We start from the raw sequence: 51,979 nt of genomic DNA, 5'->3' as shown, positions 1-51,979 counted from the left end.
ATATGTTTTCTAATGCGATTCCGGCTGTTGAACCAGCCGCGAGGTACAAACCCTGCTTATAAGCGGCAATCGATTCTCCTAATTCATATTCGAAGCTTTTTGAATTCACTTTAGGGACGAGTTCTTCTAAGTCGAAGACGTTGAATCGTTCCTCTTTTACTTTCTTCAATTCGTCACCGTGTTGCTTTGCCAACATTCGACCTTTTAATTTTCCCATTTCAGCTAAATCAGAAGGATCTTTCGAAGCTTCCATTGTAGATTGCTCTATAAAGCCATAACTAATTTCTTGTTTAACTAATGGTTGATCATCTCTATCTAACATTGATTGCATCTTTGCGTTTCTGACTTCCTGTGAAGCATGATGAAATGCTTTATAATCGCCGTAATTATGAAATTGTAGAGTATTCCACGTGATACCGTCTGTCTTATCTTCATATATGTAAAACCTAATTTCACTGTTCCCAAATACAGTTATCCATTGGAGCTTTTTCATATAAGGAAAATGTGATGGAAATTCTTCATACCTTTGTTCTAAGTGTGTATTCACATATTCCCGATAAGCATTGATGAAATTTAGCCAAAAACCTTTTGTTCCTTCTACAAAAGGTTCTGCATCTACCTTTTGCAACACAAAATCATCACTAATTTGATTAGGTCTAAACATCTGCATTTACTCTCCTTAGGGGCGCGTATCTTCGAAATTTAATATAATTTTGGAAAAGGCCTGGGTAAGGCAGGGGTATCAATTAAACACTATTTTTCACATGTATTTTTAATATTCACCAGTATACCTTCCTGGAATTTTCGAAAGATGCGTGAAATCCAGGTTGGTGGCCTTACTTTTCTTATATTTAAGTTTCTCCTTTTATAAATCTTCTTCACTTTATTCATCTTCGACAGTTATTTCTCCAAGCATAATTCTTTCAACATAATAACCTTTTATTGAATCTACTAGTTCTCCATTAACGTAATAATTTTTTTTGAATTCTTTATAATCTCCGAACTCATCAAATAAATGTAAATTACGATCTCTATCTTTATTCACTGAAAAGCTAGCTCTAATATCGAATGTGCCGTTTACCATGGAGTCAGGACCCAAAACGACATTTAGTTTCCCATTTTTTACTAGAGCCGGCTCAGGAGGGACTGAAACAGAATATTCATCAATCTTACCCGCCAATCCGAACATAATTTCTGTATCCTCTGGAAAGTTTGTTGAAGCACTTATTTGAATTACTCTTTTTTCATTGTCGTACGTCGCGGAATCTAATGTAATATAAAGTGTCTCTTTACCTAAAGATGGCGGCAATGACAATACAACTATCAAAGCCAAGCTTACACCTGCAACAATTCCGACAGTTTTTTTAGAATTTTTCCTAATTAAAACTATCAAGGAATTGCCCAATTCGACTATGAAATCTAAGATTTTGATGATACGGAAGTATGTTTTCATTTAATAAATCCCTTCTATAACTATTATCCCAGCAATATAACTTGATGTAATATACCTAAAACGATGATAAAAAAATACATATTTCTACATAAGCAGGAAGCACAGTCAAGGCCCCAACAACTCTTTTTTTCTTCGCATCGTTCTTTGTTAAAAGAAAAGCCCTGGGTAGGGCAGTCATTGATCAATTAACGAAAGTAGTATTGCGAGCCTTCCAATCTTCCAACTTAATGAATAACCAGAATCCATAAATCCCAAGAGTTATGATTGTTAGCAACCACCACTTAATCCAGTTACCAAACAACCCTACAGCGGATCCGTTAAATTGCATACGCCTTCCTTCAATAACCGTGTGATTAATTTTCCAACCATAAATCATTGTAATGGACCACGGATAACAAATTCCTAATGTGAATACCGTGACAATCGCTCCGAGGATAGTCCACCCGATGAATTGTAGAAGCCCTCCATCAAAATATGAAGACCTTCCTTTCCTTACTTCCAGCGCAGGTGCTTGTCCAATTTGAATATTTGTTGTCAATAAAATCCCTCCTATTGTAATTAATAATTAATTTTCCAATCCATCTTATCTAATAAAAAGAAAATCAAAGATAGGTCACACTCTGTACCAAATCCCACAACCTTAGTAAAATCAACCCCCATCTCCAAATAGCAAATTGTACCCACCAACCAGGTAAAAAAATACGATAGGGGAGGGGGCCTTGTCAAATCATGTAATCATTCACATCCAACCCCGTCTCCATCACGATCAAGATGTTTTGCATACCCTGGATCACCGCGATATACAGGATCGGCTCCTGCATCTCTAACAGCTGTACAGTTCTTGTAATAGACATTTGCGCTCTGTTGAGAAGTGCCGGCTGATGAGGATGAGCCTGAGCTACCACCAGATGAACTTGCGGTTGAAGTAGCGCTCTTGCTCGCTTCCTGATTTTTCGAGCTTTCAACTTCAGCTGTCAAAGTTGTATTAGTAGCTTTAAGTTCAGCGATTTCTTTCTCGAAAGCCTCAGTATTTTTTTTATGTACTGCTTGCTGAACTTTTAGCTCTTTATCTAGCTTGTCCGAATCGGATAACTTCTTTGTTAAATCGTTTAGTTCCTTATTCACCACGTCATTGCTCTCTTGAAGTTTTGCATTTGTCGATTTCAGCTCTTTATTCTCAGCGACTAATGCTATGTTTGTTTCAAGAGCCTCGTCTAATGCATCCTGAACGCTTGTATCACTTAGAGAACTGCTGATTCCAACCAATGCGAAACCCCCAATTAAAGCTGTGTAGAATTTCTTCTTTGGTAATATACGTACAGGATTTTTTCTTTTCCTAATTAGATGATAGACAAGATAAACTAAAGAAAAGAAAAAAACGAGTGAACCTATTGATGAAATTACTTCCATGTCTACACCTCCATTTATTTTATTGCACCTATTATTTACAGATTAAGAGAAAAGCCCTGGGTAGGGCGGTGGTCAAAGACTTAACAATTCTTTTTTCTTAGCATCGAATTCATCTTGAGTAAGAATTCCTTCGTCTAAGAGGTTCTTGAACTTTTTAATTTCATCGGCAGCAGATCCTGCAATTTTATTACTTCCATTGTTATTTATGAGAACTTCTTGTTCATTACAAATTATTTGGAATGCCGATAAACACTCGTGCGCCAACTGATAGTTGGTTTTATACATAAAACCATCTTTTTTAGTTGCTGTGTTCAAAAAAGTAATGTAAATCAAAGGGTTATTAACGTCTCTAAGAGTAACCTTTATTTTCAAGCTATTACAGATCGCTTTATTTTTTCTTTTCCCTGTCACACCACCAACGACAGCGCCAGCGCCTCCAAATAACGCTCCACCCACTAAAGCTCTACCCAAACCACCTTGAGTTACAGATTCTCCATCCTCTAGTAATTCAAAGTCTACGATATCGCTATAGTTGAACACCTTGGATTTATCTCTTTTACCAAGGAAGCCAGTAAGGATAAGCCATTTCTTTTGAGTATCATCAAATTCAACAAATGTCCCGATTTTCTTTGAAGGGTTAAAAGAACTTAGCTCATCATTGTTTGTGTTTTTCGCTTCAATTGCGAAATGTATGTCTTCTACTGTCATTTGCTTAATAGGCTTGTGCGCCATCCCTATATTGAAACCAGCGTCCTTGAAACAACTTGGACATATACAATTCTTGTCAGCTATTTTGTGGCGGTTTAAACCAACTTCTTTCTCGCAAACGGCGCATATTGCTTTCATATCGAAGAATCCCATTTCTCATCCCTCTTTCTCAGTTTTTATATTTCTGATACTTATTTATGAACATTAAGTAAACTCTTCAGATGCGTAACTTCTTAGGGCACGCCGTATATTTTGGCTATTTACTCAAACCACTCAAACGTCCCTAACATGCCCCGGTGTGACACAAACGCATCAACCCTGCGATTAAATATCAATTCCAATCGATACTGCGTAAATTCTTCTGTCACAAGGAAGTGATCCGCGATATCGGATATTAATACAGCTTCGTCGTATGCTGCATCATAAATAGTCTTGATGAATCGACTGGGCATCAATAGATAAGCAGCCATTCTTTTTGCTTGGTTTTCAAGTTTAGCCAAATCATGTATATCTATCGGCAACTGTGGTGCATTGTGCGCATATAAGTGGCAAAACTCTTCAGCTAACAGCAATTTCCTTTCAATGTGACCAAGATTCTCTTTTAAATAGATTGTCCCGCGCCTAGCCTTTGAACCAGGGATAGAGAAGGATTCTAGGTGACTGATAGATTCAAAGTCGACAGACTGTTCCACGAAGGGGGAGTCAAACGGCATGATAGTCATGCCGTAGCGCCAACAGATGTCGGACATGCTAATCTCGTCAGGGGACGTGTAGTGAAAGTGGGAGAGAACTTTTTCTGCTCGTTCTTCCCAGTAGTCTGTATAGGTACGCAATTGTCGTAGTTGCAAGTAATCACAGCCTTTAGTTTCCTCTATTTAGTCCTCTAATTCCCCAAACCCATCCCCGTGGTCTTCTGTATCATCTTCCAAGAACATCTTCTTCATCTTATAGAGCTTAATAAGCTCCTTAACTTTAGCTTCCGGATCAGAAGCTAAATCATGAAACATGATAGGGTGCTTTTTTAGTTCCTCAAATACTTTTAACTCTTCTATAGAGAGTGTGATTTCTTGACCAGCAACAGTAACTTTGTTGTGCGGTTCAGCTATGTCGGTTCTTCCGAGTAGTTCATCAACCGTAACCTCATAACAGTCAGCTATTTTTTCTAGCATCACTAAATCTGGTTCACTTCGCCCGTTTTCGTAATGTGAGTATCTAGCTCGTGAAACGCCAATCAAACTCGCAATGTCTTCTTGCGTCCGATTGCCTCTCAATTGCTTCATTCGTTCACCTATCATTCGTAACCCCCCCTTACATTTATCATTATTTACCTTAAGTTATATATAAGTATAGATACAATTAGTATCGAATAATAGAAAAAATACAAAATGTATCAAATAATAGTTGACGATACAAAATGTATCGTGTTATAGTGTTGTTACAGATACGGAACGTATCAAGAAGGGAGGTCACTACAGTGAGAGAAGTACTTATAGAAAAACGTCAACAAAAAGAACTCACACAATTGGAAGTTGCGGATAAGATAGGTGTATCCGAAGTGTTTGTGAGGAAAATTGAAAAAGGCGACAGAAATCCAAGCGTAGAGACGATGTTGAAATTTGAGTCGTTGTACAGTACCTCAATGAGGTTACTGTTTCCAGACATTTTTCAGGTATCTAACGATACAAAATGTATCAAATCTAAAATAGTCGTTTAAAAATATGTACCTCACACCCAGCAACGAAAGTTCGAACGAGCGGAGTCGGCCATTATCTTCTTCTATAGAAGGGAGCCACGCCAATTGGTTACGCCAAGACTTCGAACTTTGATTGGTGGGTGTGGCGGAAATGATGGGAGGGAGAAGGGTGTCAGAAGTCACTCTAGTAAACGCGAAAGACTTAAAAGAAATCATCGGCGACGAAGTAAGAAAAGCGGTCGGGGAAGCGTTACGAGAACGTCAACTACCAATCTTACTATCGTTGCAAGATGCGGCGGACTTGTTAGGGGTTAGCCATACAACGGTGTACCGAGCAACGAAGATTCAAGGTTTTCCAGTCACTCATGATTTTGGACACGCAAAGATTGTGACGGATCAGTTGCTCCAATGGATTAAGAGTCGAAGCAATTATGATTTGGTTTACAACTTTGGTAGTTAGCTAAATTCATAAATCATCTATCGAGGAGGAATGTTGCATGAATGATTTAAAAGTAGTTTCTATTAACGGACAACTAGTTACAGATAGTCGTGATGTAGCAGTAATGGTGAATCAACAACATAAAGAGTTGTTACGTACAATTCGCGGATACATCGGCGTTTTAACCGGCGCAGATCTGCGCTCGTCAGATTTTTTCATACCACACACATATATGGATGCTAAAAAAGAGATTCGACCTTGCTTCTTTCTTACCAAAAAAGGGTGTGACATGGTTGCTAATAAATTGACTGGCGAAAAAGGAATACTCTTCACAGCTGAATATGTTACTAGATTTGAAGAAATGGAGAAATCACTAAACGCTCCGAGGGTTCTTACTGAACAAGAACAACTGGAAGCGTCCATGAAACTCACTTTAATGAATTCAAACGAAGTGAAGGAGTTAAAAGTAGAAGTCTCTGAAATTCGTGGAATGGTCGAAAACCAAATCACTTTGGATCATGGAGAACAAAGGGGTTTACAAAGAGCAGTTGCACGAAAGATTTATGAACTTGAAAAGCATCCACAATTACGGCCAAAACTTTTCCGTGAATTGTACAGAGAAATCAAAGACCGATTCGGCGTTGCTTCATATAAAGATGTGAAACGGCAAGAACTACAATCGGCAATCGGTTACGTAAATGCGTGGATACCGAAACGGACGGCATAAAGCGGAGAGGGGCGGGCAAGCCCCTTGTTACACGGAGTTTTCGAAGCGAGGTATTAAGAGGTTGCTAGGAGGGGTCATCCCGGCAAGTTAACTCGTTCCTTCATTAACTATATTACTAGGTTTGAAATAAAAAACTGTTCAACATTTGAACTTGTTCTGATTTAGAACATTAAACGGGAGGAAAGTTTGTCATGGATTTTGGACAAGTACTTAGAAAAGCACGCGTAGGAGCAGGTTTAAGCCAGGAGGAAATGGCTCCACAAATGTTTATGCCACGGAGCACAATTTCGAAGCTGGAGAACGACAAGATGGAGTTAAAAGCAGCAGATTTAATCAGGTGGTTTCAAGTGACGCAAGTTCCAGAAGCGGCAGTAGCATTGATATGCGGCGTAGATGTTGTAGCGGTGTCTCAATTGATTACAACATTACTAGGAGGATTCATTCAATTCATTTTATAGGAGGACACAATGAACTTATTAAAAGGAGAATTACACGAACGATACGCAGCAGAATTATGTTTGAGGGTCGCATACAGGAAGTTGAAAGCAGATGACATCGACCTTGCGCTACATCGAGCAGAGGATGCAGTTCGGTCATTGAAAGCATTACAAGACATAAAAAAACCGACAGACACGGGAATGTCAATCGGCGAAATTTGAAACTATCTCTTAACAACATTGTACCACAGATACGGAGCTTTGGCTCCTATCAAAGTGTCCAGGAGCCATTGAATGATTTCCTCCTAACGAGCTGGTTACTCGTACCCTGGACACCTTGATGGGATTCAACCTATCAGAAAGGATTGATGAAATGAAAAAGTTGAATGTGTACTTCTTCGGCGCAGAACAGATTCATCCGTCAGACGCACGTTGGTTCTACGGAACGCTTAGTGGTGCATCGTTATTAACTTTGGTTTTGTGGGTGGTGACATTATGAAGGAATCATTCAGCAAGTATTGCGGTGAATGTAAGAAAGACTTCGCGCCCGGTGAAATTGTTTACTTCACTTGGTTAGAAAATCATTCGTTTTGCGGCAACTGTAAGCGGAAATTGGTTCTAATCAATGATTGGGAGACAAGGCAGATACCGAAGCGAGGTGAGGAGTAATGGATCATCCAGACATCTTAAGCGCAATGCAATTCGGTTATCCAACAAACGACTACTTGGAACACGAACGTGATTACAACGGCGTCAATCACCCAGTGATCGACGGTCATCCCAATGAAGATATATTCGGTTCTGAAATCAAAAACACTTCATCTTACTTTATGGATGAAAAAGGACAAGCAGTCCATATCGAGAACATTCGGGACTATTTAACGGAGGTAGTCGGGGTTGTATTCTATGAAGCAAAATAAAAGACCCACTGTTAGGGCAGCGGGTCAAGTGTGGTCCTTATACAATTTCTCTTACTCACATTGTACATAGGGACCTCGGATATTACAAGGGAGGGGCTAACATGCAAGCAGAAGTTTTGATCAGCACGGTGGATATGAACCGGCAGGAATGGCTTGAAGCACGAAAGAGCGGCATAGGAGGCAGTGATGTTTCTGCAATTGCAGGACTGAACAAATGGAAATCGCCAGTCGGTGTTTACTTGGACAAAATTGGGGCATCACCAGACGAAGATTCAGCTGGAGAAGCTGCTTACTGGGGCAATGTAATGGAGGATGTCGTTGCACAGGAGTTCAGTATCCGTACAGGGTTAAGAGTTAGGCGTAGGAATGCAATTCTCAAACACCCTGAACATTCTTTCATGTTCGCTAACGTCGACCGGCTTATTGTCGGAAAACGAGAAGGGCTTGAATGCAAAACGGCGTCAGAGTATTTAAAAGGTAGTTGGGAAGACGAAGAGATTCCTGCTGCTTATCTGCTCCAGATTCAGCACTACATGGCCGTTACAGGTTACGAAGCTTGGCACATTGCGGTATTAATTGGTGGCAACAAGTTTCTTTACAAAAAGATTGAACGGGACGAGGAGTTAATCAGCTACCTAATCACGATTGAAAAGAACTTTTGGAATAACCATGTATTAAAACAAATTCCCCCGGCATTCGACGGTTCAGACGCTTCGGTCGACCTGTTAAAAGCGCTTTATCCGGAATCAGTACCAGATTCAGAAGTACAGCTACCAGGTGATGCAGGAACCTTCATTGAGGCGCTTGATGAAATCAGTGTCGAATTGAAGTCTATGGAATTACAAAAAAAGGAATACGAAAACCAAATAAAAGACATGATGAAGGACAACGAAAAAGCGTACTCAGGCGAACGTACTATCACTTGGAAATCGTATAACACGAACAGATTTGATTCTAAGCGCTTCAAGGCAGAACGACCGGATCTATACGAAAAATACGTGAATACGACAGTTGCTCGTAAATTCTCAATTAAATAGGAGGAAATTAATCATGACAACAAAAGAAAATGTGAAAAACCAACTGGCTCAACGTGCTGCAGGCGGCGTGCAAAAACAAGTTACCCCGGAACAATCATTAAACTCTCTATTGAAGCGAATGGGTCCAGAAATTCAAAGAGCATTACCAAAACACTTGGATGCGGATCGTATCGCACGAATCGCCATGACGGCCGTTCGAACAACTCCAAAACTTCTGGAATGCGATCAAATGTCTTTTATTGCGGCAATCATGCAATCAGCTCAACTAGGAGTTGAACCGAACACGGGACTCGGACAAGCGTATCTGATTCCTTATGGCAAGCAAGTCCAGTTTCAATTGGGATATAAGGGCCTCATTGATTTAGCGGTCCGTAGCGGTCAGTACAAAGCTATCTACGCGCACGAAGTTTACGAGAGTGACGAATTTGAATTCCATTACGGATTAACGAAAGATTTGATCCACAAACCTGCATCAGTCCCTACTGGCGAACCGGTCGGTTACTACGCTGTCTATCACCTTCAAAATGGTGGTTACGACTTCGTGTACTGGACGAGAGAACGAATCGATATGCACGCCAAGAAGTTTAGTATGGCGGTGCAAAAAGGATGGACAAGCCCTTGGAAAACAAATTTTGATGCAATGGCGAAAAAGACTGTTCTAAAAGAAGTGCTCAAATATGCGCCTAAATCGATCGAATTACAGAAGTCAGTTGAAGCGGATTCGACAATTAAACACGAAATTGCTCCTGATATGAGCGACATTATCGACGTTACGGACTACACAGTAATTGATGATGAGCCAGTCATTGAGCAAGCTGCTGAAGCGGAAACGAAGGGTAATAAGAAGTCGGTTGAAGAAGTAGCAAACAGCTTGGTATGAGGGGGTAACCCCTCTTTCACCAACTAATAAAGGGAGGAACTTGTAATGGCGAGACCACAAAAGCTGGGCCTTGATTACTTTCCGTTAGATGTAGACATCGACCAGGATGACAAGATCCAGTTGGTCGAAGCCTTGCATGGAACGACCGGATTTGCAGTCGTAATCAAGTTGTTAATGCGAATTTACAAAGAAGGTTACTACTATGATTGGACGGAAATGGAGCAATTACTGTTCAGCAGAAGAGTAAATGTAGACATTAACTCCCTCAACGACATAGTAAATGACTGCATTAAATACGGAGTATTCGATCTAAAACTCTATGAAAAATACAAAGTATTGACATCACATGGGATACAAGAACGGTACTTCGAAGCTTCAAAAAGGAGAAAGAACATTACAGTAGTTAACCAATATATGTTAATTAATGAGTCTAAAATAGTTAATGTGAACATCAACCGAGTAAATGTAGACATTAATGGTGAAGTAGATGATGGAAATGTTACAGAAAGTACACAAAGTAAAGTAAAGGAAAGTAAAGAAGAGGAAAGTAAACAACAGGAAACTACAGAAGCGCCAAATTCAGAAGAAAAAACACCAAAAGAAAAACCTGTTGTTGTTGTCGATAAATCATTCGGAGAAATAATTTCATTTTACGAACAGAACGTCGGATTGATTTCACCACACGTAAGTCAAGAACTTGGCTTTCTCGTTGACGACCATAATTCTGAATTAGTTTTCTGTGCTTTGAAAAAGTCGGTGGAAGCAAGGCCAAAGAATCTGATTCGATACACGCAAGGTATTTTGAAGAATTGGGCAAACCACAATGTGAAGACGATTGAAGATGTTCAGAAGCTTGATGATTTAGCGAAAACATCGAATGTGGCGAGATTGCCTGTTATCCCAGTTTACGAAAGGAGTGAAGCGGATGGAGTCACCAGCAAACGTAATGAGCAAAATACTAGCACGTTCGGGGATGTCCAACTCTACAGCTAAGCCTCCAGTTATCCAATGCAGGTTCTGCGGAGAAGACGAACCGCAAATGCAGATTGAGCACCCGTTTAAAATTGCACTGCATTGGGTGTCACTCGCTTGTCCTTGTGAAGCAAAAGCCCGTGAGGATTTCAAACGCGAGCAGGACGCAAAGCTGAAAAGGGTGCGAATTAACAAAGCTTTGAAACTATCTAGCGCAATGGACGAAATCAAATCAATGACTTTCGAAAACTATAAAATTCGTCCAGGTACGGAATCGGCTCATAAAGAGATACGTTCTGCAGTAGACGATTTTGAAGCGCGTGGGAGATTAGGTGTTTTCATTTTCGGTGAAACAGGCAACGGCAAAAGCCACCTAACAGCAGCAGGCGGAAACGAACTGATTGAAAAAGGCTATGCGGTCATCTTCATTGCTGAAAAAGACTTGCTAAGTAGATTGCAAGCGACTCGGAATTTTAACAACAAAGAATCGTTTGGCGAAATCATGGATGCGTGTATGGAAGCCGACTTATTAATTTGGGACGATTTCATGAGTAGTCAAAAGCTTTCGGCTGACGAGAAAGATTGGATATTCCAAATTATAAACGGCAGAGAGCGAGCAAATAGACCAATTTGGTACACATCAAACATTACGACGAAAGAATTCACAGATCCGCTGACTCCTTACAAACTCGATGACAAGGGGCGTACATGGTGGCGCATTGTCGGTAATTCGGAGTGTAAATACAACCAAGCTAGTAATCACAGGCAGGCGTACGTGACGGCCAGGGCGTTAGGTATCAGCGTTGAGGAATATGAAAAACGTGTACAGGGGGAAGCGGAATGACTGAAAAAGTGAAGGTGCCAAGCGGGGTAGATGACGCGATTAAGTGGGCACGGGAAAAAGGATACACAGATTGCGGGATTGTCCTTGCAACGCAATTTGTACCAATCAAATTTAATTTCGAGGTAATTGCTAGGTGGATGGTTGAAGGTGATGGTAAAAACGATGACAAGTTGCTGAATGCGCTTGTGAATGGCTACGAAGTCGAACCGGAGCACAAGGTTGGGGATTGGGCGAAGGTCGTATTCACTAGTGGCGGACAAGCGATAGGGATAGTCGATACGTTAGCGTTTGATGACATTATCTTCGATTATCTGGATCAAAACACGGAAGTCAAGCGATGCCGAATACATCGTGATTGTGCAACAACACCGACTCCCGAAGAAATCAAGACCGAACGGGAACGTCGATTGTGGGCGAAGATCGATAGAAAACCCTACGAGGTCAAAGATGATGACGTAATGATTATTCGGGAAGGTCGGCACGATAATTCGTTGCAAGTAAAAGATTTCGATAAACGCGAACTACACCAAATGATGCGTAGTGGTGACATCATCGGATTCTACCCAGTCGAATCCTTCATCAGTTTTGAGGAGGTCGAATCCAATGCCTAAACACATCATCAACAAACTAATCCTAACAGCGGGCGCATGGAACAACACTGGATGCAAGGACAAGCATCTGGAAAGACAATTCAACTCATTGCTCAACGAATTGCGGATCACGACAGGAACGACACCGGAGGGCGCTGTGGAATTGCTACTAGCTGAACTTGGCGAAGTGGAGGCGATGACGGCATGAATAAATCTGCTGAGAAATATATCATCGAACAATTGGTTGCACTGAATGTTACTAGTGGTCGATATGGTGAGTCGTTGTATGGGATGGACTATCGGTCTCTTGTTAGTTTACTAGCAGTGCAAAGGGCGGTGGCGGAATGAGGGAGATTAAATTTCGTGGTAAATCCACCTTAGAAATCGACTACTTAGACATGATAGGGGTCGTGCATGCAAACGGTTGGGTGTTTGGCAATCTGATTACAAACGAAGGAAAACCTTATATTGTCGGTGATATTGAAGATGTAACAGACGAGTATATCAATCCCACAAGTTGGATATCGGTTCATCCGAAATCGATTGGACAGTTTACTGGATTGAAAGATAAAGGCGGCAAAAAGATTTACGAGGGTCATGTATTGAAACGCGATTTCGAAATAGGCAATACAATCTATCACCCTGTCACGCTAGGAGCAATGGATTACGAAATCTCCGACAGTGGTCACTTCAGAGGTGTTGTGCATTACCGACCGTCCGAGGGATTTGTACTAGCGAAAGTCCAGAAGTACAGCGACGAAAATGAATTAGTGGAAAAGAAAAGTGCGGTCAAAATCTATCCGAGATATGCAGAAATTATCGGGAATCAGTTCGAAAATCCGGAGTTGCTGGAGGTGGCGGAATGACGTGGGAGGAATTGGAAGAGTTGAAAGCGGCTCGTGAAACTATAAAAGGTTTCGCTCGATCATTATTTGATTGTCCCGTTGAAGAACTTAAAGAACCTTACAAGGGCGCTTATGAAAAATTAGGCGAAGTTATTGAAAGATGGGAGTGTACGCCTTGATTAACCGCACAGTTCTTGTCGGCCGTCTCACAAAGGATCCTGAACTCAAGCATACGCAAACAGGAATTGCCGTCACACGCTTCACCCTCGCGGTCAACAGAGCATTCAAAAACGCAGCTGGCGAGCAAGAAGCAGATTTTATCAGTTGCGTCGCTTGGAGAAAACAGGCTGAAAACGTTGCGAACTTCTTGAAGAAAGGCAGTCTGGTCGGTTTGGATGGGAGAATTCAAACCGGCAGTTTCGAGGGAACGGATGGCAAGCGCGTTTATACGACAGAAATTGTTGCAGATTCAGTTCAATTTCTAGAACCGAGAAACGGTAATGCGAAAAACGAGTCTAGCAATCAATCTAACGGCCCTAATCAGTCGGGGCAGACAAATACTCAGAATCAACAACAGAACGCTCAGAATCGACGGGAAACGACATCAGAAGACCCATTTTCGACGAATGGCGGACCGATAGAGGTATCGGATGATGATTTGCCGTTCTAAAACTATGAAACTTTGAAAGGGTGATCGAATTGGAAAAACGATACGACTACATCACGCCAAAGGATTATATTACTGCAGAAAATAACGGGATTAACAATAAAGCGTTAGAACAACGTGTGCGGGATTACGGATGGGACGTTGATCGCGCGGTTACGCAACCGATGCGAAAGAGTTCTTCTTTCAAGTTAGTTTGGGAGAAGTGGGAAGAAATTGCTACGAAGAACGGCGTATCACGTACTCGGTTTTACCATCGAATTAAAAATGATGGATGGTCGGAGGAAAAAGCGGCGACGCAAAAACTTAGTAACGGAAGATGGACGGAACGGCAATTAGAAGTTATGAAAACGAATAATTTAACGCCTAACACAGTGAACATGCGGATAACAAAGATGGGTTGGACGGAAGAAAAAGCGCTGCATACTCCGAAAATGACTGAAGCGGAACGGGTAAAACGTGTTGGAGAAGGAACTAGAAAATATCACAGGGAACGGGGCGTAAATAGTGGATTTAACAAAATTATTTGAAATGCAGAAGGTGCTGGATGAACGGATTGTACGTGAAAAAGGGCTAGAAGGACGCGACACGCTTCCCGAGAAGATTCTTGCTTTACAGGTTGAATTGGGTGAATGCGCGAATGAATGGCGTGGCTTTAAGTTTTGGAGTGAGGACAGGGAGCCGAGGAGCTGCGTAATTAACCGAGAGGGCGAAACTGCAGATGAATATTATAAAAACCCACTGCTCGAAGAATACGTTGACTGTCTGCATTTTATCTTGTCGATTGGGTTGGAAGTGGGCATAAAGCGATTTGAATACGGATCTTTAAATCCTCAATACAAAGAATCCGATATTGCAAACCAATTTATGCGCGTTATGGATTATACGTTGGGATTACGGGATGACGATTACTGCTTAGAACTGATTCAGTCATTCGTCTATCTTGGTGAAATGCTTGGCTTCACATGGGATCAAATCGAATCAGCTTACTACGCGAAAAACGAAATCAATCACACAAGACAAGCGGAGGGATACTAATGGACGCATGTAATCGTTGCGGCAGAGAACTTAAAACACAGAAGTCAATCGATGATGGTTACGGTCCTGTCTGTATGAAAAAACAGGGTGCAGAAGATGCGGAGTTTGAGAGAATTCAAATTACGCTTGATGAGGTTGTTGAGAAAGAGGTGGCGGTTTGAGGAAGCCATATAGTCGTTCCCACGCTAACCGTGGAGCTGGGCTTGAAAGATTGATAGACATGACAAATCAGCAGTATCGCAATAAGGGTGTTGCGGACATTCGTAAGATCCCGACACCTGTGCAGATACAAAGTAACGTCCGGGGGAAAGTCACTGGGTACACACAGAAACCGGAGTGGGTTGATTACTCAGGAGTTCATGATGGCAGAGCAATCGTGTTCGACGCGAAAGAAACATCTAGCAAAACTAGTTTCCCGTTAGAAAATATTTCAGAACATCAATATGAGTTGTTGAAATCTTGGTATCAGAAAGGCGCTTGGTCGTTCTTGCTTGTTCAATTTACGAAACATGATGAAGTATACCTTTTACCTTTCAAAACGCTAGAAATGTATTGGGAGGATGCTAGAAAAGGCGGCAGGAAATCCATACCGCATCCGTTTTTCTTTATGAATTGTGACTTGATTAAAAGTGATAAGGGGTACGTACTGCATTATCTTAAATCATGTTAAGGGGATGAGGGAATGGGCGAGTATTTCACAACGAAAGTCACTGGTATTGATGAGACCGAAGTTAAACGGCGAGTAGCTGAACTGATTGTGAAGGGATTCGAAGTTGTTACGGAAGGTTCTGAATCCCGTTCGGTAGCAATTTACAAAAGAACTAATAGTGTGGGTAGGTCGAAAACTGCATTCGCCGAGCGTGAAGAACGTGGGAAATACATTGTGGTCATGCGTCGGCGGAATGCGGTATGAACCAACGTCCGTGGCGACTGTTGTATCGATGGGAAAGTGGCCATAAGGTTTGGTCCTATGAGCCCCTTTGGGGCAAGGAGCTGAAACGGCTGCAGCGAGAAGGTTGGGAACTGTGGCGCGGTTGACACATTAAGCGAAGGAGTGAGAGGAATGAATATTATCGTAAATGAGCAAGCACAGGCATTTTGGTTAGCTTATCCCGATAGATGGGTAAATGCGGTTGGGCATGAAATAAAAGTCGGTGAGTATCAATTTTGCGCCACGCCAAAAGGGAAAAAAATAAACGTGTCAGAAATCACCACAGGTACCAAACTATTCGAATATCAGATAGACCCATTAACGTGGTTAGTTGCCGCTACGAAAGAGGGGTACATCAATTATCTACACGTGGTAGGTGAACGGATAGCTGAAATAATGTCCGGTAGTAAGAATTTTGATCGGGAGTTCGAACGGATGAAAAAGGCGTCGTTTGAAATGTTAGGCGCTATGCCACCTATTGAAAATGTGGATTTAGGGTAAGACGCATTCCGTTTGAAATAAGACACATAAGGCGAAGCAAAGGGAGTGAGTTTATGAAGCGTAAAATTGCGTCACGCAAATTAAAACGCACTTGTATTTATTGCAATAAGTCATTCGCAAGAGGTGAAGTTTATTATCTTAAAAGACTGGTTTTTAAGTTTATGGGAGAACTCGCGGCTGATGAATACATCTCCTGTTCACGTTGTAAGTACGAAAATGAACGCAAAGGCGAAAGACATAAACGGTTTGTAGAATCGGGGAAATGTCATCACCCAATAACCGATACAGTTTGGACAACAATGGCGGGAGAAGATTATGTAAAAGAGCCATCACATACAGAATGTTGCGTTTGTGGCGATCATGTTTGATTCGCCGTTCGACCATTATGTGACACAAAGGAGCACCGTCATGAACAACCAAAAAACAATACAAAGGGCTGCGGCTAGACTTGCTTATCTTGGGAGTTTGCCGATGGATAGTGAAGTTGTGAAGAGGGTTCGGGTTGGTAAGGGTGATCCGTTGGTTAAGAGGATGATTTGTATATTTGCGAGGGGGAGAATGGGATGACTGAAACGAATGCGGAACAAAGACTAAATTTGATAAGAGAAGCTGATATCTGTCTAGCAATTAAGGATTTGGCTACAAAGAAACCTTGGCCCGATCCGAATGTAGACGAAATCATGAAGGACGTTTCCTGGCTTATCGAACAAGCTGAACGGATTCCGGAGTTGGAAAGAAACATCAAATTATTAGAGGGGCAAAAAGGAATAAAAACTGCATTGAACAATGAAGCAATTAAAATAATCGAAGAAAAAGAGCAAGAAAACGAGCAATTGTGTGAAGCATTGAAGGAAGTATTCGAATTAGCTAAACACGATAACCAATCAAGATATTTAGATAAATGTTATGTGGTTGCACGTCAAGCATTGAAAGATGTGGAATAACGAACACAAACGGAGGAAGGGCATGCATTATCTTTTCGACGACGATCGGATCAATCTGAATCCGATATTTAAACAGCGGGAATTGGACAAGTTTTATGAAATGTGGGAAGACGGGGCAAGTCTTTCTACGATTGCTAGGGCGATGAAAAGAAAGAATTTGGATATAACCCTGCTGATTATTGATCGGGCTGAAGCTGGTGCGATTAAGGATAGAGGGACGGGGATATTTGGGCAATGAAAGGATGATAGCGGATGAAGATAGATCTTATAAGTGGTCAAAAAGTATTTAAAAACATGACAAACAAGTTGAGTGAGGAAGAGTACGCAAAAACGAAAGCTCAGTTTTGGTTATTCATGCTAAATGACGGAAACAAACCAACGAAATGGCTCAAACCGAATGCAAGCGGAACAAAAGTGAATTTTGATTATATGAAAGGACAAAGCGAATATGACCGGGGACTTTTAGAATTAGAGGTTTACTTGCATGAAATTAACGAGAGGTTCGGTCTAGATTACAAGTTCAGTAGGGAATAAAAAAAGACAGGAAACCCTCCTGTCCTCGGCGGGATTAGTATAACACAAGGAGGGGTCCTGGTGAAGAAGATAGAAATCGAACGAACGCTTAAAGATTATCACTGGATGATGAACACGGTCAAGATGATGAGAGATTCATTGCAATCCGCAGGAACTGGATTGGTTGCACAGTATGGTGATGAGGCGGGCATGCCAAAAGCGCAAGGGGTAACTGGTGACGTTGTCCTTAGCGAAGTGATACGACGAGGGAAGCGATGGGATCAGATAACAGAGTATGAAAGTAAAATAAAGCTCATTCAAAGCAACATATATGTGATCACGGACGAACGAGAAGCGGAGATTCTACATTGGCTGTTAGAGGGCAAAAGTCATTCGTGGATATCGAGGCACATGGGGTTATCTCATACTCATGTAAACAGAATCAGTATATCGATAGCGAAGCAAATATCGGAAAATGTTCAATATGTTCAAAACGTTCAAAAGTGCATTTAGTTCAGAAATATATTTTTTTGAAAAAGATTTGTACACTTAAAGGCAGGTTCGGGGAGTTGGGTGGTCTTGAGGTGCGGAAGCATACTTCGGCTACCAATTCCCCTAATGCGTGCTTTGTGCTTTGAAAACTACGCATCACACAGTCATAGAAAAATCGAGGGCTAGTAGGTGCTGGATACCGTTAGCTGACAGTGGGACTTGATATGGTGTGTAGTTTTGAAAATATAAAGGATTTACACCTTTTTGATGTATTATGTAAAAGAGGTGATTTTCTTGGAGGGATTCAAAAAGGGCGTTGATAATGCGATGCCGTTCATCATAGTTATATCAATAATACTAATGAATCTTTTGCTTTGCGGAGGAATCATAAGTATGTTTTTTGTTGATAAAGAAGCGATAATAGCCGGGGTGATTGCTTTTTTTGGTGCTGTTATCGGTGGATCAATCACCTTGATGGGTGTAAGTAAAACTATCAAGGAAAACAGAAAAGGTGAAAGAATAAAAGAAATTAAAATCGATTTGAAGTCTGTCGAATATTTGAATGACGAACTGTACAGACTTTTCAACAGTCTCTATCCGGATAAATTGATACCCGAACAGGAACTGAATAACTTGAAAATATTAAGAAACAAAGTAAGCTCATTAGTTAATTCGCCCGATGTATTTGTTTTAGGTGATAAGGTAAATAAAAAAATATCCGACCTGGGCAAGCTGATTAATGAATGTGAAATGGCAGTAATGCTTAAGAGGGATATGGAAGTAAATCCAATCGATGAGATTATACCTGAGGTCGTCAGCTGTTTTAGCGTTATTGAAAAAAAGAGGGAAGAACTAAGGGAAGAGTATATGCGATTACAAGCACTTTAAATGGTGCTTTTTTCTATGCCTAAAAATAAACTAAGCAACTAGCATAATGAGGTGATGCCATTGAATGTGAAGAAAAAGAAAAGTGGAAGCAGAGGGAAGTTCGTTGAATGGTTAAATCCAGAAGGGTTAATCAAGATTGAAGGTTGGGCACGCGATGGTTTAACAGATGAACAGATCGCTACAAATATAGGCATTAGTCGTTCGACATTGAATGAATGGAAAAAGAAGTATTCGGACATATCGGACGCCTTAAAAAGGGGCAAGGAAGTAGTTGACCGTCAAGTTGAGAATGCGTTGCTTAAACGGGCTCTAGGGTACCAATACAACGAAGTTACACAAGAAAAAACTTGGAGTGACGAACTAGGGATATATGAGATGTCAGTTACAAAGATTGTCACAAAAGAAGTTAATCCAGATACGACCGCTCAAATCTTCTGGCTCAAGAACCGTAAACCCAAAGACTGGCGTGACAAGCAGGATATCCAACATAGCGGCAATATGGACATCAATAACCCAGTTAAGGGCCTTACAACAGAGGAACTTAGGAAGCTGATAGACAAATGACGGATTTAGAGAAAATAAAACAGATGGCCAAGTTGGAACTCGCTAACCGTGAGTTCTTTTATTTTTGTCATTTGCTAGCGCCTGACTTCTATGCGGCAGACCGTCAGTATTTAATCGACCTATGCAATGAGATGCAAGCGTTCTACGAATCGGATGATGACGTGTTAATCGTTAACGTGCCACCACGTCATGGTAAGTCCAGAACGGCCGTCATGCTTGCGCAATGGATATTCGGTCAGAACAAAGAAGAAAAGATTATGACGGGTTCATACAATGAGACGCTTTCGACAATGTTCTCTAAAGGTGTTCGTAACGGCATATCTGAGGAGAAGGCAGACAAGGAACGCATCATTTACAGAGACATATTCCCTGACGTGCATATTAAACAAGGTGATGCTGCAATGAACCTTTGGAGTTTGGATGGCGGCTACAATAACTACCTAGCAACATCTCCAACAGGTACTGCAACTGGTTTTGGTGCTTCGGTGCTAATCATCGATGACTTAATTAAAAACTCTCTCGAAGCTTACAATGCCTTAACGCTTGAAAAGCACTGGGATTGGTTCACGAATACGATGCTTTCACGTCTTGAAGAAGGCGGTAAAATCATCCTAATCATGACTCGTTGGGCGAGCAATGACCTCGCAGGAATGGCACTTGATCACTTTAAAGATGAAAAAAAGGCAGTTCGTCATGTTCTTATGAAGGCATTGCGAGATGACGGATCAATGTTATGTCCAGCTGTTCTCTCGAGGGATAGCTACGACATGAAGGTTCGAGCAATGGGGATTCATATTGCATCCGCAAACTACCAACAGGAGCCGGTTGATATCAAGGGGCGCCTGTATAGTTCATTTAAAACGTATGCCAACATTCCTGTTGATAAATTCAGTCGCATCATATCGTACACCGACACTGCCGATACTGGGAGTGATTTTTTGTGTTCAATTGTTGCTGGCGAATTTAATGGAGAATTGTATGTGCTAGATGTTCTTTATACGAAAGATAGTATGGAAATAACAGAACCTAAAACCGCGGATTTACTTGTTGCGAACGAAGTGAATGATGCGTTAATCGAGTCAAATAACGGCGGACGTGGTTTTGCCCGTACGGTCGAAAGAATGATATGGGAGCGGCATAAGACGAGGAAAGTTAGCGTCAAGTGGTTCCATCAAAGCAAAAACAAACAGGCTAGAATATTATCAAACTCCTCGTTCGTCGTAGAACACGTTTATTTCCCGGTCAATTGGAAAGACAAATGGCCGGAATACTATAAAAGTATGAACGAGTTCCAAAAGGAGGGGAAAAACAAACACGATGATGCCCCGGATACAACAACAGGACTCGTCGAAATGATTAACAGCAAGCGGAAAGCCCGTGCAGTTCAGTCGCTATATTAAAAAGAGGTGAAAAGATGAAACGCTCTACTATTCGAATGACGGTGGATGAACCGAATGATGCGATTATAAAAGAAATCATTAAGCAACACACAGCATCGAAAAACATCACACTAGGACTATATCAGCGTTATGACCAAGAGGGAGTTCCTATTCAAAGTCGGACTTTCAAAGATGCCTTGAAGCCTAATAATAAGCTTTCCCACGATTACCGGGGATACGTAATTAACCAAGTCGTCGGTTATCTGTGGGGGAATCCTATTTCGTATCAAATAAATAAAGTTAGGTACGGCGAAAATGAATACGAAGCTTATGATGATGCGCTTGAAGATTTTAATACTTTAAATGTTATAGATGATCTCGACAGCGAACTTGGTAAACTCGCAAGCATTTGCGGGTATGCATCAAGATTGGTTTATATCGATACAGACGGCGTTGAAAGAGTAATGAATATTTCACCCTGGGAAGCGGTGTTTATCGAGAGCAAAAACAAAACCACTCATGCCGTGCGGTACTACACTGAAAAGTATTACGAAGGTAAGGAAGAGAAGGAGCGAACTTTAGTCGAATGGTACGACTCAACGAACGTTTCGTTTTATGTGAAAAGCGAAAAGAGCGGAAATTCATTCGTTCTTGATGACGAAGGGGTCAAGCCTCACTTATTTGATCATGTGCCCTTAATTCTTTTCCAGAACAACGATGAAGAGCGCGGCGACTTCGAAAAGGTTGAAATGCTCATTGATGCTTACGACAAGAATCGTAGCGACTCCACGAATGAAGTTGAGACGTTTGCTAATGCGTATATGGCATTTAAAGGAGTAACTATAGACTCCGAAACGATTAATGAGATGAAACAGACAGGCGGCATTGAAATCGATGAAAATGGCGATGTCTTTTTCATTACCAAGAATATTAACGATACGTTTGTCGAGAATACCCGTAAAAATTTGAACGAGGATATTCATAAGTTCTCCGCGAGCGTCGACATGAACGACGAAAAATTCAGTGGTGCTTCGCAATCGGGAGAAAGTCGGAAGTGGAAACTAATCGAACTCGAGAACAAAGCCGGCACCAAGGCTCGTAAGTTCGGCGTTGGACTACGTGAACAATTTAAAGTGCTATGCAGTGCGTGGTCCAAAAAAGGAATCGCGTTGAATTATTTAGATGTCTTTTGGGAATTTAAACGAAATCTTCCGATTGACCTTTTGTACATTGGTGAATCTATTTCCAAATTGAAAGGTTTGCATAGCGACCAGACGTTGTTAGGGCTAATCCCCTATATCGATGACATCGAGTACGAACAACAGCTCATGGAGCAGGAGAAGAGTGCTTACATCGACCTTGATAATCTTCCTCCGGATGAAAAGAAAGAGGTGAATTAAGCTGAAGAAATTCCCGTGGTTTATTTTGTTTTATGTCGCTGTATGGGTCGGGATTGTAAAACTGTATTTCTTTGATGAAGCATCCACTTTCGAAATGTTGGTGATTTTATTGCTGATTCACATTGTTGGTCAGTTGCAGAAGAAAGAAATTGTTAATCATACGCACTATCACATCAATAACACAAAAAACAAGTGAAGAGGAGTGAAAAAAGATGGACAGGAGCTTAAAGCAAGGCGGGAAAGTAAGACATCTCGATACGAGAAGTGAAGGCGAAAAAATGGTTGATAGCTATATTGAGGCTTTGCCGTCGGCTCTCAAGTTATTCGTTCCGCAGGCGAAAGGATTGAAAGCGAAATACGACAGTCTTATTGCAGAGGGGTTCACTCCTGTACAAGCTTTGGAGATAGTTAAGACTCGATATTCGAATAATATTGGAAAGGGAGATTGAATATGAAATATAAAGAGTTTCGAACAGTTGGCAGCATCACTTATTCCAAAGAAATCGAAGGTACCCTAGAAGAGGTATTGGAGGTAATTAGAGGTGTGAATGAGAGTCGGGAGGAGAATGAAAATAATGAATCTAGCACAAATGAAAGATAAAGAAAATATCAAGACAGAAATATACGCTCTCTCTTCAATAAGAGAAGCACTTCATGGAGATGGCAAACACGCTGAGGGGACCGTCATTACGAACGTCCAAAAGCGACTACAAGACTTAGTAAATGAAACGAACAGTGAAAAGGAAGCGACTTCGAGTTTACGTAACACTAGTGTAAATGTTAATTTCGAAAGTCTAGGAACTGATATTAATAGAGTAATTGAGATAATGAATAAGAGAATGGATGAAGCAGCGGGCTTTGTGAGTGTAGGCGATGCGAAATTTGCAATTGCAGAAGCAGAACCGCTATTGAAAGTGGGTGTTGGATTCGCTGATGCGCCTCGCGAACAATTCAAAACTGTATTGCATGTGGTTGCGGATAGGGTGGCAAGTGAATGTCAAGACCTTGATAAACGTAATGACGAGGGAAGGCTTCGTGAATTATCTGACTTAATTGACTCGTATGGCAGTCTTTATAGCAAGTTATTTTAACTGTCGTTAAGCACCGACATTAAATAGGCTTATTTATTTTGCACTTATCAGGGCGAAAGAACTGAAAAGGGCACAAGGAGGAATAATTCATAATGACAGAACAAACACCAACACCAACACCAACACCTATCCCGACACCGAGTCCAACGCCAGAGCCACAGCCACAAGGTGCAGCAATGTCACTTGAAGCGGTACAAGCCTTCGTAAATGATGATGACGGCGGCAAGAAGTGGCTTCAATCCTTAACGGATACTCGCGTTACGGATGCCATTAAGACCTACGAAACTAAAACGTTTCCTGGGAAGTTGGAAGAAGAAATCTCAAAACGCTTCCCTGCTGAAACGACAGAACAAAAGCAACTACGTGAATTGCAACAAAAATTCGAACAACTAGAAACAGAGAAAACGCGAGAATCACTCAAGAATAAAGCGTTATCCTTTGCGACCGAAAAGGCGCTACCTACTCAATTGGTAGACTACTTTATCGGGCAAGACGAGGATGCGACGTTGAAAAACTTGGGGAATTTCGAAGAAGTGTTCGCAGCTGCTGTTCAAGCGGGAGTAAGTGAGAAATTTAAAGCGAATGGCCGTGACCCGCAAGTACCCGTACCACCTGGCGCGCCATTGACTAAAGAAGTTATTGAAAAGATGACGCCAAAAGAAATTAACGAGAACTGGGGACAGATTGAAGCGTTCCTAAAAACTACTTGATAAGAAACTAGGAGGATGATTTTTTATGACACTAAACAATTTTATTCCAACGATTTGGAGTGCGCGACTACTTGAAAATTTAAACAAAACAATGGTGTACGGTCAACCACACATTATTAATCGTGATTATGAAGGTGAAATTTCAGCACTAGGTGATACGGTCAAAATTAATAGCATCGGCCGTGTGGCTGTTGGTGATTATGCGAAGAACTCGAATATGACAGATCCTGAAACTCTAACGGATGAAACTCGTACGTTGGTAATTAATCAATCGAAGTTCTTCAATTTCCAGATTGATGATGTGGACAAGATTCAACAAAACCCGAAACTCATGAATGCAGCCATGCAAGAAGCGGCGTATGCATTACGTAATGTTGCGGATCAATTTATTGCGAGCCACTACACAGATGCGATTAACACGATTGGTGACGATACAGCACCGATTGTCCCGACGAAAAACGATGCTTACGAGTATCTTGTGGACCTGTCTGTATTACTTGATGAATCCAACGTTCCGGAGGAAGGGCGTTTCGTAGTAGTGCCACCTTGGTACGAGGGATTAATGCTAAAGGATGATCGTTTCGTCAAAGCGGGCAACCTTTCATCTGAACAGCGTCTATTGAATGGGATTGTCGGTCAAGCAGCAGGATTCAACGTCTTGAAATCCAACAACGTACCAACGGGCGGCGAAGAAGGAACTCTTAACCACAAGATCATCGCGGGCCACAACATCGCTTGGTCATTCGCTGACCAAGCTGCACAGGTTGAGGCGTACCGTCCGGAAAGCAGATTTGCGGATGCAGTGAAAGGTCTTCATCTCTATGGCGCTAAAGTGACACGTGGCGAAGCGTTGGCGGTTCTGTCTGCTAAACGTTCATAACTACAACATGAGGGCTTATGCCCTCTTATTTTTTTGAAGGAGGGTTAATATGTGGGTTGAAAATATCCGAACGGGCAAAAAGTGGTTTGTTACAGAAGAATTGGGGAAGCGACTCCTTAGAAATGAGGACTATGTAGAACATGTGCCTTCTGAGTCGAAACCAGATGCGCCAGCTAAAAAGAAAACAGGTAAGTAACCTTGGCCAACCTTAATAAAACGCCAGAGCAAATCAATCGGGCGCTCGGTCAACGGATTAAAGGTTCTGACCGGGCTATTGCCAAACGATATGCCGTGATGCTAAATGAGGTCCGCGCAGAATTGGCTTCGCTCTATGAGAAGTATGAGGTAGGCGGCGTCCTCACGTATGCTGAGATGGCGAAATATGACCGTCTCAATAAATTCACCGGCAAAGTGAATGGATTGCTTAAAACCAATTACGCAGACATCAAGGACACCATCTACGATGTTCTGGGTGAATCGTATAAAGACGGTTTTTATATGACGGCATGGGCTGTTGAAACAGATACGTTGAGCAAGCTTGCTTATTCGGCTGTTTCTGCAGAAGTAATCACAAAATCAATCGAAAATCCAATCAGTGGATTAACGTTGAATCATCGGCTCGAAAAATCACGCAGCAATGTTGTATATGCGATCCAAGAGCAAGTAACGCTTGGACTCGTCCAAGGCGACACATATGGTACGATGGCGAGTCGCTTGAAAGGGGTGCTAGAGGGCGATGCGACTAAAGCTATGGCAATTGTGCGAACTGAGGCACATCGTGTTTCACAGGCGTCCCAATTCGACAGCGCGGTTCACGCTAATCGTAATGGCATTATCATGACGAAGGAATGGGGCTCATCGAAGGATGAGCGCACACGGAGTTCTCACGCTAATTTAGAGGGAACTAAGATTCCGGTGGATCAAGATTTCGAGGGGAAGAATGGCAGCGGACCAGCACCTGGACAACTCGGTCACCCATCTGAAGATATTAGATGCAGATGCGTATTGTATTATTCAGTCGAATCAATCGGCAGACCAAACGCCCGGGAGCTTGAAGGCATGGCATTTGATACGTGGCAAGAAGAAAGGATTAGAGGTGAAGGTTAATGGATCTCGATGATTTGAAAGTCAGAATGGGAATCCCGCTTGATAATGTTGACCCCGTTCGTGATGCGAAGTTAGCGGCTGATTTAGAAGATGCTATCGATTACGCGAAAGAATGGTGCAATAATCAATTCGAGAACGGACTTCCTTCCGGCGTAAAGAGAGCGATTGTCACAATCATCAAGTCGTATAGCGAAAGCAAAAACGTCCAGTCACAACGACTCGGTGACATGTCTAAATCATTCTTTGAAGGCGGCTCCATAGTTTCTGCTCATGGCGATCTGAGACCGTGGAAGAAGGTGAGGTTCACATGACTGTCCATTTGCAAGACAGGAACAATATTCCCGAACTTATGCGGACGTTGCGACGGATGAAAGGTAAGGATATTCAGGTGGGTGTCCACGAGGGTGATTCGGAGATGTCGATGATTGCGGCGGTACATGAGTATGGGGAACCAAAACTCAACATACCAGAACGCTCATTTATTCGTAGCGGTTTCGACGAGCACGTTGACAAGGTGCAAGAAAAGATAGTGGAATTGATGCCAGCCGTCATTCATAACAACGTAGACCCCGATGTATTTCTAGATGCTATAGGGATGGAGTTTGCGAGTCTGATTAAGAAGAAGTTAATAGACTTACAAGACCCACCAAACAGTGAAAAGACGATTAAAATAAAAGGCTCATCGAACCCATTGATTGATACTGGTCGATTGCGTGATTCGATAGTTCATAAGGTGAAGTAGATGGCTAAACCATTTGAGTTTGCTGATTTCGTCGATGAATTTCAAGTGCCATTTGTTTATTTCAATCACCAAGAAGGTTACTGGAATGATGAAGGTGATTACATCGAGGAGAAAGACGAACCTATCCCTATGACAGGAATCGTCCTCCCGTTGACCGAAAACGATTTGAAGTATGCAGAAGCGGGAACATATTCGCAGAAAGAAAAGAAACTCTATACAGTTGATCCACTCGAAGAAGGTCGGCTTATTGAGTACAAAGGCGATAAGTACACGATTCAAGCATTCAAAGATTATACCGATTATGCAGACGTTTATATCTATCTGGCAAGATTTCGCGATAAGTAGAGGATGATGAAAATGATTGAGATCATTCGAAAGCAAATTTATAAGGATACAAGCGTTCTAGTTATCCCGTCAAATACGACGGCAAAATTACCACCATTGCCATACGCTTCAATCAACGACACATCCCCTCACATCAAGGATGTCGGACAGGCAGACATTCATATCGTCGAGGATGCGGAAGGCGTCAAGAAGCGGCGCAGTGAGTCGTATAAGTTCGTCTTCTCGATTAGCGTATACGCAACAACTGACGCCGAAGCAATAAGGTTAGCAAAGGCTGTGAGGAGTTGGTTCTTCCTTGCTGGCGAAACTCATTTAGAAGATATGAACATAGTCGTTACGAATCTCGGAAACGTTGAGAATCGGACGATTTATTTAGTGGATTCATATGAGTACAGGCACGGTTTTGATGTGCAGTTACGCGGGTCGGATGATCAAACCTTTAACCGCGTACATCAAGATGGTACGAACGTACATTACGACTGGATTGAAACGGTCGAATTAGAATTTGAAGGAGTGAATGTTGAATGAGATACGTAGACGTACAGATTACTAGGGAGACGAAGCCTATCAGTGAAAAAGGTTTCGGACTCCCTTTAATTTTAGGGACAACTAAAGCAGCGCCGTACAAAGTCTATCGAGAAATCGAGGACGTTGTGACGGATCACGCGATTGATACAAGGGAATATAAAATGGCTCAGCGGATGTTCGGGCAGGAACCACGCCCGCAAGAGATTGCTGTGTATGGCGTTCCGTATGCTGTTTTAGTGGATGGCCCAGATGCACTTATTACGGGATTAAACGAATTGATGAAGGTGAATAAGGATTTCTACTTCTTAACGTGTGTGGAACAAGGTGATGAGGAAATCACAGCGCTTGCTGAATGGATTTCAACATCAGACCGACTGTATGGCGCGACTACAGCTAATGTAGAGCTTGCTGAAACGTTACGCGGACAATACGACAATCTATTTCTGGTTGTTCATGATAAACCCGAAACGTACGTTGCGGAAGGTCTTATAGCTACATGTGCACCTAGAATGATTGGATCCTTTACTTGGACATTCAAAAACGTTAAAGGAGTTCCAGCTGTTGGATTCGATAACACAGAAATCAACGCCATTGAAGAGGCTAATGCATCCACGTACATCGAGGAAGCAGGTATCCTAATGAACTCGCATGGTGTCGTAACGAGTGGTGAGTATATCGATATCATCCAGGCAACTCACTTCCTAAAGGCACGCATGGCTGAATCGGTATTCAGATTACTGGCACTGAAAGAAAAAGTCCCGTACACAGACGCCGGTATTGCATTGGTTGTTGCTGAAATTGAGGGCGTTCTTAACCTGGCATTCAAAATGGGTATCGTTGCAGATGAAGAAGGAATACCGATGTTCTCGATTACACCACCTAGACGTAAGGATATCCCGAAAAATACAATTGCGAAGCGCGTACTACCTGATGTTCGTTGGACATGCGTAGTTGCTGGTGCGATTGAAAATGTCGAAATTCGCGGCGTATTAACGCTATAAGGAGTGAAAATTAATGGCTAATGAAACATCAACATACGATTTTAAAAAGGTTTCCGTCATCGTGGCAGGAACGATTATGACAGGGTGGATGGACGGTGACGCGATACAAGCCGAGAAAAACGAGGATGATGTAACTCCGCACGTTGGAGCGGGCGGCGATGTAACGTTTGCTGAATCTACTGATGAGACAGGGAAAATTACGCTGTCGTTAAAATCAACCTCATCATCTGTTCCGATTTTAAAGGCGTTACGCGACTCGAAAGAAATGTTTCAAGTACAAATTGTTGACGTGAATGATCGTGCGTTTCGTGCTGGCGGTTCCGAGTGTCGCATTATTAAACCCCCAGCCCGCGCATGGAGCAACGAAGTAACGGGCACTGAATGGGTAATTTATGTAGCAGATTACAAAGAAGCGTAAAGGGCCCGTCTAATTGACCGGCCTTTTTAATTACAAAAAAATATAAAACATTAAAGGGAGAGATTTATTATGGCTTTCAAACAAAAACAAGAACCATTCAAGAGTACAGCAGGTAACGATTACACATTCCAGAGGGTTTTGCCATCAGTGTGGGCGAGAGAATCGGATAAGTTCACGGATAAAAACGGTAAAATGCTTAACGAGAAGGCGATGCCTAAGATTCTTGAACATGTTGTAGTTGAACCAAGTGGACTAGAAATGGACGATTTCGAGAGCTGGGGAGAGTTAGAGGAAGTAGCATTGGCAGCCTTTCAGTTTCAACGAAAAAGAAAATAATCCATTACTAAATTTAGGGAGCGTCCATGACGTTCCTTTTTCTTTTCGGAAAGAAGCGACTAAACAATGGTGGAAATATGCAATTCCAAAACATTTTCCGGCTTATAAACCAGAAGAAATTGAACTGTGGCCCGCGGATAAGATACTAGAACATTTGGCAGCTATCAGCGAGCTAGAACGCCCTACGAATGGCGGTGGGTAAATGGCAGACTTAAGAGAATTGACTGTTGGCATAACGTTCCGGGATGATGCATCAGTTGGAATTGACCGTGTTAACTCGCAAATGAATTCACTTGCTTCTAACTTCGGAGGGGTGGGAGGGCTAGCGTCGACCGCTAGTTCAGAGATGAACAGCTTCGGGCAAGTCGGAGCGGGTGCGCTAAATAGCATTGCGGGTGGAGCTGACGATGTTAGTGGCGGGCTTAATCGTGTTTCGGCTAGCGTTTCCGACGTTGGAAACGAGTTAGGCTCCTTAGACGAAAACGCGCTAAATGACGTGGGGGACTCAGCCGATAATGTGACGAGTTCAGCTGACGATTTAACCGCCAGTCTCAACGACGCAGATCGAGGACTAGATAATTTACGTGATAATCCGTTGGATGATTTAACTGATGATCTAAATGATGTGGATAGGGTGACTAGCGATTTAAATGACAACATAGATGACTTGGGCGATAATCTAGACGATCTAAACGACAGTGATGTAGATGAACTCATAGATGACATGGGTGATCTTGACGACTCAATTGAAGATGCGGCGGACCAAGCGGGCGATTTAGGCGACGACCTCGTAAATGCAGGGAGACGTGGTGAACAAGCAGCTGGTGGGCTCGGCTCTGCATTTATGAAAGTTGCAGGCATTTTGGCTACTGTTTTTGCATTTGACAAAGCAAAAGACCTTGCCACTAGTATGGTGGAGGCTACAGGAGAAGCGGAAGCAGAGGCTGCTCAATTCGCAATAGTATTCAAAGATTTGCAAGGAGAAGCTGATAAGTCGATTAATGGTATGGCTAAAGATTTCGGTATGTTGCCGACGAGACTAAAGGGAACTTTCACGAAAACCACTTCGATGTTTAAAGGTTTCGGTATGTCTACCGAAGACTCGATGGAGGCGGCAGGGAAGTCCGTAGAATTAGCTGCTGATGCGGCGGCATTCTATGATGTCGCTATGAAAGATGCAGATGGAGCATTGACGTCATTCCTAAAAGGAAACACGAATGCGGCAGAATCTATTGGTATTTACGCAACTGCGGCGGGAATGGCAAGCTTTGCATCTGAAAAATTAGGATTGAACTGGAAGTCGCTTGATGAAGGCGGAAAACAACTTGTTCGTTTGAAATTTGTTGAGGAAATGCAAGAATCAGCAGAAGTGACAGGACAGGCTGCGAGGGAGTCCGAAGGCTACGAGAATATCTTGGCCAACTTACACCAAGCATGGTTTGATTTGAAAAAAGGTTTTGGTATGGCAATATTCGATAAAGCCATTTCTGGAATGCAACTACTGACTGAGTGGATGGGCAAAGTTGATACAGACGAAATTGTAGGTAAATTTCAATCATTTGGAAGCTTCATGTCTACTACATTCGGACCTATTTTGACCGAAATAAAGACAGGATTTGGAGAAGTGAAAGGTGCAATACAAACGGCATTCGAATCAGATACTGCAGAGACGGTACTTGGCACCTTGAAAGATGGAATGTCGTGGATTGGAGACAACTGGCCAGCTATTAAAGAGACGATTTTAGTTGTTGGAGGAGCATTTGCAGCGTTATATATCCAGCTTCAATTGATGACGTTTGTTGGCACTGTAACAGGCCTGTGGAGAGCCTATCAAGCAACAACTTTTGCAACGACTTTGGCTCAACACGGTCTTAATGCGGCTATGAAAGCAAATCCTATCGGTTTAGTTATCACCGGTATTACGTTACTCGTCGGAGCGGGAATCCTGCTTTATCGAAACTGGGACACCGTGAAAGAAAAATGGGGCGACGTTTGGAACACAATACAAACCACTACAGCAAGCGGAGTAAACGTGGTTGTTGAAGGCATCAATAAGATGATTGGTGTAATTAATAAGATTCCAGGAGTTAATATTCCGATTGTGCCTAAAGTGGATTGGGGCGCGGCAGATTCGGCGGTTGCCAAATCTAAATCTTTGAGTGGACAAAGAGGTCCGGGGTTAGGAATAACAAGTACCAAGGATCTGCAGAGTACGACTTTCAATATTGGTAGCTACGATGGCTCTCACGCTAGCGGATTAGCATCCGTTCCGTACGATGGTTATGTTGCGGAGCTCCATAAAGACGAACCGATATTGACAGCTAAACAGGGTGATGCGTTACGCAGTGCTGGAATTCTGAAATCGAGCGGTGAAAAGCCTGTTCTTAATATGGGTGGTAGTACTCCCGAATCAACACCTTCTAAGTCTGTGGAGTCGCCACAATTCATTTTCAATATCGGCGGCGAAAATGCAAAAGACATTGCGATGGAAGTGCGTCAAGTGGTCGAGGATATTTTTGCAGGATTAAACGCCATAACACCATAGGGGGTGATGAGGAATGCCGTATATTGGCGGAATATTGATTGATGTAATAACAAGCGAAGACTTAAATGAGTCATCTACAACGACTGACCACGCGCTTGAAGATGGTGAGCAAATCACAGACCACGTTGAGAGTAATCCAATTACGCTCAGCTTAACGGGTGTCATTTTGGACCCAAACAATGAAAAAATCTTGAAGTTACGAGAGTTCCGACAAAAAGGGGAGCTCCTTTCCTACAACTATCGGAGTCGGCTAGAAACCGTCCTCATCACCTCGTTTAATAGTAAACATGACGCGAAAACAAAGGATGGCTACACCTTCACGATGACGCTAAAACAGGTTCGTTTGGTGAAAGCACCTAATGTCATCCGCGTCACTGTGCCTGTTAAAAAGCAAGTCAAAGAGGTATCTAAAGTAGGAAAGAAAAAAACCAAGAAATCTGTCAACAAAACAACGAAGAAAAAAGTTACAACGAAAGCTAAAGCTAAAGTTCCAAAGAAAGCGGATTCTACGAAAAAGACGACAGTTAACTGGTCGCAAATAAATGATGCATATAACAAGAAGGTGAAGTAATGGATTATATCGAGATCGATAAAGACTTAATCCCATATCGTTTTGAAATGGATTTGCCAGATGAGTACGAGTTTGAAATTGGTTATAATGCCAGATTCGACTTCTTCACCGTCGATTTATATAAAGACGGGAACGCGCTTGTTGTAGGTGAGAAATTAATGCTTGATAGGCCATTATTCGAGAACTTGGCAAGTGTTGATTTGCCTAAAGTGAAAATCATACCGATGGATCGTGCTGGAGAGGAAGTTCGTATCACTTACGAAAACCTTGAAAGGACGGTTTTTTTATATGTAGCCGATGGTGATGCCGATGGATCTATTTAGAAGGAAAATAGAATTGAATGCAGGCGGTAAGCTTTTGCGTCCACCACTAACTATTCATTTTGATGTCGACTTCGACGACACCGAGAAAATTGATACAGCAACAATCAAAGTCTACAACCTTTCGGATAGCACTATTTCCGGCATCATTGCTAATAGCGTGGTGACGTTATCAGCGGGATACGAAGGTGACATGGGCGTTATCTTCAAAGGTGTAGCAAAGAACGTTAAAACAACGTGGCAAGGCCCAGACAAGATAACCGAAATTGGTTGCATCGACGAAACGGGCAGTTACTTAACGAAAAAAATAACAAAGACATTTGCACCAGGTACAGCTGCCTCAGTCGTCTTGAAATACTTGGTCGGCGAGGCGGGATTAAGCATGGGTGATTTTTCCCCTCCCACTGATTTTATCTATCGTAAAGGAAAAACGTTGAAAGGTAATGTGAGTCCATTACTTAAAGCGGTTGCTAAAGACACTAAATCAAAAATGCGAATCGGTAGCGGTAAGATGTTTATCCGTGATCCAAAAAAAGGTGATGCAACTGGCTTCGTTCTGAATAAGGAAAGTGGCCTTATCGACCATCCGGAGCCTATCGAAACCGAAGAAGAAACAAAAGATAAAGGCGAAAAGAAAAAACGCTCAGGTTACAAACTGAAAATGTTGCTGAATCATCGTGTGAAAGCTGATTCAATATTCGTCGTGCAATCAAAAGCGGTTAACAAACAATTGAGAGCTGTTAAAGGCACGCATACATGTAACGGAAGATCATTCTATACGATTTGCGAGGTGTATTGATGAGTGCGGAAGTCGAACGATATTTTGAAAGACAAAAGAAAAACACGGCAGACAACTTGTATACGTGCACAATAGCAGAAATCATAAAAGTTGAACTTAAGTACATGCGCGCGGATATCAAGTTGTTAACAGGCGATGAGAATATGATCATGCAAGTACCTATTGCGCCACAGCAAACAGGTGAATTCATTTTCCGGATACCTTATAAGGTTGGCGACAACGTGGTTGTAATGTTCGCGCAAAGCGATATCGCCCCATTCTTATTCGGTGGCGGTGCCTCATCTGAAGGGCAACATACAATTGATGACGCCATTATCATAGGTGGAATTCAATCGTTTAACGGACCGCTACTGGATGAATTCGCGGAATACGGAGAGGACATTATAATTGCTAAACGCGACTTTTCTGCTCGAATTATCATCAAAGAAAATAGTGAAATCTTAATAGAGTCGGATGAAGATATCAATATCGCATCAAAGAAAGATATCAATATATCTGCACCTAACGGCGTCGTAACAACCACAGATTCAAGGAGTGGTGCATAATGAAAACATTTGAAATCGACGAAAAAGGAGATTGGACACTCGATATCATCGAAGGTGATGACGAACTAATCCAGTCAATTAAACATCTGATTTATGAACGTGTCGGGGAATGGTTTCTTAATGAGGACCATGGTTTCCAGCGCGAGGTACTCGAGGAAAAAGGATACACCGAAAGTGAAATTGTGCAATCAATATATGATGCGATTTATCAAGAACCCCGTGTAGTCGAAATCATTAAAGTGGATTATAACTTTAACCGAATCACCCGGCTGCTTTCGTTGGCTTTTCGGTTAAGAACCGAAGACGGAGAAGTGGGAGGTGATCTGGATGTTAACTTCGGAAGGGTTTAAACGGAAGAGATATGTTGACTTTTTCGAGGAGATGAGTGAGCAAGCTCGAGAATTATGGGGCGACGATGTAAATCTATCGGAGCGTTCTCCAGTCGGGAAATTCACATCGCTGATTGCCTACGCACGTGCAGAAGACAATGAATTAGCTGAAGAAGTATATAACAGCCGATTTGTTGATACATCTGAAGGCGTTTCGCTCGAAAATAACGTCAAGCGGGCATTGATTACAAAGAAAGTATGGCTTAAATCTTTTGGTACAGTCCAATTAAATCTTAATCGTGGTGCAACAGTACCTGCAGGTGATCTTTTCGGCACGAATTATGGCGTCATGTTCGAAACGCTTTCAGAAGTTAAAGCGCCAGATGATGGCATCTACACAGTCCAGGTTAAAGCACTTGAGTATGGCCGTATCGGAAATGTGGAGGCAGGCGAAATCACGAAAATTATTAATCCGGTTGTCGGGTTGAATTCTGTGACGAATCTAGCGCCATTTAGGAATGGGCAGGATGAGGAGACAACGAAGGAATTGCAGGACCGTTATTATGAGTCGCCAGGCAAAGCGGGAAATAGACGTGTGGAGGCGGTACGAGCAAGGGTATTGGATGAAGTAGAGGGTGTTCGGTCTTGTATTGTGGATGAGAATGACACAATGGAATATAACGCTAATGGAGTACCACCCAAGTCGTTTCATACAATTGTGCTTGGTGGAGAACCAGAGGATGTTGCGAGAAAAATATTTGAAGCAAAACCGGATGGTATTCGTTCCTACGGATCTACTGTTGTAGATGTTGTGGATTCGCAAGAATCTATCCGTAAAATCGGGTTTACTTATGCAGAAACAGTCCAGATTTACATCAAAGCATTCATTGAAAAAGGTTCTAATTATCCACTTGATGGTGACTCGCAAATTAAGGAACAGATTGTCCGGTTTATCGGTGGTACGGGTGATAACGTAACCTACAACGGTCTTGGTATGAGCAAAGACGTAGTTGTTTCCCGTTTGGAATCGCGTCTATTTGCTGTCGAAGGAGTTGAGGACGTGAAAGTGTCACTATCCACTGACGGATTTATTTATCTTGAAGAAAATATTGAAATCGGATTACAAGTTGCCGAAACGGATTACTCGAAAATCGAGGTGAGTGATCTTGTCACTTGATACAATTCTTAAGCGGTTACCATCACACTATGACAAGAATCCATCCAGTAACAACTACAAAGCCCTGTCACTTGTCGCTAAGCACATCGACGACAGTGAAGAACTATACGCGACAATTCAACGCTTTTGGGATGTGGACCAAGCAATCGGAAAGGGACTCGACAGACTCGGAAAAGACGAGGGAATCAGTCGCGGTTCTTATGATGATGACACCTATCGAAAGTTAATCAAAATAGAATTCATCGTCAATATGAGCGCAGGAGATGCAGAAGTAATGAACACCATCCTCGAAGCTTATATGGGCGATGATTTTCTTTATATAGAAGAAGGTTGGGATAGCTTTCTTCAAGAACCTGCATCCATCATTCTGAATGTAGGTAAAGATGCGGAAATTATCCCATTTAAACTGGTGCAACGGATTAAACCGGCAGGAGTAAGGGTTTATTATTCAGCTGAGGTAGATCGTTTCACGGTGATTGTCACACCGAAAGAATATACCTTCCCCATTCCGTACCCAATCACCGGTACATTCACAACGACATCTATCCACGGAGTTGCTTCAAAGGCTACTCCTACAATTGAAGCAAAAGAATATACTTTCCAAGTCCTGTATCCAATTACGGGGACTTTTTATTGTGAGGAGGATTAAGAATGGCGATATCCCTTTTAGAAGATGAAACATTGAAGTTTTGGGACCGACTTATTGTTGGCGCCAAAGTAACCATAGACAGTATTGAAAAGGAATTCCCGATTTTCTTAAAAGAGATTCAGGGGAATACCCTTAAAATATTTGTTGAATTGGAATCAGAAATCGGTCATATCACGCATGCAGTTATTATCGACATGCATGGTCGAGAAGTCCGTTATAAGACGATGAACATAAATAAAGGTGAGCATGGTTTAATGGTGACATTCTTTCTTGCCATCGAAATAAAGGAGGGCACTGTTAATGGCTGAATATGTATACGTCCCAACCAAATGGCTGAATGACATCATCGAGTGTGATGAATTCGGTCGTCCGATACCCGAAAGGGATGAGCAAGGGAATATCGTTTATGAAACGGATTTGAATGGCATCATTGTTTTGCATCCGATTACGAAAGATCCTATTCCTAAATACAGACGTTTGCAACACGGTACGGGACATTCCGCTGCTCGAGATAACAACCAAGAACAAGGCATAGCAATAGCGCACCAACGCCTAGACGATACCGATAACTGGCGTCTGAAAAAAGACATCAGGGACGAGATTGCTGATAAATCTCCAGGTAACGCCGGTTCATTCGCTGATTCGTTTGACGATGACCCGACAAGGATTAAACGAGAAACAGCAGTTGCCGTACTAACAGCATCACGAGCGGCAGGCACGACAGTATTAAACGTGGACACGACAGACGGCTTCAAGCCGTTTACCGAAGTTACTGTGTACGATGGCACCAACAGCGAAGACGTATTAATCACCGACGTCACAGCGTCCACGATTACCGTACAGCCGTTGGTTAACGATTATGTTAAGGGTGCACGGATTGCGCGTAGTAACGCTAGGATTTCGGATGGACAAATGGTAAATGGCGACTGGGGTACTTATTCGGTTAGTTTAGCGGAGGTGATTTAACATGGTTGTCGTCGGCAAAGATACTCAAGGGAAAACAACATATACATTTACAGTTACAAAGACTATTGAAAGTTGGATAGTCCCCGCCGGCGTGAAAGAGGTACGAATAAAGGCGGCCGGAGGAAATGCAAAGGGTGGAAAAGGCGCTGTGATTGAGGGCGACTTTACACTAGTGCCAGGTGAAAGTTTGAAGGTGTTGGTCGGAGAAAACGGAAAACTAGCAACGGCACGTTTGCCATCGCCAGGAGCGGGCGGGACTTTTGTTATAAGAGGTACACAAACGCCGTTAATTGTCGCGGGCGGGGGTGGAGGTAACAACGGTTATGGATCAAATGTAAAAAGCAATGCCAAGCTTATACCAGGCACGGGGAGCGGCATTGGAGGCAAGAGGACTAGTCCAGACGGTTCTACTTGCGGAGATGGTGGTGGAGGACTTATTGGTAACGGCACAGGATATACAACTACCGAACAAGCGAAATCATTTATTAATGGTGGGGCGGGCGGGGGAACAAACGTCGGCGGCGGAATAACAGGCGCGTTTGGCGGCGGAGGTTCATCGAATCCGGCGGGGTCGGGCGGCGGCGGCGGATACAATGGTGGTGATGGTGGCGCGTATGCCGATAGCGGTGGCGTTAACGTATACGGTTCTGGCGGTAGTTCATACAACGCGGGAACAAAAACAACGGCAGTACTAAGTGACGAATTAGGTTCCGGGATTGTAGTGATAACAGCGCTCAATGCAGCACCTACGATAGTGTTAAGTACACCAAACAACGTAACCTTATATGAAAACGATACATTCAAAATCGATGGTTCGGCGCTTGATTCCGACATCGGTGACATCGTTAACGTCTATTTTCGCATCAACGGCGGTACAACAAGAGCGATTGCGACAGGTATTTCATCAGGTGCAATTCTTCCATATAATGAACAACTGACGTTCAAGGGTGGTTTACTCTATAAAGGAGCAACAGCAGTCACTGGAACGCTAACCGAGGGGACCGCGCATCGATTAGAGGTATGGTCCGAGGATAATAAGGGCGGTAAATCAACAGTTGCCGAACGTACATTTTACGTGGTTCCAAACCGAGCGCCAAGCTTGACCATCGACCCGTTTGAATCACTTTCAGATTTAATTAATGTCGATAAGGTCACCTTTAGCGGAGATTCATTTGATCTGGATGGCAATGACGTAGTTGTCCGCTATCGTATCAACACCGGCATTAATACCGAAATTCACAATGGGCCACCAGGCAGATGGTCGTTTGATTTCCCATTGTCCAAATTAAAGGATGGCGAAAATACGATCGTCATTGAGGTTACTGACCCGTATGATTTCAAATTTTCGAAGACCATCAAACTGAATAAAACAGCAAACTTAACGCCTTTAGAGCATTCCGTCCAACGGTACACAATCGTACCTCCAAGCGGATCAGCACAGGGCGTTTTATTGTGGATTCAAAGGGATGCTGACCAAGAGGTTTTAGCGGAAATCAGCATGACGACAGGCACGGAGCAGGAACAGTTTGTGCCTTTGGAGTTCATGAACTCAGGACCAACGGGTGAGAGTGTTGAAGATTATTACCGATACAAAGCCGATGCACCTGCCGAACATATAGCTCTAAAAATCTCATGGACAGGCGATAAGCCAATCACAATGATATCGGGGGCGTTATTACAATGAGTATTCCAATGGTGCGAAAACGATTGCCGGATGGATCTCTTGGTCCATTAGAACCTGCATTCCCTGAGGTGGTTAATATTGACCCGAATGTATTGATGTTATTGGAAGCAATCGTGGGTCTCCAAGAACAAATGATGATGCAACAAATTGAAATAGATCAATTGAAAGGGGGGAGCGAATGATGGTATTTCCATACATGGTGCCAGTATACGGTTTATTGGTTAAAGCAGGAGCGCGAGAGATTGGTAGTTTACCTGAGCAGTATCAGATTCCGGTTGCGGAGTATTTAGCGGAACAGGTTGAAACGGTAAAATAAATGAAGGGTCTTTTTTCTTTGTTAACTGGAGTTAAAGTCTTGACGATGGCAGAACTGGATTATATCTGATAACTATCTTTAGTCAAATTGCCCAATCCACCATATTCACTTATACTGAAATTACGGTTACTAAATAGAGGGAGTGTGTTAATTTGTCTAAAAAGAAGAAAAGTATAGAAGATAAATTGGGCTCATTAAAATTAGGGCTTACAGCAATGAGAAATGCCAACAATCATTTCATCGAAACTAACGACTTGGCATATTTACTAACCATTCAATCTCAGTTAAGAGGTTTAGTTGGAATGGGTGGAGCACATATGCAACCGTTTTTATTAAACTTAGCTGAAGAATTTGACATCCCGTTGGAAATCTATTCTCATCCGAAAAAGACTAACAAAAAAGGAATGGTTTTTTCAGCTATAGTCGGAAAAACTTGGTCCCCAGTAAATAGACCTGGTTTTGTAAAATATTCTTTGAAGGAATGGTTAGAAGTTCCAACTTTTTTCACTGACACGACAAAGGATATCAAAAACAGAAATCAGTTAATTAAAGACACCTCTAACTATGAGGGGGGGACGCACTATTTAGATGAAACACCTCATATCGTTGACACGCTTCAGAGGATAACAATGAGTGATGATACGAATAATTTAAATCGAACATTATTAGATATTGCAGAAGCTGTTTTTTTCTCCGGTCAAGAGTTTCTCTTGAAGTATGAGTACACAAAAATTGAAAAATCGATGTTTTATTCAAATGAGACCAGACAATTCAAGTTGAAAGAGTTGGAAATTAGTATTCAGGATAATAAATTAGGTTTCGCGAAATCAACTAATAATGAACTTAATTTTGAGTTTGCTGGTTTTAATTAATACACTGAGGATTTACCAACAGAGTCAATTGCAGAACTCACAGTAATTAGTGTGATTCAGAATAGATATTAATGAGGACGCCCGAAATACTGGGCGTTCTTTTTCTTTACCCATAAACAGAGAAAAGGGGAGTTGAGGTGACGAATGGAGGATAAAACCTTGTCAATGTTCGAGAAAATGACGGAACACGATATAGACATTAAAGAGCATCGAGAGCGAATTGGGACACTAGAAGAAATCACGTTGTCATTAAAAGAATCTGACAGACAGCACGACGAACGACTAAAAAATCTGGAAGATAATGCAGTGAAACTCGAGAACACCGTCATGTCCGAAAATCGAGAAACGCGAACCACGATGCGAGAACAGGGAGATAAGATGTTTACGTTAGTCGAGAACGCTATGGGCTACCAGACAGCACGAACAACACAGTCTCATGAGCTACGTATGGCTAAACTCAACACATGGTCTACGGTGTTTTTAAAGGTTAGTGGTGGTGTCGTAGGACTATTAAGTTCTGGTGGGGCAATTTATTATGTGATGCAACATTTTTTAACAAACTAAAGGAGGAAACATTATGAAAATCAACTGGAAAGTAAGGTTCAAAAATCCACAGTTTATTATTCGTCTACTATTAGCCATCGGGGTTCCCATCTTAGGTTATATGGGATTGACAGCAGAAGACATCACGAGTTGGGGTAAGTTATTCGACGTTCTGTTTGAGGCAGTGAAAAACCCGTTTGTAATTGGAATTGTAGTGGTCAGTATCTATAATACCGTTCCGGATCCGACGACATCTGGATTGTCTGACAGTAAACAGGCACTAAGGTACGACTATCCGAAAAAAGATAGGTTGTGAGGATATGGCTTACACAATCGTCAATAGATATATCCCAGAATCACTTTACAAACTAAAAGCTCCTTACGCTATGAAACCAGAGTATGTGACCATTCACAACACGTTCAATGATGCGACAGCAGCAAACGAGATTGCGTATATGACTCGCAATAACACAGTGGTAGGTTATCACGTCGCAATCGATGACAAGCAAGTTGTACAAGCCATCCCGTTTACACGCAATGCTTATCACGCAGGGGATGGTCAGGGCAAGGGTAATCGGGCATCTATTGGTATTGAAATTTGTTATTCGGAATCCGGTGGTCCGAAGTATGTTACTGCAGAAGAAAATACGGTTGAGTACGTAGCCCATATCTTGAAGCAATACGGTTGGGGAATTGACCGTGTTAAATGGCATCGTGATTGGAGCGGAAAGAATTGCCCTCATCGGATTATTGAAGAGGGACGTTTGCAGTCGGTTAAAGATAGGATTGCTAAACGGTTAACTGAATTAAATAACTCAACACAACCAAAGGAGGATGAAGAATTGAAGTTTTCAAGCCCAACTTTAAAAACGGAAACAGAAACATCGTTAGTAAGTAAAGCGCATCGTCAAATCATCGTGGATGCAGCTGTGAAGGCAGGAGCTCACGCCTCATGGGCTGACAAGTTAGCAAATGGCACGCTTACAGATGCCGATGTATTAGGGTTAGCGGTTAAATATACTGTTGCGGTAAATAAGTAAGAACAAAGTAAAAGGCGACTACTCATCGAGAGTGTCGCTTTTTGTAATAAATTAGGTAATATTCGGATTTAACATTTTAATGACAATAGATGCGTTTACATTTGTTTGTGTGCCCCCTGCCAAAGTCTGTAGTGTAACTGCTGCAGCAGAAGAATGATTTCGAAGGGTAAGAGCATCACCGGCTGCTATGGAAATTATAGCCTGACCGTTGTTTTGCTGAGTACCTGCACCTGAACCGTAAACTGTACCCGTAATCGGCGCACCATTTAAAAATAGTGCGAATTGGTTGGGTTCTACACCTGACACAGAGAAAGTAACCTCGTAGTCTCCCGAAACGTTAACTATAATTTGAGAGGTTCCAAGGATATGCACAATTCCAGGTGTCATTAATCCGTTTGAATCAAACAAGACATCAGCTTCTATAGGTACCGTTTGAGGACTTAGGTTGTAAATATACCCGTATTCGCACAACCCACATGTGGTTCCGGGAGTACTACTAGAGCCAGCTGGTCCGGTAGCTCTAAATGGTCCTATTGATACTCTTGGTACTCCGCATACTATTTTGCAAGAGCAAGCATGGCTACTACATCTACGATTAGAATTATGGTTATAATAATCCATTTTATCACCTCCATATGTCATATCATATTCGTGCGGAAGATGGAGGGAAGGGCAATTGTAATTGCTACTTGTCATACTATCAATAAATGAAAAATACAAACCAGAGATTTATTCTGTTGTAAATGCGGAGTTTGTTTCTGAAAGAATTCCCAAACTTGTATGTTGAACAGCGTAAGAAAGAAAAATAAGTAATAAGCGGCCCATCCACAGATTAGATTGTGGATGGCCGCTTTTTTTATTTATATGATGTCGCTTGTTAAAACCATTAGTAAAGAGGTTTACAATAATAGATTTTTTTTGTATTATTGTGTACAAAAGAAATAAATCGATTAGATCATAAATACTTTAGGGGGGTGATGTGCATATGGTGAATAAGAAGTTATTACCAGATTCTGAAGCGACTCATGCAAAGCCGAGTATTAGAAAGGCGATACTTTGCGTGGGTAGAATTTTAGTTTAATCGCCCAAAAGAATTTATTCCATTTCTAAATTTCCGGCTTTGCACCTTAACTTCATTTTAAAACAAAATAAGGAGCTGGCAGAATTGGAAATTAAACAAGTAAGCACGACACATATAGACCTGTTTATTAGAAATGATCAATACAATTTTATAAAAACTCAAACAAAAAACCTCGTTAACGGACACTCGACAAGTAGAGATGTAGACGTTATTAATGCGCTTAAATCTATAGCAATTGAAAGGGTATTCGGGTTGTTTATAGATTTGAAAGAAGAACAAAGAAGGTTACTTGATGGAATTATTGATATTGAGAATAAAGAGGCAGCCGAGCAATATCTATTGCAACTCAAACCGTACGTTATCCCTTTCAAAGAGTTAACGGTACAGAGTATTAAAAAGTTATTCCCGAAAGCAAAAAAGTTAATGCTCCCTATAGAGGACATTGATTTGAAAGAGACCTCATATTTATGTTGGGATGAGAAGGGGTCAAATAAAAGATTTATTATTGCCCCTCAACAAGATAAGTTTATAGGAATACAAGGAACATTTGGGAATTTAAACAAATCAGGCATTTGTTCAATCTGCTATCAACATAGCGAAGTAGGTTTATTTATGACGGAATTGAAAGGACCTACAATTGGTACGTATAGTAGAAAAGGAAATTATATTTGCCGGGATAGTCAAAAATGTAACCGCAATTTAATTACGCTAGAGAAATTAAACAAATTCATACTCAATTTACAGAGCTTATAGTAGAAAACCTAAACCAAAGGCGTAACAGAGGGAATAAAAAACAACCTGATCGCCAAGGCATCAACAGATTCTAAGGCTCTTTGACTGATTGATTGGTGAGAAATGAAATAGAACAAAACAATAGCGACCTATCCACAGATTGTGGATAGGTCGCTTTTTGTTTAATTACAGTCATCTATTTAATACAAGCATGTACTACGTTTTTATTAAGCTTTCCGTACCATTTCCAGTAACAAATGTGCTAGTGTATGTTGCTCTTCTTTAGTTCCGGAATTCCAAAGCTCCATTAACATTTTCTCTTCCCTGTTGCGGGGCTCTTCGTGTTTGGCAAGATAGTTTGCAACTAATTCTGTAGTTTTAGCAAGTTTTTCTTCACTTAACCCCATGTTTTCCCCCACCTCAACTTTCTCGGAAAGGTACTGTTTGAATCGATTAAAGTTCTCTAAAATCTCGTCCTTTTTCTCGACGTCGATTCGAGATAGTTCTTTTTGCACTTTGTCCTTCATATCCATCAAAAACACCCCCTTTTTGTTTGTACTCTTATTGTTTGCTTAAACTCAACGTTGTAAACAGGAAAATAATTACTTCTGTAGAGTAATGAAAAATGCTTATTTTTGTTTGTCGAATTAAAGAGGTATTCGTATGAATATAGACGAATAAAGAACAGAGCATTGTTCTTATTCAACTAACGGGGCTGTTTAGCGAAAATAGATTATGTCCATAATTATATAGAAAATCTCATTTCCTACCCATAAATTATAACGAAAGGAAATAATAATGATTTTAAATATATTTTTGGGATTTATTGGTCCGTGGATTATCTTTATAAAGCATCTTTACAAAAAAGAAGAAAAATTGTTATTATTTTTGGTTGCTCCCGTTTTCAGTGTTCTTGCCTATACAATAAATACCTTTGGATTTTATTTTGATTTTTGGGAAGTAATACCTTTTCCTGATCAAAAAAATTTAGCTTCATTACCTTTTGATCTAGGTATTTATCCCGTCTTAGCAAGTTATTTGATCTTTTTCATTAAAAAAATTAAAAAACCTTATTTTGTTGTCTTTTTAATGACCTTCTTCACCACTTTTTTAGAACTGATATTTGTTTATTTCGGAAGGGTAATTTACGGAAATAATTGGAGTATCTACCTTACATTTATCTCTTATTTATTCCCTTATCTTTTTGTGTATGGGTATTACAAGTATTTAATAAAATTAAATATATTAAAATAGACTTCAACAAACGGGTGCTTTAGTTCAACAACAGGAGATCGTCTGGTGACGGTCTTTTTTATTTGGCTAATCCGAGAGAAGGTTAAATAAGCAAAAAGCAAAAAGCGGCTCCACCACAGATTAGATTGTGGGTAGGTCGCTTTTTTATTTGACTTCTATTATCTGCGGCAACCTCAATTTACCACCACTAGTCCAACCTCTCGCTTTTACTTTAACTAAAAATGGAGGAATCCCTAATAGTAGTTTTTCTCTAATTTCCTTCGTAAATCCAATCGCGACACTTCCTAAATATTCGCCCTCTACACTTTGTAACTGCACAGTAAGCGGCCCAAGTGAAATCTTCGAAACAATCACATCATGGTAACTCCAATTAATAATTTTTCTCCAATCATCTGAACGTGCGCCAGGTAAATAGAGACTACCTACTCGCTTAGCAATGATACCTTCCATTTTGTTTTCTTTTATAACATCAAATAGTTGTTCTCCTTCAGTAGCGACATAGGGCACTAAATTAATATAAGGTGAATCGATTTCTGATATGACTTTTGTTAGTAATTCTTTTCTATCTTCGATTGGCCAGTACGTAACGGGTGCTCGAAGATAAGAGATAACATCGAAGACCATTAATGAAATGGGCTGATCATTGTTACCGCTAAAGCGTGACATCGCACCCGAAAAATCATCGGGTGCATCTGTTCCTGGCGCAATAAGTTCTCCATCTAGTAATAATTCATCGCCACCAAAAAGAAGTTCTGGGAAGCGAGAAGTGGTTATAGTCCCATGTCGTGTGTAAGAGTGGCGATTCCCGACGAGTAATCGGATGCCATCATACTTTGGCTCATATAACCAACCTTCATCTGATCTTACTTCCTCTTGATATCCGAGTAACATAGGCTTGACATACTTCATGCCCGTTTCTTTTGTTCTTTAATAGATGCGATACTTTTTTCCATGGCATCCATGAGATTAACGACGTTCGATGGTTGTTCTGCATTCTTAGGTATTTTACTCTTAATCAATTTTTCTAAGCGCTCACGATATTCATCATGATACTTAGTAGGCTCAAATTCTGCAGTTAATTGCTCAATTAACGACAGTGCGATTTCTTTTTCTTTTGCGGTTAATTTCACGTTTGTTATTTGTGGTAGATCAACCGTGCTGCGAACCTCATCCGGAAAGTGTAACGTCTCCAACACTAAATGGTTATCCAGGACGCGGACTGCTGCTAGTCGCTCTTTAGATCGTATTGTTATCTTTGCAATTCCAATCTTTTTCGACTTGGCCAAAGACTCCCTTAACAATGCATATGCTTTCGAACCATTGCTATCTGCAGCTAAATAATATGTCTTGTCAAAATAGACAGGATCAATTTCCTTCAACTTCACAAACTCTAAAATTTCCACTGCTTTTTCTTCTATATCACTCTTCAAGCCCTCTAATTCAGCATCTGTAACGACTACAAACCGGTCTGTCGCATACTCATAGCCCTTTACAAGCGATTTCGAATCCACATCTTCATTACAGATAGGGCAGACTTTCTCCTGTTTAATCGGCTTTTTACATTTTGAATGAAGTTGTTTTAACTTAATACCTTTATCTTCAGTAGCTGCATGTAGCTTTACAGGGATTGTTACAAGACCAAACGATATAGCACCTTTCCAGACTGTGTGCATATGATTATCACCTCATGTTTATTGTCTCCATTAATAATAATTACAATACATCATTTTTCCAGTTGTAAAACGAACGTGTATTCCATATACTAAGGAACAAGGAGGGGAACAAGTGTGCTAAAAATGTTGGAGAGAACGGTAAGATATGGTGATTTACTGGACATGATTTACGTGGATGGAAAAGGTCAAATCAGTAAACGGAGAATTAAGGTGCTGCAAATCGGTGAAGTGTCTTTTCGTGCGTACTGCCATATGCGTGAAACTAATCGCACGTTTACCATAGACAACGTTTTAGCGCTTGTTCCCGTAGTTAGAAAAGAAAGGATGGTTATTTAAATGAGCGATCGACAGCAGAAAATTTATGATTTCGTTAAAAGTTATATTGCTGAAAACCACTATTCACCGTCAATGAGAGAAATCACTGACGCGGTCGGACTTAAATCTGTATCAACGGTACACGGTCACTTAGATAGAATGAGGGAAAAGGGATATATCGATTTCGCAAATACATCTGCGCGAACACTGCGAATCGTCGTATGATGGACTACAGTAAATTTCCCAACCGACAAATTGCTTGCATCGATATGATGAGCTTTTACGCGAGTTGCATGGCTTCTCTGCATAATTTGGATGTCCGCACGGATCCGATTGCAGTCATCGGAAACTTACAACATAAAGGGTCAATTGTACTTGCTGCCAGTCCTGCTATGAAGGAAAAATTCCGAATAAAGACAGGTAATCGCTTATTCGAAATCCCGAACCATCCACAGATACGGTTGTTCGAGCCGAAAATGAGTTATTTTCTTGAAATGTCGATGTCCATTACTCGTATCCTTCATAAGTATGTGCCTGCAGATGCTATACATGTGTACTCGGTCGACGAATCGTTTATAGACCTCACTGGCACCGAAAGGTTATGGGGCGACCCAGCATTAACTGTCAGAAAAATTCAGCATGAAATATCGGAAACATTAAATTTACCGTCTACAGCTGGCATGGGTCCGAATATGTTAATGGCAAAATTAGCGCTTGATCTAGAAGCTAAAAAGACTGGATTTGCTAAATGGACATTTGATGACGTGCAAACAAAATTATGGATAGTCGCTCCGCTTTCTGAAATGTGGGGAATTGGACGTCAGACGGAAAAGTCTTTAAATGATATGGGTATATATTCGGTTGGGGATCTTGCGAACGCTTCTCTTGAGAGGCTTGAAAAGAAATTCGGCATTATGGGGAATCAGCTTTATCACCACGCTTGGGGCATTGACCTATCTGAAGTAGGCGCACCGATGCCAGAAGGCCAGGTCAGTTACGGTAAGAGTCAGATCCTTATGCGTGACTACAAGCGTGAAGAAGTAAATGCAGTGCTCCTAGAGATGTGTGAGGATGTCGCAAGAAGAGTGCGGGAAAAACAACTGGCAGGACGGACAATATCACTTGGTATCGGGTATAGCAAGAATGCTTTTGGTGGAGGATTCCAACGTTCCAGAACAATAGGCGAGGCGACAAATGACACAATGCAAATTTACTCTGTCTGTAAAGAACTAATGAACGAAAACTATAACCAACAAGCCGTGCGTCAAATCTCTGTATCCGTCACAAAGCTAGAAGATGAACAATCAATGCAGCTAAATTTATTCGATGAAGGGAAATGGGAAAGGCGTAAGCTAGCTGGTGTTATGGATGACATTCGTACTCGTTACGGTTCCACTGCGTTATTAAGGGCCGTCTCTCTCACAGAGGCCGGAACAGCTATCAAACGATCTAAGCTAGTCGGTGGACATAAAGGGTAGGAGGATTCGTATGATTCGTGATAGAGGAAATATCAAATGGGCAGGCATGATGTTGACAGAGCATAACGTTGAGTTAAAGCATTGGTTGGATAAAGAATATTACATTGAACGTCCAGAACTTAGTGAATGGGACCTCCAATCAATTCAAGAAGAAATTGAAGTGGCATGTAAAAGAAAATGCGAAACGCGTGTAAACTCATGGAAGGAGGGACGTATTTATCCTCGTCAAGGCGTAATCGTGGGCATCGATATGCAGAAAGGGTGCCTATTGCTTGATGATCCGTTCGGAATAGATAGGCTTCCTATTTCAGATATCGTCGGAGTACAATGTGTGGAATGAAATAGGGAAAGGCGACCATTCCGATTAAGGAGTGATCGCCTTTTTCCGGCATCCTGCGAAAGTGCCGGAGTGCATTAATTCATAACTAATATATCTGATAATTGGATTAATGTCAACTTTCCTTCGCTTGCAATACACGGATTACTTCAAATAGAAGGAACAGCCACCAGCTCGATTTAGAAGTGGCTGTTTCATCTTTATTCTCCTTTTTGCTTTTCCAGCGCCTTTATATAGAAGGTTTTCAATAAATGTGGTCTATTTTTCATAAAACCACATTTTCAATCCCGTTAATGTGGTCTATTTTGTGGTCCACTCACAATTAAATCACAAAAATAGACTAGCAAGGGAGAGCACAGAAAAGAAAAGTAAACTAAAAGCGCTCTACAGTGGATTTTGATAACCAAATACATGATATGAAAATGACGGGGAAAGGTGCTTTAAATGATGATCGTACTCCTCATCATTTCTGTTCTTATTCTAATTGCAATCCCGAATGTGACAAAACATTCGAAGTCAATTGATGAAAAAGGTTGTAATGCCTATGTGAAAATGGTTCAAGGTCAAGTTGAGGCGTATAAAATGGATGAAAAGCATCTGCCGGCTTCTCTTGCAGAATTGACTGAAAAGGACTACCTTCCTGAAAATGCGCAGTGTCCGGATGGGACACAATTATCAATCGACATGGATGGGAAAGTAGCTAGAGTGGGGGAATCCCTTGGTCCGGGAGTAAACGGTGGAAAAAACTAAGGAAAGCGGTTTCACGTTCCTTGAGCTGATTTTAGTATTAGGAGTTTTATCGATAATGACAGCAATCATTTTACCCATTGGTGATCGTTGGATACAGACTGCTTCTGAGGAAGATGCACTTCAAGCGTTTATAGCAGCTGTTCATAATTTACAGGCTTATTCAATGGCGAACTATGTAGGGACAAGCTTGGAATTCAAAGATTCAGGAAGGGAGTACATTACATCTTATCTAAAGAAAGGGGAAGGGAGAATTGAAATTGTGCGAAATGTTTTTCCAGATGGGATGCGTTTAGTGAGTACCAGCCAAATGAAGGCAGTTGATTTTCATGCAAATGGGGATATCGTAAGAACTGGTACAATGGCGTTATTAACGAGTTCGGGGCTAATCGAGATACGGTTTCAATTCCAGCGGGGGAGGATGATTATTTATGAATGAAGGGGGCTACTCCTGGCCGGAATCGATTCTTACCTTAACAATAGTAATTGTTATCTTTGGAACACTGCTTCCTTTTGCCACAGCGGTGACCTCGAAGTTACAGATGAGAAAGGCGCAGATGTATGCAACAGAAACTGCCCTTCAAGGGGCTATTTATTTTAGTTCATATGGTTTGATAGAAGGTATCCGACAAGTTGAAGGGGTCGATTATGATTGGACTGTTAATGGGCAATCCGTCTGTGTATCTTATACGATTGTTAATAAGTCATTCAGTAAATGCGTGCATTCGTGAAGAGGATGGATGAAAGAGGCTATACATTTCTAGAAAGTATCTTTCAACTTATCATTATGACAGCTTTTATACAGCTTTTCCTTTTGTTTTTCTTTTGGAAGAGCCCGATTGAATTGCACTATAAAGATTATTCATCTACGGAATGGGAATTATTCGCAGCTGATTTTCAACACCTTTTATCAGACGTTACAGAAATCCGATTGCTTAACGGTGGCAGAGCAATCCGTCTTAAGAACAGCCGGGGCCAGATTGATATTGAGCAAAGTGGCACTGTCGTCAGGAAACGAGTAGATGAAACCGGCCATGTCCCGTTAGTTACTCGAGTGAAGACGGTTACGTATGCATTCGACGGCATGACTGTAACCGCTCATGTGACGATGCTTAATGACTCCGTTAAAACAAGGGGGTTCGCGGTTGGAATTAATCCGAAATGAACATGGGGCCATGCTTGCGGCAGCAATTATTTTATTATTTTTCGTTAGTCTCTTTCTTTTCTCCCTCGTTTCATGGCATGATAGTCTACAACAGAGTTACGATTCGCTTGAAACGTATTACGAGAACGAAACGGTGAGAATAATGAATCGGGACGAATGAAACTATTCGTGCTGCCAAATGGGTGATGACATGAAGAAAGTGTATTTAATTGGTTATATGGGGTGCGGTAAAAGTGCAATAGGTAAAAGGCTCAGCTTTGCGACGAAAATGCCATATTATGATATGGATACTGAAATTGTAAAGATGACGGGTTTGACGATTCCCCAAATATTTGAAATGTACGGCGAAGAACGTTTTCGTGAAATGGAAACGGAATTTCTTTACAAGTTCCGTGATGAATTTTGTATCATTGCGACTGGCGGAGGCGTGGCGATGCGTAAAGAAAATAGGGAAATTATGCGGAAAACTGGTCTTGTCTTTTTTCTAAATGCGCCATTTCGTGATATATGGCGACGGATTTCTACGGATCGTAACCGACCGATTGTTCAAAGATCGACACGAGCCGACTTGGAACAATTATTTAATGATCGAAAACCTCATTATTTACATGGTGCGCATTTTAAAGTCGAAACGGAAAATAGATCTTTGCGCGACATTGTGGATTATATCGCCTTCCAGATAAGAAGGCTTAGAGGGGAAATATAAAAGAAGTGAATCATTCGTTTTTTAAACCTATAATTGAAGTGAAAATTTAATTAATAAGTAAAAACACGAACGATTAAATTTTTAAATTAGTTTTCGTTCGTTTAAATGGCTATCAATTAAAAAGTATTGCGCTTACAGAAATGAAATGTTAAGATATAAGGCGAAAGGGCATTAGTTGTCCGAATCTTATTCATTTTCATTTCAATTGAATAACGCGAATGATTGTATGGGGAGAGCACGCGTTGGCGTCGCCGAAGGAGCAAGTAACGAATGTTATGAATCTCTCAGGTAACAAGACTCATACATGACGCATCTCTGGAGAGCGCCGGGTGAGCTGGCCACCAACGAGGAAAGCCGCAAGGTCAAACTTTCAGGTACAAGGACAGAGGTTCTCTATTTTAGGGGACCTCTGTCCTTTTTTATCATTTTTTTAAGGGGGAAAAGAATTTGTCAGAAACTTTGAAGCGTACCGTTCTTTTTGATAGTTATGCGGAGTATGGCGGGAAAACAATTGATTTTGGCGGTTGGGAATTACCTGTTCAATTTTCGAGTATTAAAGCTGAACACGAAGCAGTCCGTACAAAAGCAGGATTGTTTGATGTCTCACATATGGGTGAATTACTTGTTAGTGGGGAAGATGCCTTACCTTATCTGCAAAAGATGGTGACGAATGATGTTTCTAAATTAAAAGATGGACAAGCGCAGTAT

At 41.5% G+C, this 51,979-nt stretch carries 89 protein-coding genes and 1 riboswitch (2 of these 90 running past the window's edge); of the genes, 78 read left to right on the top strand and 11 right to left on the bottom strand.

The window, feature by feature from the left end; all coding sequences use genetic code 11:
• The 7 genes from MKZ11_RS18680 to MKZ11_RS18650 form a co-directional block, all read right to left on the bottom strand.
• Positions 1 to 664, bottom strand: partial view of a hypothetical protein gene (locus tag MKZ11_RS18680; protein ID WP_340795862.1) — the 5' portion only. It extends 239 nt beyond the left edge of the window; 664 of the gene's 903 nt are visible here — the first part of the coding sequence; the start codon lies at positions 662 to 664; its stop codon lies off the left edge, out of view.
• Between the two features lie 219 nt (positions 665 to 883).
• Positions 884 to 1,453: a hypothetical protein gene (locus MKZ11_RS18675; protein ID WP_340795861.1), complete on the bottom strand. Its 570-nt coding sequence runs from the start codon at positions 1,451 to 1,453 to the stop codon at positions 884 to 886.
• Between the two features lie 181 nt (positions 1,454 to 1,634).
• Complete coding sequence (locus MKZ11_RS18670) at positions 1,635 to 1,973, bottom strand: DUF898 family protein (RefSeq protein ID WP_340797052.1); 339 nt, start codon at positions 1,971 to 1,973, stop codon at positions 1,635 to 1,637.
• A 215-nt stretch (positions 1,974 to 2,188) separates the two neighbouring features.
• A complete protein-coding gene (locus tag MKZ11_RS18665; RefSeq protein ID WP_340795860.1) occupies positions 2,189 to 2,863 on the bottom strand; it encodes an excalibur calcium-binding domain-containing protein in 675 nt (224 codons plus the stop codon).
• Positions 2,864 to 2,935: 72 nt separating this feature from the next.
• Positions 2,936 to 3,724, bottom strand: coding sequence for an SHOCT domain-containing protein (locus tag MKZ11_RS18660; RefSeq protein WP_340795859.1), 789 nt, complete (start codon positions 3,722 to 3,724; stop codon positions 2,936 to 2,938).
• A gap of 107 nt (positions 3,725 to 3,831) precedes the next feature.
• Positions 3,832 to 4,419 (bottom strand): ImmA/IrrE family metallo-endopeptidase, encoded by a 588-nt coding sequence (locus MKZ11_RS18655; protein WP_340795858.1) that lies wholly within the window; start codon positions 4,417 to 4,419, stop codon positions 3,832 to 3,834.
• A gap of 27 nt (positions 4,420 to 4,446) precedes the next feature.
• A complete protein-coding gene (locus MKZ11_RS18650) occupies positions 4,447 to 4,866 on the bottom strand; it encodes a helix-turn-helix domain-containing protein (RefSeq protein WP_340795857.1) in 420 nt (139 codons plus the stop codon).
• Positions 4,867 to 5,045: 179 nt separating this feature from the next.
• On the opposite strand from MKZ11_RS18650, the gene MKZ11_RS18645 reads away from it, so the two are divergent.
• The 65 genes from MKZ11_RS18645 to MKZ11_RS18325 all read left to right on the top strand — a co-directional run bounded on the left by MKZ11_RS18645 (position 5,046) and on the right by MKZ11_RS18325 (position 41,783).
• Positions 5,046 to 5,285 carry a helix-turn-helix transcriptional regulator gene (locus tag MKZ11_RS18645; RefSeq protein WP_340795856.1) on the top strand — a complete coding sequence of 80 codons (240 nt, stop codon included), beginning with the start codon at positions 5,046 to 5,048 and terminating at the stop codon, positions 5,283 to 5,285.
• A gap of 148 nt (positions 5,286 to 5,433) precedes the next feature.
• Entirely contained in the window at positions 5,434 to 5,724 is a 291-nt protein-coding gene (locus MKZ11_RS18640) for a helix-turn-helix transcriptional regulator (protein WP_156476052.1), read from the top strand.
• 37 nt (positions 5,725 to 5,761) lie between these two features.
• Positions 5,762 to 6,430: a Rha family transcriptional regulator gene (locus tag MKZ11_RS18635; protein WP_340795855.1), complete on the top strand. Its 669-nt coding sequence runs from the start codon at positions 5,762 to 5,764 to the stop codon at positions 6,428 to 6,430.
• A 191-nt stretch (positions 6,431 to 6,621) separates the two neighbouring features.
• Positions 6,622 to 6,888 carry a helix-turn-helix domain-containing protein gene (locus MKZ11_RS18630; RefSeq protein WP_340795620.1) on the top strand — a complete coding sequence of 89 codons (267 nt, stop codon included), beginning with the start codon at positions 6,622 to 6,624 and terminating at the stop codon, positions 6,886 to 6,888.
• Positions 6,889 to 6,897: 9 nt separating this feature from the next.
• On the top strand, positions 6,898 to 7,089 hold the full coding sequence (locus MKZ11_RS18625) for a hypothetical protein (protein WP_340795854.1): 192 nt from the start codon (positions 6,898 to 6,900) through the stop codon (positions 7,087 to 7,089).
• Between the two features lie 118 nt (positions 7,090 to 7,207).
• Positions 7,208 to 7,366: a hypothetical protein gene (locus MKZ11_RS18620; RefSeq protein WP_340795853.1), complete on the top strand. Its 159-nt coding sequence runs from the start codon at positions 7,208 to 7,210 to the stop codon at positions 7,364 to 7,366.
• Positions 7,363 to 7,536, top strand: coding sequence for a hypothetical protein (locus tag MKZ11_RS18615; protein ID WP_340795852.1), 174 nt, complete (start codon positions 7,363 to 7,365; stop codon positions 7,534 to 7,536). Before MKZ11_RS18620 ends, MKZ11_RS18615 begins: the two co-directional genes overlap by 4 nt.
• Positions 7,536 to 7,787 carry a YqaI family protein gene (locus MKZ11_RS18610; RefSeq protein WP_340795851.1) on the top strand — a complete coding sequence of 84 codons (252 nt, stop codon included), beginning with the start codon at positions 7,536 to 7,538 and terminating at the stop codon, positions 7,785 to 7,787. Before MKZ11_RS18615 ends, MKZ11_RS18610 begins: the two co-directional genes overlap by 1 nt.
• A 101-nt stretch (positions 7,788 to 7,888) precedes the next feature.
• Positions 7,889 to 8,824, top strand: a complete 936-nt coding sequence (locus MKZ11_RS18605; protein WP_340795850.1) for a YqaJ viral recombinase family nuclease — start codon at positions 7,889 to 7,891, stop codon at positions 8,822 to 8,824.
• A 13-nt stretch (positions 8,825 to 8,837) separates the two neighbouring features.
• On the top strand, positions 8,838 to 9,704 hold the full coding sequence (locus tag MKZ11_RS18600) for a recombinase RecT (RefSeq protein ID WP_340795849.1): 867 nt from the start codon (positions 8,838 to 8,840) through the stop codon (positions 9,702 to 9,704).
• 45 nt (positions 9,705 to 9,749) lie between these two features.
• A complete protein-coding gene (locus tag MKZ11_RS18595) occupies positions 9,750 to 10,697 on the top strand; it encodes a Lin1244/Lin1753 domain-containing protein (protein ID WP_340795848.1) in 948 nt (315 codons plus the stop codon).
• Positions 10,651 to 11,520: an ATP-binding protein gene (locus MKZ11_RS18590; protein ID WP_340795847.1), complete on the top strand. Its 870-nt coding sequence runs from the start codon at positions 10,651 to 10,653 to the stop codon at positions 11,518 to 11,520. Before MKZ11_RS18595 ends, MKZ11_RS18590 begins: the two co-directional genes overlap by 47 nt.
• On the top strand, positions 11,517 to 12,131 hold the full coding sequence (locus tag MKZ11_RS18585) for a DUF1642 domain-containing protein (protein ID WP_340795846.1): 615 nt from the start codon (positions 11,517 to 11,519) through the stop codon (positions 12,129 to 12,131). Before MKZ11_RS18590 ends, MKZ11_RS18585 begins: the two co-directional genes overlap by 4 nt.
• On the top strand, positions 12,124 to 12,318 hold the full coding sequence (locus tag MKZ11_RS18580; RefSeq protein ID WP_340795845.1) for a hypothetical protein: 195 nt from the start codon (positions 12,124 to 12,126) through the stop codon (positions 12,316 to 12,318). Before MKZ11_RS18585 ends, MKZ11_RS18580 begins: the two co-directional genes overlap by 8 nt.
• Entirely contained in the window at positions 12,315 to 12,458 is a 144-nt protein-coding gene (locus MKZ11_RS18575) for a hypothetical protein (protein WP_340795844.1), read from the top strand. The genes MKZ11_RS18580 and MKZ11_RS18575 overlap by 4 nt, the downstream gene beginning before the upstream one ends.
• Positions 12,455 to 12,976, top strand: coding sequence for a YopX family protein (locus tag MKZ11_RS18570; RefSeq protein ID WP_340795843.1), 522 nt, complete (start codon positions 12,455 to 12,457; stop codon positions 12,974 to 12,976). The genes MKZ11_RS18575 and MKZ11_RS18570 overlap by 4 nt, the downstream gene beginning before the upstream one ends.
• On the top strand, positions 12,973 to 13,134 hold the full coding sequence (locus MKZ11_RS18565) for a hypothetical protein (RefSeq protein WP_340795842.1): 162 nt from the start codon (positions 12,973 to 12,975) through the stop codon (positions 13,132 to 13,134). The genes MKZ11_RS18570 and MKZ11_RS18565 overlap by 4 nt, the downstream gene beginning before the upstream one ends.
• Positions 13,131 to 13,625, top strand: coding sequence for a single-stranded DNA-binding protein (gene ssb / locus MKZ11_RS18560; protein ID WP_340795841.1), 495 nt, complete (start codon positions 13,131 to 13,133; stop codon positions 13,623 to 13,625). Before MKZ11_RS18565 ends, ssb begins: the two co-directional genes overlap by 4 nt.
• 29 nt (positions 13,626 to 13,654) lie before the next feature.
• The gene (locus MKZ11_RS18555; protein ID WP_340795840.1) at positions 13,655 to 14,149 is read left to right on the top strand and encodes a hypothetical protein; all 495 of its coding nucleotides are present in this window, start codon (positions 13,655 to 13,657) and stop codon (positions 14,147 to 14,149) included.
• A complete protein-coding gene (locus MKZ11_RS18550) occupies positions 14,127 to 14,657 on the top strand; it encodes a dUTP diphosphatase (protein WP_340795839.1) in 531 nt (176 codons plus the stop codon). The genes MKZ11_RS18555 and MKZ11_RS18550 overlap by 23 nt, the downstream gene beginning before the upstream one ends.
• Positions 14,657 to 14,818 carry a DUF6011 domain-containing protein gene (locus tag MKZ11_RS18545; RefSeq protein WP_340795838.1) on the top strand — a complete coding sequence of 54 codons (162 nt, stop codon included), beginning with the start codon at positions 14,657 to 14,659 and terminating at the stop codon, positions 14,816 to 14,818. The genes MKZ11_RS18550 and MKZ11_RS18545 overlap by 1 nt, the downstream gene beginning before the upstream one ends.
• Entirely contained in the window at positions 14,815 to 15,327 is a 513-nt protein-coding gene (locus MKZ11_RS18540; RefSeq protein WP_340795837.1) for a Holliday junction resolvase RecU, read from the top strand. The genes MKZ11_RS18545 and MKZ11_RS18540 overlap by 4 nt, the downstream gene beginning before the upstream one ends.
• Before the next feature lie 12 nt (positions 15,328 to 15,339).
• A complete protein-coding gene (locus MKZ11_RS18535; RefSeq protein WP_340795836.1) occupies positions 15,340 to 15,570 on the top strand; it encodes a hypothetical protein in 231 nt (76 codons plus the stop codon).
• Positions 15,571 to 15,720: 150 nt separating this feature from the next.
• Complete coding sequence (locus MKZ11_RS18530) at positions 15,721 to 16,089, top strand: hypothetical protein (RefSeq protein ID WP_340795835.1); 369 nt, start codon at positions 15,721 to 15,723, stop codon at positions 16,087 to 16,089.
• Between the two features lie 53 nt (positions 16,090 to 16,142).
• Positions 16,143 to 16,457: a hypothetical protein gene (locus MKZ11_RS18525; protein WP_340795834.1), complete on the top strand. Its 315-nt coding sequence runs from the start codon at positions 16,143 to 16,145 to the stop codon at positions 16,455 to 16,457.
• A 195-nt stretch (positions 16,458 to 16,652) separates the two neighbouring features.
• Positions 16,653 to 17,033, top strand: coding sequence for a hypothetical protein (locus tag MKZ11_RS18520; protein ID WP_340795833.1), 381 nt, complete (start codon positions 16,653 to 16,655; stop codon positions 17,031 to 17,033).
• A 22-nt stretch (positions 17,034 to 17,055) separates the two neighbouring features.
• Complete coding sequence (locus MKZ11_RS18515) at positions 17,056 to 17,271, top strand: hypothetical protein (RefSeq protein WP_340795832.1); 216 nt, start codon at positions 17,056 to 17,058, stop codon at positions 17,269 to 17,271.
• Between the two features lie 14 nt (positions 17,272 to 17,285).
• The gene (locus tag MKZ11_RS18510) at positions 17,286 to 17,567 is read left to right on the top strand and encodes a hypothetical protein (protein WP_340795831.1); all 282 of its coding nucleotides are present in this window, start codon (positions 17,286 to 17,288) and stop codon (positions 17,565 to 17,567) included.
• A gap of 60 nt (positions 17,568 to 17,627) precedes the next feature.
• Positions 17,628 to 18,059, top strand: a complete 432-nt coding sequence (locus MKZ11_RS18505; RefSeq protein ID WP_340795830.1) for a helix-turn-helix transcriptional regulator — start codon at positions 17,628 to 17,630, stop codon at positions 18,057 to 18,059.
• Positions 18,060 to 18,332: 273 nt separating this feature from the next.
• Positions 18,333 to 18,926, top strand: a complete 594-nt coding sequence (locus MKZ11_RS18500) for a hypothetical protein (protein WP_340795829.1) — start codon at positions 18,333 to 18,335, stop codon at positions 18,924 to 18,926.
• 60 nt (positions 18,927 to 18,986) lie between these two features.
• Complete coding sequence (locus MKZ11_RS18495) at positions 18,987 to 19,490, top strand: helix-turn-helix domain-containing protein (RefSeq protein WP_340795828.1); 504 nt, start codon at positions 18,987 to 18,989, stop codon at positions 19,488 to 19,490.
• On the top strand, positions 19,487 to 20,890 hold the full coding sequence (gene terL, locus MKZ11_RS18490) for a phage terminase large subunit (protein WP_340795827.1): 1,404 nt from the start codon (positions 19,487 to 19,489) through the stop codon (positions 20,888 to 20,890). Before MKZ11_RS18495 ends, terL begins: the two co-directional genes overlap by 4 nt.
• A 14-nt stretch (positions 20,891 to 20,904) precedes the next feature.
• Complete coding sequence (locus tag MKZ11_RS18485) at positions 20,905 to 22,269, top strand: phage portal protein (RefSeq protein WP_340795826.1); 1,365 nt, start codon at positions 20,905 to 20,907, stop codon at positions 22,267 to 22,269.
• Positions 22,270 to 22,294: 25 nt separating this feature from the next.
• Entirely contained in the window at positions 22,295 to 22,465 is a 171-nt protein-coding gene (locus MKZ11_RS18480; protein ID WP_340795825.1) for a hypothetical protein, read from the top strand.
• Between the two features lie 16 nt (positions 22,466 to 22,481).
• Complete coding sequence (locus MKZ11_RS18475) at positions 22,482 to 22,718, top strand: hypothetical protein (RefSeq protein ID WP_340795824.1); 237 nt, start codon at positions 22,482 to 22,484, stop codon at positions 22,716 to 22,718.
• A gap of 2 nt (positions 22,719 to 22,720) precedes the next feature.
• Entirely contained in the window at positions 22,721 to 22,870 is a 150-nt protein-coding gene (locus tag MKZ11_RS18470) for a hypothetical protein (protein WP_340795823.1), read from the top strand.
• Positions 22,845 to 23,360: a hypothetical protein gene (locus tag MKZ11_RS18465; protein ID WP_340795822.1), complete on the top strand. Its 516-nt coding sequence runs from the start codon at positions 22,845 to 22,847 to the stop codon at positions 23,358 to 23,360. The genes MKZ11_RS18470 and MKZ11_RS18465 overlap by 26 nt, the downstream gene beginning before the upstream one ends.
• Before the next feature lie 92 nt (positions 23,361 to 23,452).
• Positions 23,453 to 24,070 (top strand): DUF4355 domain-containing protein, encoded by a 618-nt coding sequence (locus tag MKZ11_RS18460; protein ID WP_340795821.1) that lies wholly within the window; start codon positions 23,453 to 23,455, stop codon positions 24,068 to 24,070.
• 25 nt (positions 24,071 to 24,095) lie between these two features.
• Positions 24,096 to 24,950: a phage capsid protein gene (locus MKZ11_RS18455; RefSeq protein ID WP_340795820.1), complete on the top strand. Its 855-nt coding sequence runs from the start codon at positions 24,096 to 24,098 to the stop codon at positions 24,948 to 24,950.
• A gap of 49 nt (positions 24,951 to 24,999) precedes the next feature.
• The gene (locus tag MKZ11_RS18450) at positions 25,000 to 25,146 is read left to right on the top strand and encodes a hypothetical protein (protein ID WP_340795819.1); all 147 of its coding nucleotides are present in this window, start codon (positions 25,000 to 25,002) and stop codon (positions 25,144 to 25,146) included.
• Positions 25,147 to 25,148: 2 nt separating this feature from the next.
• Positions 25,149 to 26,057, top strand: coding sequence for a phage minor head protein (locus tag MKZ11_RS18445; protein WP_340795818.1), 909 nt, complete (start codon positions 25,149 to 25,151; stop codon positions 26,055 to 26,057).
• Positions 26,057 to 26,368, top strand: coding sequence for a phage head-tail connector protein (locus MKZ11_RS18440; protein ID WP_340795817.1), 312 nt, complete (start codon positions 26,057 to 26,059; stop codon positions 26,366 to 26,368). Before MKZ11_RS18445 ends, MKZ11_RS18440 begins: the two co-directional genes overlap by 1 nt.
• Positions 26,365 to 26,799 (top strand): hypothetical protein, encoded by a 435-nt coding sequence (locus tag MKZ11_RS18435; RefSeq protein WP_340795816.1) that lies wholly within the window; start codon positions 26,365 to 26,367, stop codon positions 26,797 to 26,799. Before MKZ11_RS18440 ends, MKZ11_RS18435 begins: the two co-directional genes overlap by 4 nt.
• Entirely contained in the window at positions 26,800 to 27,144 is a 345-nt protein-coding gene (locus MKZ11_RS18430) for a hypothetical protein (RefSeq protein WP_340795815.1), read from the top strand. It begins immediately after the preceding gene.
• A 12-nt stretch (positions 27,145 to 27,156) separates the two neighbouring features.
• A complete protein-coding gene (locus MKZ11_RS18425) occupies positions 27,157 to 27,672 on the top strand; it encodes a phage neck terminator protein (protein WP_340795814.1) in 516 nt (171 codons plus the stop codon).
• On the top strand, positions 27,669 to 28,673 hold the full coding sequence (locus MKZ11_RS18420; protein WP_340795813.1) for a DUF3383 family protein: 1,005 nt from the start codon (positions 27,669 to 27,671) through the stop codon (positions 28,671 to 28,673). The genes MKZ11_RS18425 and MKZ11_RS18420 overlap by 4 nt, the downstream gene beginning before the upstream one ends.
• Before the next feature lie 13 nt (positions 28,674 to 28,686).
• The gene (locus tag MKZ11_RS18415) at positions 28,687 to 29,091 is read left to right on the top strand and encodes a phage structural protein (protein WP_340795812.1); all 405 of its coding nucleotides are present in this window, start codon (positions 28,687 to 28,689) and stop codon (positions 29,089 to 29,091) included.
• A gap of 69 nt (positions 29,092 to 29,160) precedes the next feature.
• Positions 29,161 to 29,427 (top strand): hypothetical protein, encoded by a 267-nt coding sequence (locus MKZ11_RS18410; protein ID WP_340795811.1) that lies wholly within the window; start codon positions 29,161 to 29,163, stop codon positions 29,425 to 29,427.
• Between the two features lie 202 nt (positions 29,428 to 29,629).
• The gene (locus tag MKZ11_RS18405; RefSeq protein ID WP_340795810.1) at positions 29,630 to 31,972 is read left to right on the top strand and encodes a hypothetical protein; all 2,343 of its coding nucleotides are present in this window, start codon (positions 29,630 to 29,632) and stop codon (positions 31,970 to 31,972) included.
• 13 nt (positions 31,973 to 31,985) lie between these two features.
• Positions 31,986 to 32,543, top strand: a complete 558-nt coding sequence (locus MKZ11_RS18400) for a phage baseplate protein (RefSeq protein ID WP_340795809.1) — start codon at positions 31,986 to 31,988, stop codon at positions 32,541 to 32,543.
• Positions 32,543 to 32,866 carry a phage baseplate plug family protein gene (locus MKZ11_RS18395; protein WP_340795808.1) on the top strand — a complete coding sequence of 108 codons (324 nt, stop codon included), beginning with the start codon at positions 32,543 to 32,545 and terminating at the stop codon, positions 32,864 to 32,866. Before MKZ11_RS18400 ends, MKZ11_RS18395 begins: the two co-directional genes overlap by 1 nt.
• Positions 32,853 to 33,662, top strand: coding sequence for a phage protein (locus tag MKZ11_RS18390; protein ID WP_340795807.1), 810 nt, complete (start codon positions 32,853 to 32,855; stop codon positions 33,660 to 33,662). Before MKZ11_RS18395 ends, MKZ11_RS18390 begins: the two co-directional genes overlap by 14 nt.
• Positions 33,662 to 34,207, top strand: coding sequence for a Gp138 family membrane-puncturing spike protein (locus tag MKZ11_RS18385; RefSeq protein ID WP_340795806.1), 546 nt, complete (start codon positions 33,662 to 33,664; stop codon positions 34,205 to 34,207). The genes MKZ11_RS18390 and MKZ11_RS18385 overlap by 1 nt, the downstream gene beginning before the upstream one ends.
• A complete protein-coding gene (locus MKZ11_RS18380) occupies positions 34,207 to 34,557 on the top strand; it encodes a hypothetical protein (protein ID WP_340795805.1) in 351 nt (116 codons plus the stop codon). Before MKZ11_RS18385 ends, MKZ11_RS18380 begins: the two co-directional genes overlap by 1 nt.
• Positions 34,535 to 35,713, top strand: a complete 1,179-nt coding sequence (locus MKZ11_RS18375) for a baseplate J/gp47 family protein (RefSeq protein WP_340795804.1) — start codon at positions 34,535 to 34,537, stop codon at positions 35,711 to 35,713. The genes MKZ11_RS18380 and MKZ11_RS18375 overlap by 23 nt, the downstream gene beginning before the upstream one ends.
• Positions 35,703 to 36,362, top strand: a complete 660-nt coding sequence (locus MKZ11_RS18370; RefSeq protein ID WP_340795803.1) for a hypothetical protein — start codon at positions 35,703 to 35,705, stop codon at positions 36,360 to 36,362. Before MKZ11_RS18375 ends, MKZ11_RS18370 begins: the two co-directional genes overlap by 11 nt.
• A 2-nt stretch (positions 36,363 to 36,364) precedes the next feature.
• Positions 36,365 to 36,670, top strand: coding sequence for a hypothetical protein (locus tag MKZ11_RS18365; protein ID WP_340795802.1), 306 nt, complete (start codon positions 36,365 to 36,367; stop codon positions 36,668 to 36,670).
• On the top strand, positions 36,663 to 37,328 hold the full coding sequence (locus tag MKZ11_RS18360; RefSeq protein ID WP_340795801.1) for a hypothetical protein: 666 nt from the start codon (positions 36,663 to 36,665) through the stop codon (positions 37,326 to 37,328). The genes MKZ11_RS18365 and MKZ11_RS18360 overlap by 8 nt, the downstream gene beginning before the upstream one ends.
• A 1-nt stretch (position 37,329) precedes the next feature.
• Positions 37,330 to 39,012, top strand: a complete 1,683-nt coding sequence (locus MKZ11_RS18355) for a hypothetical protein (RefSeq protein ID WP_340795800.1) — start codon at positions 37,330 to 37,332, stop codon at positions 39,010 to 39,012.
• Complete coding sequence (locus tag MKZ11_RS18350) at positions 39,009 to 39,194, top strand: hypothetical protein (RefSeq protein WP_340795799.1); 186 nt, start codon at positions 39,009 to 39,011, stop codon at positions 39,192 to 39,194. Before MKZ11_RS18355 ends, MKZ11_RS18350 begins: the two co-directional genes overlap by 4 nt.
• On the top strand, positions 39,194 to 39,328 hold the full coding sequence (locus MKZ11_RS18345; protein ID WP_340797051.1) for a CD1375 family protein: 135 nt from the start codon (positions 39,194 to 39,196) through the stop codon (positions 39,326 to 39,328). The genes MKZ11_RS18350 and MKZ11_RS18345 overlap by 1 nt, the downstream gene beginning before the upstream one ends.
• Before the next feature lie 152 nt (positions 39,329 to 39,480).
• A complete protein-coding gene (locus MKZ11_RS18340) occupies positions 39,481 to 40,200 on the top strand; it encodes a hypothetical protein (protein ID WP_340795798.1) in 720 nt (239 codons plus the stop codon).
• A 159-nt stretch (positions 40,201 to 40,359) separates the two neighbouring features.
• The gene (locus tag MKZ11_RS18335; RefSeq protein WP_340795797.1) at positions 40,360 to 40,764 is read left to right on the top strand and encodes a hypothetical protein; all 405 of its coding nucleotides are present in this window, start codon (positions 40,360 to 40,362) and stop codon (positions 40,762 to 40,764) included.
• 13 nt (positions 40,765 to 40,777) lie between these two features.
• Entirely contained in the window at positions 40,778 to 41,059 is a 282-nt protein-coding gene (locus MKZ11_RS18330; protein WP_340795796.1) for a phage holin, read from the top strand.
• A 4-nt stretch (positions 41,060 to 41,063) separates the two neighbouring features.
• Complete coding sequence (locus MKZ11_RS18325) at positions 41,064 to 41,783, top strand: peptidoglycan recognition protein family protein (protein WP_340795795.1); 720 nt, start codon at positions 41,064 to 41,066, stop codon at positions 41,781 to 41,783.
• Positions 41,784 to 41,834: 51 nt separating this feature from the next.
• Here MKZ11_RS18325 and MKZ11_RS18320 read toward each other — a convergent pair whose 3' ends face one another.
• Entirely contained in the window at positions 41,835 to 42,404 is a 570-nt protein-coding gene (locus MKZ11_RS18320) for a BclA C-terminal domain-containing protein (protein ID WP_340795794.1), read from the bottom strand.
• A gap of 574 nt (positions 42,405 to 42,978) precedes the next feature.
• Here MKZ11_RS18320 and MKZ11_RS18315 point away from each other — a divergent pair.
• Positions 42,979 to 43,617, top strand: coding sequence for a FusB/FusC family EF-G-binding protein (locus MKZ11_RS18315; protein ID WP_340797050.1), 639 nt, complete (start codon positions 42,979 to 42,981; stop codon positions 43,615 to 43,617).
• A gap of 206 nt (positions 43,618 to 43,823) precedes the next feature.
• On the opposite strand, the gene MKZ11_RS18310 is transcribed toward MKZ11_RS18315, so the two are convergent.
• Complete coding sequence (locus tag MKZ11_RS18310; RefSeq protein WP_340795793.1) at positions 43,824 to 44,129, bottom strand: DUF3243 domain-containing protein; 306 nt, start codon at positions 44,127 to 44,129, stop codon at positions 43,824 to 43,826.
• A gap of 265 nt (positions 44,130 to 44,394) precedes the next feature.
• On the opposite strand from MKZ11_RS18310, the gene MKZ11_RS18305 reads away from it, so the two are divergent.
• On the top strand, positions 44,395 to 44,850 hold the full coding sequence (locus MKZ11_RS18305) for a CBO0543 family protein (protein ID WP_340795792.1): 456 nt from the start codon (positions 44,395 to 44,397) through the stop codon (positions 44,848 to 44,850).
• Between the two features lie 144 nt (positions 44,851 to 44,994).
• Here the strand turns inward: MKZ11_RS18305 and MKZ11_RS18300 are convergent, their stop codons facing one another.
• Together MKZ11_RS18300 and ku are read right to left on the bottom strand one after the other, a co-directional pair.
• A complete protein-coding gene (locus tag MKZ11_RS18300; RefSeq protein WP_340795791.1) occupies positions 44,995 to 45,759 on the bottom strand; it encodes an ATP-dependent DNA ligase in 765 nt (254 codons plus the stop codon).
• Positions 45,756 to 46,523, bottom strand: coding sequence for a non-homologous end joining protein Ku (gene ku, locus MKZ11_RS18295; RefSeq protein WP_340795790.1), 768 nt, complete (start codon positions 46,521 to 46,523; stop codon positions 45,756 to 45,758). The genes MKZ11_RS18300 and ku overlap by 4 nt, the downstream gene beginning before the upstream one ends.
• 123 nt (positions 46,524 to 46,646) lie before the next feature.
• Here ku and MKZ11_RS18290 point away from each other — a divergent pair, with 123 nt between their 5' ends.
• From MKZ11_RS18290 to gcvT, 11 genes are all read left to right on the top strand, one after another.
• Positions 46,647 to 46,859, top strand: a complete 213-nt coding sequence (locus tag MKZ11_RS18290) for a transcriptional regulator (RefSeq protein ID WP_340797049.1) — start codon at positions 46,647 to 46,649, stop codon at positions 46,857 to 46,859.
• Positions 46,860 to 47,063 carry a LexA family protein gene (locus MKZ11_RS18285; protein WP_340795789.1) on the top strand — a complete coding sequence of 68 codons (204 nt, stop codon included), beginning with the start codon at positions 46,860 to 46,862 and terminating at the stop codon, positions 47,061 to 47,063.
• Positions 47,063 to 48,316, top strand: coding sequence for a Y-family DNA polymerase (locus MKZ11_RS18280; RefSeq protein ID WP_340797048.1), 1,254 nt, complete (start codon positions 47,063 to 47,065; stop codon positions 48,314 to 48,316). The genes MKZ11_RS18285 and MKZ11_RS18280 overlap by 1 nt, the downstream gene beginning before the upstream one ends.
• Before the next feature lie 10 nt (positions 48,317 to 48,326).
• Positions 48,327 to 48,656 (top strand): YolD-like family protein, encoded by a 330-nt coding sequence (locus MKZ11_RS18275; protein ID WP_340795788.1) that lies wholly within the window; start codon positions 48,327 to 48,329, stop codon positions 48,654 to 48,656.
• A gap of 441 nt (positions 48,657 to 49,097) precedes the next feature.
• The gene (gene comGC / locus MKZ11_RS18270) at positions 49,098 to 49,403 is read left to right on the top strand and encodes a competence type IV pilus major pilin ComGC (protein WP_340795787.1); all 306 of its coding nucleotides are present in this window, start codon (positions 49,098 to 49,100) and stop codon (positions 49,401 to 49,403) included.
• Positions 49,390 to 49,839 (top strand): type II secretion system protein, encoded by a 450-nt coding sequence (locus MKZ11_RS18265; RefSeq protein WP_340795786.1) that lies wholly within the window; start codon positions 49,390 to 49,392, stop codon positions 49,837 to 49,839. Before comGC ends, MKZ11_RS18265 begins: the two co-directional genes overlap by 14 nt.
• On the top strand, positions 49,832 to 50,131 hold the full coding sequence (locus tag MKZ11_RS18260) for a hypothetical protein (protein ID WP_340795785.1): 300 nt from the start codon (positions 49,832 to 49,834) through the stop codon (positions 50,129 to 50,131). The genes MKZ11_RS18265 and MKZ11_RS18260 overlap by 8 nt, the downstream gene beginning before the upstream one ends.
• Positions 50,132 to 50,136: 5 nt before the next feature.
• Complete coding sequence (gene comGF / locus MKZ11_RS18255) at positions 50,137 to 50,565, top strand: competence type IV pilus minor pilin ComGF (protein ID WP_340795784.1); 429 nt, start codon at positions 50,137 to 50,139, stop codon at positions 50,563 to 50,565.
• Positions 50,546 to 50,725 (top strand): hypothetical protein, encoded by a 180-nt coding sequence (locus tag MKZ11_RS18250; RefSeq protein ID WP_340795783.1) that lies wholly within the window; start codon positions 50,546 to 50,548, stop codon positions 50,723 to 50,725. The genes comGF and MKZ11_RS18250 overlap by 20 nt, the downstream gene beginning before the upstream one ends.
• Positions 50,726 to 50,755: 30 nt before the next feature.
• On the top strand, positions 50,756 to 51,271 hold the full coding sequence (locus MKZ11_RS18245) for a shikimate kinase (RefSeq protein ID WP_340795782.1): 516 nt from the start codon (positions 50,756 to 50,758) through the stop codon (positions 51,269 to 51,271).
• Positions 51,272 to 51,489: 218 nt separating this feature from the next.
• Positions 51,490 to 51,581: riboswitch (glycine riboswitch) on the top strand.
• 137 nt (positions 51,582 to 51,718) lie between these two features.
• Positions 51,719 to 51,979, top strand: partial view of a glycine cleavage system aminomethyltransferase GcvT gene (gene gcvT / locus MKZ11_RS18240; protein WP_340795781.1) — the 5' end (the start) only. 837 nt of this gene lie beyond the right edge of the window; only the first 261 of its 1,098 coding nucleotides appear in the window; it begins with the start codon at positions 51,719 to 51,721; its stop codon lies off the right edge, out of view.

The organism is Sporosarcina sp. FSL K6-1508 (assembly GCF_038007465.1).
GTDB classification, from domain to species: domain Bacteria; phylum Bacillota; class Bacilli; order Bacillales_A; family Planococcaceae; genus Sporosarcina; species Sporosarcina psychrophila_B.
The sequence above is the reverse complement of the archived record's forward strand: the minus strand, read 5'-3'. Positions and strand labels throughout refer to the sequence as shown.

Bases quoted from the DNA above. Each gene is read 5' to 3' on its own strand.
- MKZ11_RS18675 (WP_340795861.1), bottom strand. From the start codon at position 1,453: ATGAAAACATACTTCCGTATCATCAAAATCTTAGATTTCATAGTCGAA.
- MKZ11_RS18665 (WP_340795860.1), bottom strand. From the start codon at position 2,863: ATGGAAGTAATTTCATCAATAGGTTCACTCGTTTTTTTCTTTTCTTTA.
- MKZ11_RS18660 (WP_340795859.1), bottom strand. From the start codon at position 3,724: ATGGGATTCTTCGATATGAAAGCAATATGCGCCGTTTGCGAGAAAGAA.
- MKZ11_RS18650 (WP_340795857.1), bottom strand. From the start codon at position 4,866: ATGATAGGTGAACGAATGAAGCAATTGAGAGGCAATCGGACGCAAGAA.
- MKZ11_RS18635 (WP_340795855.1), top strand. From the start codon at position 5,762: ATGAATGATTTAAAAGTAGTTTCTATTAACGGACAACTAGTTACAGAT.
- MKZ11_RS18630 (WP_340795620.1), top strand. From the start codon at position 6,622: ATGGATTTTGGACAAGTACTTAGAAAAGCACGCGTAGGAGCAGGTTTA.
- MKZ11_RS18625 (WP_340795854.1), top strand. From the start codon at position 6,898: ATGAACTTATTAAAAGGAGAATTACACGAACGATACGCAGCAGAATTA.
- MKZ11_RS18620 (WP_340795853.1), top strand. From the start codon at position 7,208: ATGGGATTCAACCTATCAGAAAGGATTGATGAAATGAAAAAGTTGAAT.
- MKZ11_RS18615 (WP_340795852.1), top strand. From the start codon at position 7,363: ATGAAGGAATCATTCAGCAAGTATTGCGGTGAATGTAAGAAAGACTTC.
- MKZ11_RS18610 (WP_340795851.1), top strand. From the start codon at position 7,536: ATGGATCATCCAGACATCTTAAGCGCAATGCAATTCGGTTATCCAACA.
- MKZ11_RS18605 (WP_340795850.1), top strand. From the start codon at position 7,889: ATGCAAGCAGAAGTTTTGATCAGCACGGTGGATATGAACCGGCAGGAA.
- MKZ11_RS18600 (WP_340795849.1), top strand. From the start codon at position 8,838: ATGACAACAAAAGAAAATGTGAAAAACCAACTGGCTCAACGTGCTGCA.
- MKZ11_RS18595 (WP_340795848.1), top strand. From the start codon at position 9,750: ATGGCGAGACCACAAAAGCTGGGCCTTGATTACTTTCCGTTAGATGTA.
- MKZ11_RS18590 (WP_340795847.1), top strand. From the start codon at position 10,651: ATGAGCAAAATACTAGCACGTTCGGGGATGTCCAACTCTACAGCTAAG.
- MKZ11_RS18585 (WP_340795846.1), top strand. From the start codon at position 11,517: ATGACTGAAAAAGTGAAGGTGCCAAGCGGGGTAGATGACGCGATTAAG.
- MKZ11_RS18580 (WP_340795845.1), top strand. From the start codon at position 12,124: ATGCCTAAACACATCATCAACAAACTAATCCTAACAGCGGGCGCATGG.
- MKZ11_RS18575 (WP_340795844.1), top strand. From the start codon at position 12,315: ATGAATAAATCTGCTGAGAAATATATCATCGAACAATTGGTTGCACTG.
- MKZ11_RS18570 (WP_340795843.1), top strand. From the start codon at position 12,455: ATGAGGGAGATTAAATTTCGTGGTAAATCCACCTTAGAAATCGACTAC.
- MKZ11_RS18565 (WP_340795842.1), top strand. From the start codon at position 12,973: ATGACGTGGGAGGAATTGGAAGAGTTGAAAGCGGCTCGTGAAACTATA.
- MKZ11_RS18545 (WP_340795838.1), top strand. From the start codon at position 14,657: ATGGACGCATGTAATCGTTGCGGCAGAGAACTTAAAACACAGAAGTCA.
- MKZ11_RS18535 (WP_340795836.1), top strand. From the start codon at position 15,340: ATGGGCGAGTATTTCACAACGAAAGTCACTGGTATTGATGAGACCGAA.
- MKZ11_RS18530 (WP_340795835.1), top strand. From the start codon at position 15,721: ATGAATATTATCGTAAATGAGCAAGCACAGGCATTTTGGTTAGCTTAT.
- MKZ11_RS18525 (WP_340795834.1), top strand. From the start codon at position 16,143: ATGAAGCGTAAAATTGCGTCACGCAAATTAAAACGCACTTGTATTTAT.
- MKZ11_RS18520 (WP_340795833.1), top strand. From the start codon at position 16,653: ATGACTGAAACGAATGCGGAACAAAGACTAAATTTGATAAGAGAAGCT.
- MKZ11_RS18515 (WP_340795832.1), top strand. From the start codon at position 17,056: ATGCATTATCTTTTCGACGACGATCGGATCAATCTGAATCCGATATTT.
- MKZ11_RS18510 (WP_340795831.1), top strand. From the start codon at position 17,286: ATGAAGATAGATCTTATAAGTGGTCAAAAAGTATTTAAAAACATGACA.
- terL (WP_340795827.1), top strand. From the start codon at position 19,487: ATGACGGATTTAGAGAAAATAAAACAGATGGCCAAGTTGGAACTCGCT.
- MKZ11_RS18485 (WP_340795826.1), top strand. From the start codon at position 20,905: ATGAAACGCTCTACTATTCGAATGACGGTGGATGAACCGAATGATGCG.
- MKZ11_RS18475 (WP_340795824.1), top strand. From the start codon at position 22,482: ATGGACAGGAGCTTAAAGCAAGGCGGGAAAGTAAGACATCTCGATACG.
- MKZ11_RS18470 (WP_340795823.1), top strand. From the start codon at position 22,721: ATGAAATATAAAGAGTTTCGAACAGTTGGCAGCATCACTTATTCCAAA.
- MKZ11_RS18465 (WP_340795822.1), top strand. From the start codon at position 22,845: ATGAATCTAGCACAAATGAAAGATAAAGAAAATATCAAGACAGAAATA.
- MKZ11_RS18460 (WP_340795821.1), top strand. From the start codon at position 23,453: ATGACAGAACAAACACCAACACCAACACCAACACCTATCCCGACACCG.
- MKZ11_RS18455 (WP_340795820.1), top strand. From the start codon at position 24,096: ATGACACTAAACAATTTTATTCCAACGATTTGGAGTGCGCGACTACTT.
- MKZ11_RS18450 (WP_340795819.1), top strand. From the start codon at position 25,000: ATGTGGGTTGAAAATATCCGAACGGGCAAAAAGTGGTTTGTTACAGAA.
- MKZ11_RS18440 (WP_340795817.1), top strand. From the start codon at position 26,057: ATGGATCTCGATGATTTGAAAGTCAGAATGGGAATCCCGCTTGATAAT.
- MKZ11_RS18435 (WP_340795816.1), top strand. From the start codon at position 26,365: ATGACTGTCCATTTGCAAGACAGGAACAATATTCCCGAACTTATGCGG.
- MKZ11_RS18430 (WP_340795815.1), top strand. From the start codon at position 26,800: ATGGCTAAACCATTTGAGTTTGCTGATTTCGTCGATGAATTTCAAGTG.
- MKZ11_RS18425 (WP_340795814.1), top strand. From the start codon at position 27,157: ATGATTGAGATCATTCGAAAGCAAATTTATAAGGATACAAGCGTTCTA.
- MKZ11_RS18420 (WP_340795813.1), top strand. From the start codon at position 27,669: ATGAGATACGTAGACGTACAGATTACTAGGGAGACGAAGCCTATCAGT.
- MKZ11_RS18415 (WP_340795812.1), top strand. From the start codon at position 28,687: ATGGCTAATGAAACATCAACATACGATTTTAAAAAGGTTTCCGTCATC.
- MKZ11_RS18410 (WP_340795811.1), top strand. From the start codon at position 29,161: ATGGCTTTCAAACAAAAACAAGAACCATTCAAGAGTACAGCAGGTAAC.
- MKZ11_RS18405 (WP_340795810.1), top strand. From the start codon at position 29,630: ATGGCAGACTTAAGAGAATTGACTGTTGGCATAACGTTCCGGGATGAT.
- MKZ11_RS18400 (WP_340795809.1), top strand. From the start codon at position 31,986: ATGCCGTATATTGGCGGAATATTGATTGATGTAATAACAAGCGAAGAC.
- MKZ11_RS18395 (WP_340795808.1), top strand. From the start codon at position 32,543: ATGGATTATATCGAGATCGATAAAGACTTAATCCCATATCGTTTTGAA.
- MKZ11_RS18390 (WP_340795807.1), top strand. From the start codon at position 32,853: ATGGATCTATTTAGAAGGAAAATAGAATTGAATGCAGGCGGTAAGCTT.
- MKZ11_RS18385 (WP_340795806.1), top strand. From the start codon at position 33,662: ATGAGTGCGGAAGTCGAACGATATTTTGAAAGACAAAAGAAAAACACG.
- MKZ11_RS18380 (WP_340795805.1), top strand. From the start codon at position 34,207: ATGAAAACATTTGAAATCGACGAAAAAGGAGATTGGACACTCGATATC.
- MKZ11_RS18375 (WP_340795804.1), top strand. From the start codon at position 34,535: ATGTTAACTTCGGAAGGGTTTAAACGGAAGAGATATGTTGACTTTTTC.
- MKZ11_RS18365 (WP_340795802.1), top strand. From the start codon at position 36,365: ATGGCGATATCCCTTTTAGAAGATGAAACATTGAAGTTTTGGGACCGA.
- MKZ11_RS18360 (WP_340795801.1), top strand. From the start codon at position 36,663: ATGGCTGAATATGTATACGTCCCAACCAAATGGCTGAATGACATCATC.
- MKZ11_RS18355 (WP_340795800.1), top strand. From the start codon at position 37,330: ATGGTTGTCGTCGGCAAAGATACTCAAGGGAAAACAACATATACATTT.
- MKZ11_RS18350 (WP_340795799.1), top strand. From the start codon at position 39,009: ATGAGTATTCCAATGGTGCGAAAACGATTGCCGGATGGATCTCTTGGT.
- MKZ11_RS18345 (WP_340797051.1), top strand. From the start codon at position 39,194: ATGGTATTTCCATACATGGTGCCAGTATACGGTTTATTGGTTAAAGCA.
- MKZ11_RS18330 (WP_340795796.1), top strand. From the start codon at position 40,778: ATGAAAATCAACTGGAAAGTAAGGTTCAAAAATCCACAGTTTATTATT.
- MKZ11_RS18325 (WP_340795795.1), top strand. From the start codon at position 41,064: ATGGCTTACACAATCGTCAATAGATATATCCCAGAATCACTTTACAAA.
- MKZ11_RS18320 (WP_340795794.1), bottom strand. From the start codon at position 42,404: ATGGATTATTATAACCATAATTCTAATCGTAGATGTAGTAGCCATGCT.
- MKZ11_RS18310 (WP_340795793.1), bottom strand. From the start codon at position 44,129: ATGGATATGAAGGACAAAGTGCAAAAAGAACTATCTCGAATCGACGTC.
- MKZ11_RS18305 (WP_340795792.1), top strand. From the start codon at position 44,395: ATGATTTTAAATATATTTTTGGGATTTATTGGTCCGTGGATTATCTTT.
- MKZ11_RS18300 (WP_340795791.1), bottom strand. From the start codon at position 45,759: ATGAAGTATGTCAAGCCTATGTTACTCGGATATCAAGAGGAAGTAAGA.
- ku (WP_340795790.1), bottom strand. From the start codon at position 46,523: ATGCACACAGTCTGGAAAGGTGCTATATCGTTTGGTCTTGTAACAATC.
- MKZ11_RS18290 (WP_340797049.1), top strand. From the start codon at position 46,647: ATGTTGGAGAGAACGGTAAGATATGGTGATTTACTGGACATGATTTAC.
- MKZ11_RS18285 (WP_340795789.1), top strand. From the start codon at position 46,860: ATGAGCGATCGACAGCAGAAAATTTATGATTTCGTTAAAAGTTATATT.
- MKZ11_RS18280 (WP_340797048.1), top strand. From the start codon at position 47,063: ATGGACTACAGTAAATTTCCCAACCGACAAATTGCTTGCATCGATATG.
- MKZ11_RS18275 (WP_340795788.1), top strand. From the start codon at position 48,327: ATGATTCGTGATAGAGGAAATATCAAATGGGCAGGCATGATGTTGACA.
- comGC (WP_340795787.1), top strand. From the start codon at position 49,098: ATGATGATCGTACTCCTCATCATTTCTGTTCTTATTCTAATTGCAATC.
- MKZ11_RS18260 (WP_340795785.1), top strand. From the start codon at position 49,832: ATGAATGAAGGGGGCTACTCCTGGCCGGAATCGATTCTTACCTTAACA.
- comGF (WP_340795784.1), top strand. From the start codon at position 50,137: ATGGATGAAAGAGGCTATACATTTCTAGAAAGTATCTTTCAACTTATC.
- MKZ11_RS18245 (WP_340795782.1), top strand. From the start codon at position 50,756: ATGAAGAAAGTGTATTTAATTGGTTATATGGGGTGCGGTAAAAGTGCA.